The 57,671-nt window shown below is 72.3% G+C and carries 39 protein-coding genes (1 of these 39 running past the window's edge); 19 read left to right on the plus strand and 20 right to left on the minus strand.

Going from position 1 to position 57,671, the window contains the following annotated elements:
• Positions 1-970 precede the first annotated feature (970 nt).
• Complete coding sequence (locus ACWD4U_RS29490; RefSeq protein ID WP_363458803.1) at positions 971-1,180, minus strand: hypothetical protein; 210 nt, start codon at positions 1,178-1,180, stop codon at positions 971-973.
• 1,183 nt (positions 1,181-2,363) lie between these two features.
• Here ACWD4U_RS29490 and ACWD4U_RS29495 point away from each other — a divergent pair.
• On the plus strand, positions 2,364-2,867 hold the full coding sequence (locus ACWD4U_RS29495) for a MarR family transcriptional regulator (protein ID WP_363458805.1): 504 nt from the start codon (positions 2,364-2,366) through the stop codon (positions 2,865-2,867).
• 19 nt (positions 2,868-2,886) lie between these two features.
• The gene (locus ACWD4U_RS29500; RefSeq protein ID WP_363458806.1) at positions 2,887-3,189 is read left to right on the plus strand and encodes a replication initiation protein, RepL2; all 303 of its coding nucleotides are present in this window, start codon (positions 2,887-2,889) and stop codon (positions 3,187-3,189) included.
• A 518-nt stretch (positions 3,190-3,707) separates the two neighbouring features.
• Here the strand turns inward: ACWD4U_RS29500 and ACWD4U_RS29505 are convergent.
• Together ACWD4U_RS29505 and dnaE are read right to left on the minus strand one after the other, a co-directional pair.
• On the minus strand, positions 3,708-4,730 hold the full coding sequence (locus tag ACWD4U_RS29505) for a DNA polymerase Y family protein (RefSeq protein WP_363458807.1): 1,023 nt from the start codon (positions 4,728-4,730) through the stop codon (positions 3,708-3,710).
• Positions 4,727-8,140: a DNA polymerase III subunit alpha gene (dnaE, locus tag ACWD4U_RS29510; RefSeq protein ID WP_363458809.1), complete on the minus strand. Its 3,414-nt coding sequence runs from the start codon at positions 8,138-8,140 to the stop codon at positions 4,727-4,729. Before dnaE ends, ACWD4U_RS29505 begins: the two co-directional genes overlap by 4 nt.
• A 343-nt stretch (positions 8,141-8,483) precedes the next feature.
• On the opposite strand from dnaE, the gene ACWD4U_RS29515 reads away from it, so the two are divergent.
• From ACWD4U_RS29515 to ACWD4U_RS29525, 3 genes are all read left to right on the plus strand, one after another.
• Positions 8,484-9,227 (plus strand): SOS response-associated peptidase, encoded by a 744-nt coding sequence (locus tag ACWD4U_RS29515; protein WP_363458811.1) that lies wholly within the window; start codon positions 8,484-8,486, stop codon positions 9,225-9,227.
• 83 nt (positions 9,228-9,310) lie between these two features.
• Entirely contained in the window at positions 9,311-13,030 is a 3,720-nt protein-coding gene (locus ACWD4U_RS29520; protein WP_363458813.1) for a hypothetical protein, read from the plus strand.
• A gap of 137 nt (positions 13,031-13,167) precedes the next feature.
• Positions 13,168-13,812 (plus strand): hypothetical protein, encoded by a 645-nt coding sequence (locus ACWD4U_RS29525; protein WP_363458815.1) that lies wholly within the window; start codon positions 13,168-13,170, stop codon positions 13,810-13,812.
• Positions 13,813-13,913: 101 nt separating this feature from the next.
• On the opposite strand, the gene ACWD4U_RS29530 is transcribed toward ACWD4U_RS29525, so the two are convergent.
• From ACWD4U_RS29530 to ACWD4U_RS29540, 3 genes are all read right to left on the minus strand, one after another.
• The gene (locus ACWD4U_RS29530; RefSeq protein ID WP_363458817.1) at positions 13,914-14,492 is read right to left on the minus strand and encodes a hypothetical protein; all 579 of its coding nucleotides are present in this window, start codon (positions 14,490-14,492) and stop codon (positions 13,914-13,916) included.
• A 42-nt stretch (positions 14,493-14,534) separates the two neighbouring features.
• Positions 14,535-14,927: a hypothetical protein gene (locus ACWD4U_RS29535; protein ID WP_363458819.1), complete on the minus strand. Its 393-nt coding sequence runs from the start codon at positions 14,925-14,927 to the stop codon at positions 14,535-14,537.
• A 131-nt stretch (positions 14,928-15,058) separates the two neighbouring features.
• Entirely contained in the window at positions 15,059-16,528 is a 1,470-nt protein-coding gene (locus ACWD4U_RS29540; RefSeq protein WP_363458820.1) for a helix-turn-helix domain-containing protein, read from the minus strand.
• A gap of 139 nt (positions 16,529-16,667) precedes the next feature.
• Between ACWD4U_RS29540 and ACWD4U_RS29545 the strand changes: the two genes are divergently transcribed.
• Together ACWD4U_RS29545 and ACWD4U_RS29550 are read left to right on the plus strand one after the other, a co-directional pair.
• Complete coding sequence (locus ACWD4U_RS29545) at positions 16,668-18,344, plus strand: hypothetical protein (protein ID WP_363458822.1); 1,677 nt, start codon at positions 16,668-16,670, stop codon at positions 18,342-18,344.
• Positions 18,345-18,661: 317 nt separating this feature from the next.
• Positions 18,662-18,937 carry a hypothetical protein gene (locus ACWD4U_RS29550; RefSeq protein WP_363458824.1) on the plus strand — a complete coding sequence of 92 codons (276 nt, stop codon included), beginning with the start codon at positions 18,662-18,664 and terminating at the stop codon, positions 18,935-18,937.
• Positions 18,938-19,016: 79 nt separating this feature from the next.
• Here ACWD4U_RS29550 and ACWD4U_RS29555 read toward each other — a convergent pair whose 3' ends face one another.
• On the minus strand, positions 19,017-19,601 hold the full coding sequence (locus ACWD4U_RS29555) for a hypothetical protein (RefSeq protein WP_363458825.1): 585 nt from the start codon (positions 19,599-19,601) through the stop codon (positions 19,017-19,019).
• A 475-nt stretch (positions 19,602-20,076) separates the two neighbouring features.
• Positions 20,077-21,429, minus strand: a complete 1,353-nt coding sequence (locus ACWD4U_RS29560) for a tetratricopeptide repeat protein (RefSeq protein ID WP_363458827.1) — start codon at positions 21,427-21,429, stop codon at positions 20,077-20,079.
• A 391-nt stretch (positions 21,430-21,820) separates the two neighbouring features.
• Between ACWD4U_RS29560 and ACWD4U_RS29565 the strand changes: the two genes are divergently transcribed.
• The 9 genes from ACWD4U_RS29565 (at position 21,821) to ACWD4U_RS29605 (ending at position 43,436) form a co-directional block, all read left to right on the plus strand.
• A complete protein-coding gene (locus ACWD4U_RS29565) occupies positions 21,821-26,446 on the plus strand; it encodes an FkbM family methyltransferase (protein WP_363458829.1) in 4,626 nt (1,541 codons plus the stop codon).
• Positions 26,443-30,666 (plus strand): amino acid adenylation domain-containing protein, encoded by a 4,224-nt coding sequence (locus tag ACWD4U_RS29570; protein ID WP_363458831.1) that lies wholly within the window; start codon positions 26,443-26,445, stop codon positions 30,664-30,666. Before ACWD4U_RS29565 ends, ACWD4U_RS29570 begins: the two co-directional genes overlap by 4 nt.
• A gap of 5 nt (positions 30,667-30,671) precedes the next feature.
• Positions 30,672-36,167 (plus strand): non-ribosomal peptide synthetase, encoded by a 5,496-nt coding sequence (locus ACWD4U_RS29575; protein ID WP_363458833.1) that lies wholly within the window; start codon positions 30,672-30,674, stop codon positions 36,165-36,167.
• A complete protein-coding gene (locus tag ACWD4U_RS29580) occupies positions 36,164-37,579 on the plus strand; it encodes a condensation domain-containing protein (protein WP_363458835.1) in 1,416 nt (471 codons plus the stop codon). Before ACWD4U_RS29575 ends, ACWD4U_RS29580 begins: the two co-directional genes overlap by 4 nt.
• Positions 37,576-38,508 (plus strand): phosphotransferase enzyme family protein, encoded by a 933-nt coding sequence (locus ACWD4U_RS29585; protein ID WP_363458837.1) that lies wholly within the window; start codon positions 37,576-37,578, stop codon positions 38,506-38,508. Before ACWD4U_RS29580 ends, ACWD4U_RS29585 begins: the two co-directional genes overlap by 4 nt.
• A 70-nt stretch (positions 38,509-38,578) precedes the next feature.
• A complete protein-coding gene (locus ACWD4U_RS29590) occupies positions 38,579-40,165 on the plus strand; it encodes a hypothetical protein (RefSeq protein WP_363458838.1) in 1,587 nt (528 codons plus the stop codon).
• A 31-nt stretch (positions 40,166-40,196) separates the two neighbouring features.
• Entirely contained in the window at positions 40,197-40,907 is a 711-nt protein-coding gene (gene ureB, locus ACWD4U_RS29595) for an urease subunit beta (protein WP_363458840.1), read from the plus strand.
• Positions 40,904-42,580 carry an urease subunit alpha gene (locus ACWD4U_RS29600; protein ID WP_363458842.1) on the plus strand — a complete coding sequence of 559 codons (1,677 nt, stop codon included), beginning with the start codon at positions 40,904-40,906 and terminating at the stop codon, positions 42,578-42,580. The genes ureB and ACWD4U_RS29600 overlap by 4 nt, the downstream gene beginning before the upstream one ends.
• A 31-nt stretch (positions 42,581-42,611) precedes the next feature.
• Positions 42,612-43,436: a hypothetical protein gene (locus ACWD4U_RS29605; protein WP_363458844.1), complete on the plus strand. Its 825-nt coding sequence runs from the start codon at positions 42,612-42,614 to the stop codon at positions 43,434-43,436.
• Between the two features lie 16 nt (positions 43,437-43,452).
• On the opposite strand, the gene ACWD4U_RS29610 is transcribed toward ACWD4U_RS29605, so the two are convergent.
• The 3 genes from ACWD4U_RS29610 to ACWD4U_RS29620 all read right to left on the minus strand — a co-directional run bounded on the left by ACWD4U_RS29610 (position 43,453) and on the right by ACWD4U_RS29620 (position 45,931).
• On the minus strand, positions 43,453-44,196 hold the full coding sequence (locus tag ACWD4U_RS29610) for an aminoglycoside phosphotransferase family protein (RefSeq protein ID WP_363458846.1): 744 nt from the start codon (positions 44,194-44,196) through the stop codon (positions 43,453-43,455).
• Between the two features lie 408 nt (positions 44,197-44,604).
• The gene (locus ACWD4U_RS29615) at positions 44,605-45,378 is read right to left on the minus strand and encodes a tyrosine-protein phosphatase (RefSeq protein WP_363458848.1); all 774 of its coding nucleotides are present in this window, start codon (positions 45,376-45,378) and stop codon (positions 44,605-44,607) included.
• 238 nt (positions 45,379-45,616) lie between these two features.
• On the minus strand, positions 45,617-45,931 hold the full coding sequence (locus tag ACWD4U_RS29620) for a hypothetical protein (RefSeq protein WP_363458849.1): 315 nt from the start codon (positions 45,929-45,931) through the stop codon (positions 45,617-45,619).
• A gap of 80 nt (positions 45,932-46,011) precedes the next feature.
• Here ACWD4U_RS29620 and ACWD4U_RS29625 point away from each other — a divergent pair, with 80 nt between their 5' ends.
• The 3 genes from ACWD4U_RS29625 (at position 46,012) to ACWD4U_RS29635 (ending at position 48,595) form a co-directional block, all read left to right on the plus strand.
• The gene (locus ACWD4U_RS29625; protein WP_363458850.1) at positions 46,012-47,001 is read left to right on the plus strand and encodes an ATP-dependent DNA ligase; all 990 of its coding nucleotides are present in this window, start codon (positions 46,012-46,014) and stop codon (positions 46,999-47,001) included.
• 78 nt (positions 47,002-47,079) lie between these two features.
• On the plus strand, positions 47,080-47,439 hold the full coding sequence (locus tag ACWD4U_RS29630) for a hypothetical protein (RefSeq protein WP_363458852.1): 360 nt from the start codon (positions 47,080-47,082) through the stop codon (positions 47,437-47,439).
• 172 nt (positions 47,440-47,611) lie between these two features.
• Entirely contained in the window at positions 47,612-48,595 is a 984-nt protein-coding gene (locus ACWD4U_RS29635; RefSeq protein ID WP_363458853.1) for a DUF3800 domain-containing protein, read from the plus strand.
• Positions 48,596-48,668: 73 nt separating this feature from the next.
• Here ACWD4U_RS29635 and ACWD4U_RS29640 read toward each other — a convergent pair whose 3' ends face one another.
• The 9 genes from ACWD4U_RS29640 to ACWD4U_RS29680 all read right to left on the minus strand — a co-directional run.
• Entirely contained in the window at positions 48,669-49,271 is a 603-nt protein-coding gene (locus ACWD4U_RS29640; protein ID WP_363458854.1) for a hypothetical protein, read from the minus strand.
• Positions 49,264-50,010: a zinc finger domain-containing protein gene (locus ACWD4U_RS29645; RefSeq protein WP_363458855.1), complete on the minus strand. Its 747-nt coding sequence runs from the start codon at positions 50,008-50,010 to the stop codon at positions 49,264-49,266. Before ACWD4U_RS29645 ends, ACWD4U_RS29640 begins: the two co-directional genes overlap by 8 nt.
• Positions 50,000-51,067: a hypothetical protein gene (locus ACWD4U_RS29650; protein ID WP_363458856.1), complete on the minus strand. Its 1,068-nt coding sequence runs from the start codon at positions 51,065-51,067 to the stop codon at positions 50,000-50,002. Before ACWD4U_RS29650 ends, ACWD4U_RS29645 begins: the two co-directional genes overlap by 11 nt.
• 419 nt (positions 51,068-51,486) lie before the next feature.
• Positions 51,487-52,116, minus strand: a complete 630-nt coding sequence (locus ACWD4U_RS29655; protein WP_363458857.1) for a hypothetical protein — start codon at positions 52,114-52,116, stop codon at positions 51,487-51,489.
• Positions 52,117-52,266: 150 nt separating this feature from the next.
• On the minus strand, positions 52,267-52,758 hold the full coding sequence (locus ACWD4U_RS29660; protein WP_363458858.1) for a protein kilB: 492 nt from the start codon (positions 52,756-52,758) through the stop codon (positions 52,267-52,269).
• 87 nt (positions 52,759-52,845) lie between these two features.
• Complete coding sequence (locus ACWD4U_RS29665) at positions 52,846-53,520, minus strand: hypothetical protein (RefSeq protein WP_363458860.1); 675 nt, start codon at positions 53,518-53,520, stop codon at positions 52,846-52,848.
• Entirely contained in the window at positions 53,517-56,015 is a 2,499-nt protein-coding gene (locus tag ACWD4U_RS29670; protein WP_363458861.1) for a DEAD/DEAH box helicase, read from the minus strand. Before ACWD4U_RS29670 ends, ACWD4U_RS29665 begins: the two co-directional genes overlap by 4 nt.
• 81 nt (positions 56,016-56,096) lie before the next feature.
• Entirely contained in the window at positions 56,097-56,798 is a 702-nt protein-coding gene (locus ACWD4U_RS29675; protein WP_363458863.1) for a helix-turn-helix domain containing protein, read from the minus strand.
• On the minus strand, positions 56,795-57,671 hold the final stretch of the coding sequence (locus ACWD4U_RS29680) for a hypothetical protein (protein WP_363458865.1). It continues 1,316 nt past the right edge of the window; 877 of the gene's 2,193 nt are visible here — the last part of the coding sequence; its start codon lies beyond the right edge, outside the window; it ends in the stop codon at positions 56,795-56,797. The genes ACWD4U_RS29675 and ACWD4U_RS29680 overlap by 4 nt, the downstream gene beginning before the upstream one ends.

The following is a 57,671-nucleotide window of genomic DNA, read 5'->3' on the forward strand; positions in this document are numbered from 1 at the left end:
TCAGCGGCGGGAGCAGGCGCAGGACGGCGTCGTGGCGGCCGCCGAGTTCGACGATCAGGCCGCGGGCGAGGCAGGCTTCGCGGACCCGGACGGCGCTGGGCCCTACCCCCGGCCTCCGGCCGGGGCGGAGCCTCCGGCTCCGCAGGTGCGGGGTGACGGCTCCGCCGTCACTGTGGGTGGTGGCCGAGGGCCCCGGGCTCCGCCCGGGGGTGGGGGTGGCTGGAATGCGGCTCCGCCGCATTCGTGGGCGGGTGCGGCGTGGTGGGCGGGGGGTGCGTTGACGATTTCCCGCGTTTCCTTGGTTGGGTGCCTTCCCGGTCGGGGCTCCGCCCTCGAAGCGGAGAGCGTTGACGATTTCCCGGAATTCCTTGGACGGGTGCCCTGCCGTGAAATTCGGAAAAGGGCCGGAGGCCCGGGGCGCAGCGGGGCGGGGGCGGAAGCCGGCCCGGGCCCGTGACGGGCCTGGACGGGGGCAGCGCGGCCCGTACGTGGACGCGGGCACCACAGGGACCGGGCCGGGCCCGGGGGCGCGGCTTGGCCCCCTTGCGGCCCCGGGGGCGAGGGGCGGCCGGGCTCCGCCCAGGCCGGACCGGACACCACCCCGGGGGCGGGGCACGGGCCGAGCGGCACGAGGGGCGCAGGGACCGCCGGGGCGGGCACGGGCAGCCTCCGGCCACCCGCACCGCCAGGAGCCCGGAGAGCACCCTCCCCCGCCCGCACAGGAGCGCCACCGCGCCACGGCGGACACACGGGCCCGGAGAGAACACCAGGGCTCCGCCCCCGCCCAGCACCGGCCACCAGGGAGCAGCACCCGGCCACCGGGGAGCGGCGCACAGCGCGGGAAGCCGAGGGGGCCGCGCCCGAGCCGGACCCGGCCCCCCGGCCGGGACGGAGACCAGGCTCCGCCCCGCCCAGCCACCCGACGCCCCGCCACCAGGGAGCAGCTGACGGCCACCCGCCAGACACACCGTCACCCGCCACCGGCCACCGGCCGGACGCACCGGGCCGCCGAGCTGGACGCCCGCCACCAGGGACCGCCGCCGAGCAGCACCAGGCACACCGACAGGAACGGGCTCCGCCCGCCCAGCGAGCCGGACACCCGGCAGACGGGCCGACGCACCATCACCACCCGCAGGACGACCACCAGGCGCAGCAGGCACCGCCCGACCCGCACCACCACCGAGCAGCCCCACCGGGGAGCAGCAACACCAGGGCCGGACCGGACCCGGCCACCAGCGGGCACCGGCAACACCGGACCACCGAGCAGACGCACCGGGCTCCGCCCCGGCCACCCGACCCGACAGCACCAAGGCCAGCACCACAACACCCAACCCACACACAGCAGTTCACTCATAGACAGCCCAACAACCAACCCAGACAACCAAGTTCACCACCACCCGAAACAACACCGGTCGACAGACCGCCCACCAACCCCCACCCCCACCACCACCCGCCACCCCACCAAGGGGGGCGCAACCAACAACCAACAGCACGCCGCAGGCGCTGGTGAGAGATCCGCCAAGGCATTTTTACTGGACCTCCACTTTTAAATTCAAGCCCCTAACTACCCCGGGTAAATGGCGACCCGCTGGCAATTCGTGCCATTTATTCGAATAGGTAAATCGAGCTCATTTTTATGCACGGCGATTCAGCTTGATACCGAGGAGCGCGAAAAGGGCCCCCAGGGGCCCGGTTCCGGCGGCAGCCGGAATTTCGTGATCGGCGCTTTGAGTGGCAGTCAGACGAGTATGCAGATTTCAGCACTGCCTCAGCCCGGGCGGCGGAAGCGGCAAAGGAGAAAGGTTTATGACGCCCAACCCTCCTGCTTTGTCCTGCCAGTACCAAGCGGCAGACATTACAACGCCGGGCTCCAACCCACTGGAAAGGCGGGATTCGCCATCGGCGACGGCGCGGAGGGAGCCGATGCTCACAGGGGGACCGCGGACGGTGTGTGGCTGGCGGCCGGGGACGCTGGTGACCGCCCGACTGGCCCAGCTTCGGCGCCTGACCCTGACCGTGAGAGCTCGGGGGCAGCCTACGTAGAGCGTCTGTCCTAGGTCAGCCCTAGAGGGTGCAAGGGCGAATAGACCCTCTGACCTGCATAGATGCTGTTTTCTGATCCGATCCTGCGATCGGGTGACCCGTTCCTGGGCTCGGATAATATGCATGTTCAGTACATGTACTAGACACGAATGTGATCCGACCCCGAGAACGGATCGCATTGCCGTTCAGTACATGTAGGGTCAGTGCAGGCGATCCGATCCTCGGGTCGGATCATCTGCATGCATAGGCCATGCGCGTGAGGAACGGAGCGTGTCGACATGGGCCACCGGCGACCAACCGGGCTCTTCTACACCGACACCATGGAGCCGGCTCCTCATGCGGAGTTCGGCTACGGGGGCGCCTTCGGCACCTTCTCCCTGGTGAGGTTCATCGCCCTGTGCAACCGGGCGTCGAAGCGGACCGATGCCGAGATCCGCGTCATCATGTGGTACTGCGGCGCCACGCTGCTGGACCCCGGCAAGGTGAACCGCACGCTCGCCGACATCGGCGCCGAACTGGGCTTCTCGCCGGATGCCCTGTCCAGGATGATCAAGAAGCTGGTCAAGGACCGGCTGCTGCGAAAGTCCGGGTCCGTCGGTCGTAGCCCCTTCTACGCGATCACGCCGTACCTCGTGTACCGCGGGAGCGGCTACGACCACCGCGAGGCCATCAAGGGCTGGAACCCCCCGCACATCCTGGGCCTGACCCAGGAGCCGGAGTCCTACCTCCTCGTCCGGCCTGCCGAGGACGAGTCCCTCGAGGAGAACTTCCTGACCCACATCCACCGTGCGGCCCGTGAAGCGCGCACTGCACAGAGCGCCTGATCCCAGGGAGAATGGACCCGTGAGCGACAACGAACTCCGCGGCCTGCTTCGGCGCTCCAACGCCATGGGCCCGAACCAGCGGCTGCTCCTGGCCTTCTACAGCGCTCTGCCGCCGGGCGAGGACGGCACTCAGCGGACGGCCCAGAAGCTGGCTGAGGAGATGGGCTGGGCCCCCACGTTCTTCTCTCGAATCCGGAAGGAGCTCGTCGAGGCGGGCCTGCTGGAGGAGTACAGCAAGTTCAACAACATCCCGTACTACCGCCTGAGCAGCCGGGCGCTCGGCCGCAAGGGCAAGGTCGTACAGCTGCGACCGGTGGGGTAGCCCGGTCTCGACACGACCCTCGCTCTGGCCCCCATTGATCTCGATCGGCCCTCTGGACGTTGGCTCCAGGGGGCCGATCTGCTTGCCGGCGAGTCCACCAGCGCGAGCCCGGATCCGGCCTCGCTCGGTCCACGGCCTGGGCCCGCGGGTCGGTCAGGACCCGTCCACCTTCGCCAGCTAGCGGGCCCCTGGCCAAGAGCCAATCCCGAGCCCAGCAAATTGGAGGGAAGGGGCCGGTTGAGTTTCTGGGGGGAATTAAGTTGTTGGGTTCGAAGTTTTTCGGTGGACGTTCTGGAATTTCGAAGCAGAGATTTTGGTGACCGTTATGAGTTGAAACGGCTGCGGCTGGACGCTCCACGGCCGCGCTTGGGCCAAAGTCTTCACTAACTGTAACGAGCCTGCCCGTCAGCCCGCCCTGGGCGGTGAGGTGATGTTGGTCTAAACAAGGCTGGTTTTGCGGCTCTTCTCAACGTGTGGTCATGGCTAGCCCCGGCCGCAGGTCTCCGCTCGTCATTGGGTCACCGTGCTGGTGTGCGCGGCTGTCGACGGGCAGTGGCCACGGCGGCGGGGGCGACCGCGCCGATCCCGTAGCGGGCGGCGGCCTTGTCCAGTACGGGTTCGAGGGTGCGGGCTGCCTCGGTGGCCGCGTCAAAGGTCAGTTGAACCCCGTGGGTGGCGCCGACAGTGGCTAGGCCGCCGGCCCGGGCGGTGACCGCGCGGATCCGAGCCCGCTCCAGCCCCAGCGCGCCGAAGATCAAGTAGAGCACCTTGCGCAGGGCCGGGCTGTGGCCGGTCGCCTCCGACAGCGTCCTGGACCTGGTGGTGGCGGAGCGGTCGGCGTACGTGACCTGCAACTCAACGGTGCGGGCGCTCTGCCCGGCCGCGCGCAGCCGGGCTCCGAGGTCAAGGGCGAGGTCGAGGAGGGCTCGACGGACTTCGGCGGGGTCGAGGACATCGTGGTCGAAGCGGCGGATGGAGGTGATGGTGGCTGGCGGGCCGGTCGGGGTGACTATGCGGCGGTCGGTGCCGTTGGCCCGCTCGGCCAGGAGTCGTCCGGTGCTGGCTCCGGCGATGCGCTGCACGGTGGCCACTGGGACCGCGGCGAGCTCGCCGATGGTGTCGATCCCGTACCGGCGGAACTTCTTCTCCAGGGCCGGTCCGATGCCGGGGAGTAGCCGGACGTCCTGGGCGTGGAGGAAGGCCCGGGCGGCGGCCGGGTCGTCGGGCAGGACCTGGACGGTGCCGGGGCGGGCGGTGTCGGCCGCGATGGTGGCCATGAGCCGGCTGTCGCCTAGGCCTCCGGTGGTGACGAGGCCGAAGCGGGCGGCGAGCCGGGTCTGCAGCAGGTCGGCCAGCTCGGCCGGGGACTGTCCGAAGTAGCGGACCGCGCCCGCGAGCTCCAGCAGGGCGCTGTCGGGTGGGAGGGCCTGGACGACGGGGGTGATGTCACCGAGCACCCCGAAGAGCTGCCGGTAGACCTCGAAGCCGGGCCGGTGGCAGCGCAGGTGAAGGACCGTCACCGCGGCTTGGTGCGTGATCATCCTGCCGCTCCCTGGGAGGCGTGCCACATCCGGCCGGCGCCACCCGGGCCGCCGCCGGTACGGCGGTCCTGGTGGCCGCCGTCCTGCTGCGCGGGGTCGGCCGGGCCGGGGGCGGCGAGGAGCGCGCGGACGGCGGCGGTGCCGCCTTCGGCGCGTGCCCGGGCGAGCTCGGCGAGGTCCCAGGCGCGGTGGCCGACCACGGAGAGGGAGCGCCCTCGGTGCTGGAGCTGACCTCGCACCAGCAGCAGCCAGGAGTGGAACAGCGTGTGCGCGGCGGCCTCGGCGTCCGGGCCGGAGAAGAACGCCAGGTCGACCGGCAGGCCTCCGGCACCGTCGTCGAGCGTGACGAAGATGGTGCGTCGGCCGGACTTCTGCGGCGGGGTCTGGATCGCCACCTTCGCTCCGGCCACCAGCACCACCTCCCCGGCCTCGACGTCGCGCAGCTGGGTGGAGGGGGTGACGCCGAGCTCGGCGAGCAGCGCGTGGTGCTCGGCCATCAGGTGCTTGCTGGCGTCGAGGCCGATGACCTCCAGCTCGGCGTCGAGTTCCTGACGGGGGGTCATAGTGGGCAGGCCGGTCGGGGCGGGGGACTCGGCGGGGGCGGGCAGGGCGAGCTGGTCCGGGACGGCGGCCGAGCGGCGGCCGTGGTGGAGCTCGTCCAGGAGCAGCAGCAGGTCCCGGCGCGGGCGGGTGCCGCCGGGCACGGCGGCCAGGGCGCCGATCCGGGCGAGGTTCTGGGCGGTGGGCAGGGACGGGCGGGCCCGCTCCCACAGGTCCGGGACGGAGGTGAAGGGGCGGGCGGCGGTGATCCGGGCGATCTCCTCCGTCGTGATGCCCTTCACCGCGGCGAGGGCGATCCGCAGGCCGTGGCGGCCGTCCGGGCCGGTCTCGACCCGGTAACCGGCATCGGAGGCCTCGACGCACACCGGCAGCACGGGCACGCCGTGGCGCCGGGCGTCGGCCAGAAGCAGGCGCAGCGGGTACATGCCCGGCTCCGCCTCCATGATCCCGGCGTAGAAGGCCGGCCCGTGGTGCGCCTTCAGCCATGCGCTCTGGAGGGTGATGACGGCGAAGGCCGCGGAGTGCGAGGCCGGGAAGCCGTAGGCGCCCATGCCCTTGAGCTGCTCGAAGACGGAGTCGATGACCCGCTGGTCGTAGCCGGCGGCGGCTGCACGGGTGCGGAACCACGTCTCGAGTGCGGGCAGCCGCTCGGGTCGGCTGAGGGCGCGGCGGGCCTCCTCCCCCAGCGCCAGGTCGGTCTGGGTCAGGACCGAGAACGTCTTGGCGACCTGCTCGTTGAAGACGAGCACGCCGAGCGTCGGGGACAGGGCGGGGATCAGGTCGGGGTGGGGGTAGCGCACCGGCCGGCGGCCGTGCCGGGCGTCCAGCCACGGACGGATCATGTCAGCGGCCACCGGCCCGGGGCGGAACAGGGCCAGCTGCACGATCAAGTCGACGAACGCGCGCGGCTGGGCGCGGCCGAGCAGGTCCCGCTGGCCCGGGCTGTCGATCGAGAAGACCCCGAGGGACTCGCCCTCGCGCAGCAGGGCGAAGGCGGCCTCGTCGTCCAGCGGCACCTGCTCGGGGTCGTCCAGGTCGACGGTGCGGCCGGTGGTGCGCTCGATCTCGGACAGCGCGTACGACATCGCCTGCATCGTCCGATTGCCCAAAATGTCCAATTTCAAGCAGCCGAGATCCTCGACATCGTCCTTGTCGAACACCGACATCGGCAGGCCGTCCCCGGGGGTGGGGAGCACCGGGGTGCGGGCCAGCAGGGAGTCGTCGGACAGCAGCAGACCGCACGGGTGCATCGCCAGACCGCGGGGCAGCGCGTCCAGGCCCTCGACCAGGTCCCAGAACCGGGCGCCGTACCGGTCGGCCTCGGCGGCAACCTGGCGCAGCTCGGGCAGCTCGGCCATCGCCGAGCGCGCGTCCCGTGCGCGGATGTGCGGGAACGCCTTGGCGAGGGGGCCGGCCTCGTCCGGGGACAGGCCGGTGGCCAGCGCGACGTCGCGGATCGCCCAACGCACCCGGTAGGTCTCCGGCATCGCGACCGCCGCGACCCGGGAGGCGCCGAAGCGCTCCAGGACCAGGCGGTAGCAGTCGATTCGGCGGTCCGCGGGGACGTCGACGTCGATATCGGGCAGGGAGCGGCGCCGGAAGCTGAGGAACCGCTCCATGATCATGAGGCCGTGCTCGAGCGGGTTGACCGCCGAGATGCCCAGCAAGTGCACGACCAAGGAACCGGCGCCGGAGCCGCGCGCCGACACCCGCACCCCGGCCTCCTTGAAGTCGGCGACAATCTGAGCGACCGTCAGGAAGAACGTGGACCAGCCCAGGCCGGTCGCCACCTCCAGCTCTTCCCGGAGCCTCCGGACGGCCTCCGGGTCGCGGTCCATGCCGCGCTTGGCCAACGCCGCCTCGCACCGTTCGCGCAGCACCCGGGCAGAGGAGCCCGGCGCCAGGCCGAGCCGGTCCTCCTCCGGGAAGCGCACCGTGCCGATCCCCAGGTCCGACTTCGGATCCAGGCGACACTCGGCCGCCGTCCGGGCCGTCACCGCCAGCAGCCGTCGGGCGCCGCCCGGCCCCTGCCCGGCCGCCTCGGCGACCTCCTGCGCCAGCTCCGCCATCGCGGCCGGCGGCTTCAGCCACCGCTCGCCGTTGCACGTGGCGCCGGGCTGGATGGGGCGCAGGAGGCGGGCGGCATCCAGGACGTCCGCGATCGGGCCCTGGCCGGGGTCGGCGTAGCGGACGGCGTTGGTGAGCACCGCCTCCAGGTCGAGGTCCGCGGCCAAGCCCACCGTGCGGGCGGCCAGCCGCAAGCTGCCCGGGCCGGTGCCGGTGCGGCGCAGGTTCACCGCCTCCAGGCGCAGCGCCGGGCCGAACCACTGTCGCCAGGGGATGAGCAGCCGGGCAGCGCGGTCCGGGCGGCCGGCAGCCAGGGCGCGTAGCGGTTCGGAGCCGGGGCCGAGCAGCACGGTCAGGCCCTCGGCGTGGGCGGCCAGCACCTCCAGCGGCACCACCGGCTGGCCACCGCCGCGCTCGGCGCGGCCCGCCCAGGCGGCACTGATCAACGCGCACAGGTTGGCCCAGCCCTGCTTGTCGCGGGCCAGCACCGTGATCCGGGGCGCTGACTCGTCCACGAAGGCCCCGCCGCGCGCCGGGGTCCGGCGCCGCCCTGACGGGGCTGGCGGCTCGGCCAGGCCGACGGCGAGGTCCGCGCCGAACAGGGGCCGCACCCCGGCGGTGGCGCACGCCTTGGCGTGCCGCACCACCCCAGAGACGGTGTCCCGGTCGGTCAGCGCCAGTTCGGCGATGCCGCGCTCGGCGGCCCGCTCGGCCAGCGCGGCAGGAAGCGAGGCGCCGTAGCGGATCGAGTAGCCCGACGCGGAGTGGAGGTGCGCGAACACCTCGATCACCTCCGGTCAGTCAGCCCCTTCTCGTTGTCACCCGGACTCCCCTTCCGGCATCTCCAGTAGCTCATATGTTCGAATAACAGCGCAAGCCGCATTACCGCAGGTGGGGCCATCGGGACAACGCGCAACTTAGTCTCCGACCGGTCGGACCGCGGCTTGCCGCGGCCCGACGGCGTCCGAAAGAATCTTGAAATCAGCCGTGGGGTGACCCCGGGAGGGCGACCTACAAGCGGCACACCGAGCGGGGCGTACAACCCAGGCCACGGCCGGACGCAGGGTGCCGACACACAGTGCCCAGGCCGGGCCACGACCGCCGGCGGCGTGCGAGGCTGGGCCCATGTGCGGTAGGTACGTCTCCACGACAGGCCCGGTCGACCTGGCCCGGCTGTTCGATGCGAACTCGGCGGTCCCCGACGACCGGTTCGCGCCGAGCTGGAATGTGGCGCCGACCCGCGACGTCCTCGTGGTGCTGGAACGCCTGGACAAGGAGAGCGGAGAGATCGCCCGGCAGGTCCGGGCGCTGCGCTGGGGACTCGTGCCGTCCTGGGCCAAGGACCCATCCGGCGGCGCGAGGATGATCAACGCCCGGGTCGAGACCGTCCACGAGAAGCCCAGCTTCAAGCGCGCCTTCGCCGCGCGGCGGTGCATCGTCCCCGGCGACGGCTACTACGAGTGGCGCCAGGCCCCTGGCGGTCCGGACGGCAAGCCCTACAAGCAGCCCTACTACCTGGCTCCGGCCGACGGGACGCTGCTGGGGATGGCCGGGCTGTACGAGTTCTGGAAGGACAAGACCCGACCTGACGACGACCCGTTGGCCTGGCTGGCCACCTGCACCATCATCACCACCGAGGCCACCGACGCCGCGGGCCGCATCCACGACCGCATGCCGCTGACCATCACCGCGGCCAACCGCGATGCCTGGCTCGACCCCGACCACACCGACCCCGACAGCCTGCGCGCACTCCTTCACACCCCCTCCGGCACCGAGCTCACCGTCACGGCCGTCAGCACCGACGTCAACAACGTCCGCAACGACCGGGCCGACCTCCTGACCGAGGTGGAAGACCCCCTACCCGTCTGAGCACATCGGGCCACCCAGCGGGCGGGCCATAGCCCCCCGAAACCGATCGCCAAGCCAGCCGACGCGCCGCTACCGTGCCGCACGTGACCATCTTCGAGGCTGACCAGAGCCGGCCATCGGCGCACGACGTGGCGCTGCTGGCCGACGGCTCTTCCTTCGCCCAGCGTCTGCAGGACTTCGGGCCCCAGAAGGAAGGCGCGGTCGCGCTGGGCCTGCTGCGCGACATCTGCGACATGCTGTGCGAGCCGGACGGCCACCGGGAGCCGTACGTGACCGCGCAGGCGATGTGCCGGGTGGCGATCGAACGCCTGATGGAGATCGGCGGCAACGACTACAAGGCGCTGGAGGCGGCGCGGAATGCTGTCTCCAAGTCCCTCAAGGCGATCTTCGACACGGACGGCTCGCTCAAGGCCCCGACCCCCGTGGACGGCCTGCTGGACGCCCTGGACTCCCTTGCCGCCTTCCCGCCCAAGGTGGACCCGGGCAGTGATCTCGGGAAGGCCATCGTCAAGGTGCTCCGCTCCCGATCCGCGGCCACGAAAGCCGGGCACCCGCCGGTGCTGGCGTTCGGCGCGACCCAGACGGTGCTGGACGCCGTCGACGAACTCGGGGCCACAGTGCCCGAGACGCTGACCGCCGGGCACCCCCTGATGGTCGCGCTGCGTGAGCTTCACAAGATCCGGTCGAGCAAGGAGTTCCACCGTCAGGCGGTCCTCGATCGGCGGCTCGACGAGGTCGGCGCGGCCTACGCGCGGTTGTGCGAGATGGAGGCCGAGAAGGGGGTCCACCGGGTCATGCAGCTGACCACGGTGGTCCACAAGGAGACCGGACGCCTGCCGGGCAAGGCGGAGAAGGAAGCGTTCCGGCGTTGGACAGACCAGTACAAGATCGGGTCAGGGGTCGTACACCCAGGCACCGAGGCGACCGCGGTGACGGCGGTCGCGATGCTGCACGACTGCCTCGCCCTGATCCAGGAGCTCGTCGCCACCGTCGTCGACCAGGCCCCCGAGTGGGTCGCCCTCGGCGCGGTCGCCTCCCCGACCCCCGAGCAGATCCAGAAGGTCAACAACCTGCACCACCCCTCAGCCTCCCTCTACCTGTTCGAACACTTCCCCGGCTGGGAGTGGCTGGAAAAGCTGGACGCCGTCCGGCTCCTGCCGGAGGAGGACCGGTGGCCGGCTAGGCCCTACTTCGAGCGCCTCGCCGCCGAGGACCCGGCCCGCCTGGTGCGGTGGCTGGACAGGCACCTGGACACGATCTGGCGGACCGGCCCCGAAGCCACCGCCAAACTGGTCCTGCTGTGCCGACACCTCGGCGGCCACAGCGCGGCCCTCGTCACCCGGGCGCTCAAGGCACACTCCACCGACGGCGTACGGACCATGGCGGTCTACTGGGCGCAGGAGACCCTGCCGGCCCACCGGGACGCCGCGTGGGTGGATGCGACGGTCAAGGCCCTGTCGGTCGGGTCGGACGGCTCCGCTGCTGACTCCTGGAACGTCCGAACCGTGCTGGCCCAGCTGCTGGAGACCGGCCGAACGGGCGGTCCGCAGTTGGCCCAGCGGGTCCGTACCGGCCTCGCGGCCGTGCTGGCCTCTCACCTCGCGGTCGAAGGCGTCCGGGAGCAGCTGCAGATCAGCGATGACCTGCGTGCGCCGAGCCTGGCCGGGGACCGGGCGCTGACCGGGGCCCGGCTCGCGGCGGCGGCCTGCATCGAGTTCGCTCGCCTCGAGCTCAGCGAAGCGGGCACTGACCTGGCAGCGCGGACCGGTGCCTGGACGGCCAAGGCCTTGGGTGGCTGGGAGCGCGAGCGGCTGATCGCCGTCCACCTGGTGGATGCCGCGGGGATCGCTCCGGCGGACGTCTCGTGGTGGAGGGCTGCCTTCGAGGTGCTGGCCCGCCTGGGTGCCATGCCCTACCTCACCCCGGATGTCGGCCGGTTCGTCCAGGTGGCCATCGGCACCTGCGCACCGGCGGACCAGGCCGACCTCGTGGCGGCCCTGTCTACCGGCTTCGGCCCGGTCCCGGGCCAGGATGCGCTGCAGGCAGCCCGCGCCGAGCTGGCTGATGAAGACGGTCGCCTCGCCCGCACGCTCGCCTCCATGCTCGGCGGCACGGAGGCGCTGGCCGAGCTCCTCGGCGAGGATGAGGCCGACATGCCGGAGCTGGAGTGGGAGTCCGCTCTCCCTCCCGTCTGGCGGACCGTCTACTGCCTCTCCGAGGTGGCGCCCGCATCGGTGCTGGCACCCTGGCGCCCGGTGGTGGACCTGCTGGCCGAGTTCACCGGGCCGCCGCCGGCGCTCACCGAGCCGCTGATCAAGATGGTGCCGTACCCCGACCACGGCGAGGGCGCGGTGAAGGACTTCGTCACCCGGTGCGAGGAGCACGGTGTTCTTCAGGGTGCCGCTGAGCTCGCGGCCCGCATTCCCTCGCAGGGGGACTACTACAAGCGCACCGACCTGCGGATGCTGGAGACCGCCGTCCACGCAGCCCCCGCGGCCTGGGCGGCCGACATCGAAGCCGTCATGGCCGCCCTCGGCTCGTTCGACCTGCGCACGGCCTACCTGCAGACCCTGCACACCGACCAGCAGGCGGCGGGCCTCACCGATGCCGATGGACGACGCCTCGCCGACGCCTGCACCGCGGCCTGGGCCCTGAAGACCCAGCTCGAAGCAGGTAACAGCACTGCCGACCCCGACATTGAGGAGCGCGCCCGCCGCACGGTGGTCCAGCTGCTGCGCCAGGCCTGGGTACTCGGGACCGATCCCGGCGTGGACGAGGCCGCGGCCATCACCTGGCTGACGGCCGCCGTCCGCGCGTGGACCGAGCCCGCTTCGGTGCCCGACAGCCCCTACGCCACCGCGACCGACTCCTCCGGCGGCCTCGCCCTGGTCGCCGTCCTCCAGTGGGCCGTCCGCCGCGCAGCCGACCAGGGTGAACTGCCCGCCGAAGCCGCCACCCTGCTGACCGAGCTCGTCACCGACGGCCGCGACGACCGCGCCCTGGCCGCCGTCGGCGCGGCCCTCACCCCGCTGCGCCACTACGCCCTCCCCTGGTACACCGCCCACCAGGCCACCCTGCTCGACATCGCCGAGCCATCCGCCCCGATCCACACCTGGCTGCGCTCGTTGCGCTACCTCGGAGACGACGAGTACGCCGTTCTCGGCGACCTCGACCCCGGCAAGACCATGGACTACCTGCGCACCGGTGCACCTGACGAGGTGTTCGACCGATTCGCCGCCACCTTGCTCCACTCCCCCGGCACCTTCGGCCCCGACTTCCTCGCCAAGCTGATCACCGGCAACGGCGGCCCGACGGCCGTCTCGACGCTCCTCGGCGACATCGCCCGGGCACTGCCCCGCGAAGACGTCGCCAGCCCCCTCCCCCTGCACCAGCGCGCCTTCCAGTTCTGGGACCAGGTCCTGGACCTCGCCGACGGTGACCCCGACGTCGCACCCGCCCTCGCAGGCGCCGGCCACTTCGCCTTCGCCGAAGGAATCGACCAGCACCAGTGGCTGACCCGCACCCTGCGCACCGTCACCGCCACCCCGGCCATCAAGTACCCCGACCGGGTCGCCCAGCGAGCCGCGCACAGCGCCCAGGACCCGGATGCCCTGCGGATCCTGACCAAGCTGTTGTCCAACACCGGCGGGAGCAACGGCCAGATCGACTACCGGGCCCACGCCGTGGTTCGCGCCGCGCAGGACGCCGTCGACAACTCCGAACCCGGCACCGAGGGCCGGGCCGACCTCGGCCAAGCACTCGGTCACTACGCCCACGACGTGGAACGCGCCACGGCTTGGTAGCCGAGCATGTCCTGCGGCGGATTCCCACTAGCAGCCCGCCGCAGGCTCCACCTGGACGCGTCCTGGTGCTGCGCTCCGGTCCGCGCGACGCTCCGGCGTGGCGGGCGGCAGCCCACAGGGGCCCTACGCTTGTCCCCGTGCCCGACATCAGGACATCCAAGGCGTTCAAGGCACTCGCGACGCAGACCGAGGCCGAGCTCCTCACCCGCGGCCTCGACGTCGTCTCGGTCGCGGTGACGAACGTGCTTGCCCACAACGTGACCGTGGTCGCGCAGCGGCTCGGGATCCAGCCGCGGTCCGCCCTGCGATACATCGAGCCGGCCGCCGTTGCCGACCAGATCGCAAACGCCAGCGCGCTAGGAACCCCCGGCGCCGACGCCGCGCACGGCGTGCGGCCGGTCCGAGTCGACCAACGCACCGCCTTCTTGCCGCGCTGGATCTGCTCCCGCCCGCTCATGGCCCTCGCCCAGGTCATCAAGTACGCCTCCAGCAACGGCGACACCCGCACCGTGCAGCACGCCACCGATCTGGTCTTCGAGATCGGTTTGGCGATCGGCGCCGATTCCGCGAGCGAGAGCGCCGGACTCCCGATCGGGCTGCTCGACGAAGCAGCTGCCCTGATCGAGCAGGTCGCCGAACACGTCGAGGCGGACGGCTGGAGCGTGTGCCCGTGCGGAGAGGAGCACGGGCAGAGCCCCACCGATGCCCGGGTGGTCGGGGTCCTACGCGGGGACGCCGAGCTCATCCGGAAGATCCGGGCGCAGGCCGACACGAGGGGCTGACCGCTCGACTGGCCGTCCTGGGCGGGGTGGGAGCACGACCGACCCGGTCAGCGGTCGGTCACCTCCGTACCAGACCGCTCCGCGCAACCGGGGCACCCATGTCAGTCCGGGTCGGGGTAGAGCATTCCGTCCACGCCGAGCGCAGCAGCCTCGCGCCGGTTCATCGCCTGGTTGAGCAGATGCTCTCCCTGGTCCAAGTGGTCCATGACCTGCTGCGCGTGGAGCTCCTCCTCCGTCCGGTCGGTGCCGTCTGGCCTCGACCGGTAGCGGACTGCCTCACCGGCAGCGTCCAACAGCTCGGCCGCGGCTGCGGCGAAGCCCTCCTCGATCCGTCCGCCGCCGGTGTCCAAGGCGACGGCACCCGGAGCGGAGAAGTCCTGGGCGAGCACGGCCAGGTGCCCGTCCGCCCGGCCGAGGTGGCCAAGGGCCGCCGCCAGGTGATCCTCGGGCACTGGCCAGGCCAACGGCTTGGTGATGTTGGCGATCTCCACCGCCGTACTCGGTTGGGCGGCGAGCACCAGGTTGTAGCTGGCGTGGTCGGCTGCCCGGCGGAGGTGGGCAGCCAGGACGGCGGTCCGCACCTCGTCGTCCTCGTGCTCCAGAGAGGCGGGAACGTCCATGCCCAACGCAGCGAGAGCGGAGCGCAGTTGACCCTCAGTCGGGTTCAGGTTCTCGTACACGCCGTGCATCATCCCGCAGCCCGCTTCGCAGCAGGGGCACCTTCATCCGATCGGGTGGCGTCCGTTGGGCACGATGTACGGGCGCAGCAGGACGGCCAACGCCATGGTGACGCCGAAGGCCACTGGCCCGGCGAGTCCCAGGACAACCGTCCGGGCGGTTCCGTCGAGCTGGTTCTGCGCGATCAGCATCAGGGTGATGGCCAGGGCAACACCGCCGCCCAGGAGCAGCGCGAGCCGGGCGCCGACCGGCAGCCACCTCGGCCCGGGAACGCGCAGCACTTCCCGGACGTGGACAGCGTGGCCCTGCAGGTCGCCGGTCACGACTCCGCACTGGCAGACCAGGTGCGTGACGTTTTCGCCGGCGAAAGCCGAGGCGACGGGGTCGATCTCCCGGACGGGTCCGTGGCGTCCGTCGTCCATGGGGGGCCTGCGCACGGGTCCTCCTTCGTCCGGTTCGATCGGCGGTCAGCTTATCGCCACGGCCAGCCCCACTGGGGCTGGCCGGAAGAAGACTGCGTTCGGTTCAGGCGCTCGAGACGGCCCGTGGACGGGCTCGTTGTCGGGGCTCATCGGCTGGTCTCCTTGCCGGGGGTGCGGCGGGTGGTGAGCTTGGCCGCGATGCTGGCGAGCGAGGCTGGGCCCGGGGCCGTCTCCAGGATGTCGGCGGCTCGGGTCGCGTGCAGATTTGCGGCGAGGACGTAGACCGGCGTTCTGGGCTCGCCAGTCGGCAGGCTCGGGCACCGGGTGGCCACGACCACCGCTTCCGGTTTCGGCCACGCTCGCGGGTCGCCGGTGGTGGGCGCGGCGATGGTGATCACCCACTCCCGGTCGCGGTGGTCACGGGCGCGGCGCTCGTCGCTGCCGTACGGGGTAGGCCCGCCCTCGCCGCGCTCCAACTGGTCGCGCCATGGCTGGGCCAGGGCCGGGTGCTCGCGGTAGAAGCTGTCCTTGTCCGGGTAGAGCTTCGGTGGCGCGAGCGTGACGTCCAGCGTCCCGTCCAGCCACTCGTCGTAGAGCGGGTCGTGTGTGGCGTGGCTGCTTCGCCACCGGGCGAACGCCGGTTCTGCGGCGAGTTCGGAGAACAGCGTGCACGCCCGGTCGGCGAGTTCGGCGAGTTCGACGGCGAGGTAGCGTTCGCCCGCCTGGCCGACGTCGGCGGCCCCGCCGTTGGGGCTGAGGGCGGCGCAGCGACGGGTGGCCGCGTCGAGCTCGGCGCGGGCCTGTTCGACGTGGGGGTCGTCGGCGGGCCGGTCGCCGGCGCGGGCGAGGGCCTCGGCGTCCCGGAGCCGGTTCGCGGCCTGTTCGCGTCGGCGGGCCGCGGCGAGAGCCTGGTGCATGCGTTCCACGCGGTCGCGGCAGATCGCCTCCTCCGCCCGCAGGCAGCACGCGACGTGAGCCCACAGCGTGCGAGCGAGGCGCGGCTCGTCCTGCTCCTTCTTCCCCCGGCCCTTCGGCATCGAGGCGGCGGCGGTGTCGATGGCCCAGGCGAGGGCGGTGGCGGCCTGGCCGGCGCCGATGCCGACCTGGAGCATCTGGTGGATCAGGTCGCGGTCGCGCTCGGTGCCGAACTGCGCGTAGGTCTGCTGGAGGCGCTCTTCCAGGCGGCGGGCGTCCCGGAAGAGGTGCTTGATCTCGTAGTAGTGCAGGAGCGCGTCGGACAGGTTCGGCCCGTCCTGCTCGGAGGGGCGGATCTGGAGTTCCTCCGGAGCGAGCTGGGCCGGGAGCAGCCGTTGGAGGTCCCGGTCCGCAGCCGTGAAGCGCTGGGCGCTGTGGCTGAGCAGCGCCTCGATGGAGCTCTGGCGGTGCGGCTCCCGGCGGAGGGAGATCTCCAGGCGGTAGTCGGTCCGGCCGACGATGTGCTGCAGGTCCGCGAAGGTTGGCTCGCGCTTGCCGAGCTCGTAGCGGCTGAGAGCTGTCTGCCCGAGGCCCGCGGCGTCGGCCAGGTCGCTCTGGCTGAGGTCGGGAGTGCCGGCTCTGGCTCGCCTGAGCAGTGAACTCGCACTGATCACCGCGGTCGGGTCCGGATACCTGGCCATGACATCGCTCCCTCAACAGTGGTATGCCATTACGGCGTGAGCCAATGCCATATTGGCATAGAATGCGGGCGCGGTGGCTGCCAGACTGGCGGCGGTCGAGCGTGTGGGATGTCCGATGCGTCGAAGGGTGCGGGTGGCCGTGGCCGACAGCTACGAGGAGCGGCGATTCAGCGAGTTCCTCGGCGACGGAGAGAGGCGGGTCCTGCCCGCGCGCCGCGTCGACGCCTCCGAGACGTGGGAGACGTACCGCCTGCTGGGTATCGACGTCACGAGGTCGGCAGGTGACTACGTCGAGGTGACCTGGCCCGACGGCTGGCGCAAGGTGCGGGCCGGCGAGACGGAATGGCAGTTCGAGCTGCGCGATGCCGCCGACACCCCGATGGTGATCGGGACCGTTCTCGAGCACCCGGACTACCGGCAGTCCGTCATCGACATGCGGCTGACCCATCCGGCCAGACGGATCGTCCGCCGCCGCTACCAGGCGATGCCGACCTGGCAGCAGCACCTCATCAAGGTCAAGGGCACCGCCGCCTGGAGGCCGCTGTACCCGTCGATGCGCCGGAGCAAGCCGTTCGACTCCTACGAGCGCACCGTCCTGCCGATCATGGTCGCCCGCCTGCGCGCCTTGGGCTGGACGATCGGCGAACAGCTGCCGACGGGGGTGGAGATCCTGCTCTCCGACGAAGCCGCCGGCTGGGAGGAAGAAAGGGACGCTGGCGACCGCTTCTGGGTCCTGCCCTCCAGCGGCGGTCCGACGTTGGCCTACGGCGTCGCAGCCGGCGGCGAGTATCCCTGGTGCCAGTGGGATCTGCAGACGAGCATCGGAGGCAGTGCCGACGAGAAAGCCGCCGGTCCCAGCGCCATCGCCACCGAGGTCGACCAGGTCCTCCGCCGAGGCCTCCCCCCGAATGCGAAGACGTGGCCTGTCCTGGGACACCCGGAGGTACCCCGGCGAACTCGTGAGGAGCCGAGCCGCCCCGCGGGAGCGGCCGAAGCGGCCGAGATCCCCGTCCGCGACTCGCTGACACTGTGGGACCAGCCACTTGTCGACCCTCGGCGCGTCTGGTGGCAACACCGGCTCGTCCTGGAATCCCATCCGGACCTGCCACCGCCGTCCGCCAAGCGCCAGCTAGTGCCATTCTCCAAGCAGCGGCACTCCCCGGGCCTGCGGCAGCTCGCCGAGCGGTACCGCGGCCTCTACTTCCTGCCTCGCTCCCTCCCCGAGGAGTACCAGGAAGTCCTGCGGCAGGCGCGGGCCGCCGCCCGCGCCGTCAAGGACGCACCCGCCAAGATCGCAGAGGAACTCGTTCACCGGGTCGATCAGCTATCGGACGGCGACCTGCTTCTGGACGAACGTCTACTGGAACTCGCCCGGTCCCTTGAGAGGACCGCGGCCACTGAGGGTCCGCTTCCCGATGTGGACGCGAACTGGCCGCTCCTCAGAGTTCTGGAAGCGTGCGCTGGCGAGAGCTTCGACCTGGCGCTGCGTCAAGCCGAGACCGTCCAGGCGATCATCGCGTACGAGCTGAACCTCCCACTGCAAGAGGCCGTCACGGACCGGGACTCGCGGGTCTCCTACCGGTCGGTCACCGAGCACGTCGTCTGCGACTGCGGCAAGAGCCGCTGGCTGCTGGTCTTCGTGGGAGGCCACGGAGCTATCGGCTGCGCGTGCGGCCGGCTGCGCTGGGAGAGTCGGCTCCGGTGCGACGTCTTCGAGAGAAGCCACCCTGGCAAGCTGACAGAGTTCCAGCCGCCGTTCGACCTCGATGCGATTGCAGCCGAGGTTGGCTTCGGGCCCTTCCGTCACAAGTGGTGAGTACCCCTTCGATCGCCGCTGGCGGCAGAAGGGTCCGGTGACTGTAGCGGTACCCGTCCCACGATCCCCGAAGGCGGCCCCGCACGATGCGGGGTGGCCTCTCGCTATTCCGGCTGGGCTGGGAGCCTTGTCGTCCGGCAGAACGCAGTGAGCCGCCGCTGCGGGTCCGGCATGATGATGCTGCGCGGCAGGAGGCAAACCCGCCCAAGTCCGTGCCCCGCGCATTGAGCCTGCGCGGTCGGCCCAGTCACTTGGGGGCCTCGTACATCGTTCCCCTCGTGGGGAATCCCGCAGGTCGGACGGGACGGGAGTGGAGCATGGAGCAGCCGACGGGCCGCGACGGCCAGGAGAAGCGCAACTACCAGGTCGTGGCGCACCGCGTGGACGACGCGCACCCCGGGGCTGCCAGGCTCACCACCTACGCCTTCGCCAGCTCGGTGGAGGAAGCACTGCGGCTGACCCGCAGGAAGTATGAGCGGGGCGAGCGGAGCCTTTATGGGGTGGGGCTGTACCGGATCGTGCGGGTAGAGGAAGTAGCCGAGGACTTCACGTCCCTACCCGACCCGGCCGCTCCGGACGGAGTCGCGGAATGATGCCACCGCCTACAAGCAGGCGCAGCAGCGAAGCGCTCGAGTCCGAGCCGATGCTCGGTTCCGTGGGGTGTGTGCCCGGTCAGGTGGATCGCGGTGTTCGCTGCGGCGCCGCCGGGGCCGGAAAGCCTGCGGTCTCCTCCGGCTGGAACAGCCGGGGCCGGTCGGGTTCGGACCAGTCGATGCCGCGGACCACGTCATAGGACCAAGCCCGCCAACCGTGGATGCTGCTGTCGAAGTGGCCGTCGAGCTCAACGGTCTGGACCAGGACCGGGCGCTGGTCGGTGTCCCACTCCAGTACGGCGGTGACTGGTGAGCCAGCAACAACGGCGTGGCCTCGGTGGGCGATGCGGGTGGTCCACCCCCGGGGCGTGTTGATCCGGAAGTACGGAGGGTCCTGGTGCTCGGACTTCCAGGTGAAGATGACGCCCGGGGTGGTCGGGGCTGGGTCGGTGGTCACCAGGGCGGTGGGGACCGGCGGGACGGCCGAGGGGTTGTGGCCGGGCAGATCCGATCCCCGCCACAGCCGGGCGTAGACCGTCTCGATGCCGCTCCTGCGCATCCTGGCGACGTCGGCCTCGAACAACTCGACGATCCGGGCGCTGACCGCTTCCCCGATGGCCGCCCGCGCCTGGCTGACCGTCATCACTGCTGCAGCACGGGCCACGTTGGCGCTCCTGTCCTCAACCACCGAGCCGACGACTTGGCCCTCGTCCACGCTAGCGGCAGGCCCGGTGGTGGAGCAGGTGATCACCCGAATGAGTGGCCTGCGGCGGACAGCGCGCTCCCGCTCGACTCACACGACCGGAGGCCGGCCCGCGCGGGTGAGGCGCAGCACGGTGTTCCAGGTCATGGGGTGGCGTTCGCCGTGGCCGCCGCGGGGGCAGCCCGCAGCGCGGTACCAGGCGGCGTGGTCGCGCTGGTGGTGTCGACCAAGACGGTCAGGTGCCGACGCTCGGGCGGCAGGAGGCTGCGCTGCCAGGCGGCGAAGAGTCCTGCTGTTGGGCGGTGGGTGTTCAGCCACCGCTCACCTCCCGCTGCGCGTCGTGCTGGGAGACCACGGTATCGGCCCCGGCAGGGGCCGGGGACACGGTGGTGTTCGTGAGGGCGTCGAGCTCGTGGCGAAGGTGTTCGGCAATGTCCTACGCGGTGAACTCCAGAAAGGTCCTGACTTCGCGCGCCGCCGTGTGCCGTTGCAGTTTCGCCCGAAGATCAGCCAGAGCAGTGCTGCCGCGCGCGGAATTCACGCCGCCCATGTGCTCCACTGCCTGGTGGGCCACCGCCACGGCCTGCTCGACGTCCTTGAGTTCGAGGTACGCCTCAGCAGCCCGGGCCTCGTAGATCGCTGCTCCTCGGGGGAAGGAGTCGCCGTCGTAGCCGTCGTAGATCTCGGCCCGGCCGGCGGTGGCAGCCTGTTGGAAGTGGACCAGGGCGCGGGTGGGGTGGCTGAGGTTGAGTGCGGAGCTTCCGAGTAGTTGGTGGATCTCTCCCAGGTTGACCCAGTACATCGACGGCAGGTCCTCGTCGAGGGGGACGGCGCGGCTGTAGGCGTCCAGTGCTGCGTTGGCTTCCCTGTCGGAGGCTCGCAGGTCTCCGGCCTTGGCGTATGCGCGGCAGGCTCGGGCGTGGAGCATGGCGATCATGCGGGCGGAGCCGGTGGCCTGGCCGTGGGCGTGGGCCGCTGCGACGAGCGAGACCGCTGCACGGGGGTCGCCGGTCGAGTAGCACTTGATGGCCCAGAAGGCCAAGGTGTTGGCGAGTACCTCCGGCGCGTTCGCGGCAACTGCGTCTTCCGCAGCGTCGGCGAAGTGTTCCTCCGCGCGGTCGGGGTGTCCGCTGTCGTACGCGGTCCAGCCTGCGGCGCGCTGGGCGTCGGCGGCGGCTGCGAGCAGGCGCTGGCCGGTGCTCTCGTCGTAGGTGGTGGTTTTCAGCGCGCTGGCGATCATGTCGAACTCGTTGACGGCCGCGTTGTAGACGTGGCCGGAGCCGAACTTGTCGTCGAGGTGGCGCAGGGCTGCCAGGCGGTCTTCATGGAGGGTGGCGACGCTGTCGCCGACCCGGCGGCCGGCGCCAGTGCGGGTGGCGGGGGCAGAGTCGGGGGTGAGGGGGGCCAGGACGATGGCCATGCCGCTGGCCGCGGTTGTGATCATGAACCGACGACGTTCCACGGTTTCACCGGCCTTTCGGGCCTTCAGCGCGGTCGGGGTCGCGCGGTGCGGTGCGAGTAGGACATCGGGGACGGCCCTTTCCACCCAGGCAGGCCAGCCGAGCTCCAGGACATCACGGCGGGGGACGTTGAGGAGGTGGGCGAGTGCGAGTTGCGCCTCCCGGTCGGGCGTGGTGCCTGTCTTCCACCGGTGGAGCTTCTGCTTGTTGGTGGCGAAGTTGCCGAACCCCAGGCGCTGGTGCCGTTCCCCCACCCGTTTCAGGAACGCTTCCGCCTTCCCTCCGTGGTGTTTGACGAGGTACTCCAGCAGGGCCCCGACATCGCTCAACGGTGCACTCACCTCCGTTGCCGGATCGACGGTCCCAGTGTCCCTGGGCGAAGCCGTTTCCGGGAGAGGGCGGCCAAGGTGGATGACCGCTGGATGACCGCGAGGCCACCCGAGATGACGCTGGCGCCCTTCCAGTGACCTCCCGTCAGGAGTCTCCTAGGACGGCCGGGGCGCTTAGTCCGGGCCGGAACCGTAGGTCTCGGACCGCGGTCGCTCGATCGGCGCACCGGTTTGACGCACGTTCAGGTCGTTCAGCTCGTCAGGGGGAAGAGTGGCGTCTTCACGGGCAGATCAGCCCGATCTCGGGTTGTCGCGGACAGGGACGCTGAGGCGGGCCCAGGATTTCGTCGACGAAATCCATGAGCATGGCCGGTCGGCGGTCTCAATCGTCGTGTCCCCGTCCGCGGGCTGGGCAGCAATGGTGGAAGGGTGCGAGCGTGGCCTGCTCGCACGGACGGTCTTCGCGGCTGTCCTGGCGATCGCCACCGGCAGCAAGGATGTGCGGCTGGCCTGCGGTAGCGAGGAGACCGGAGAGCAGCTGCAGGTCGAGGAGCTCCAGGTCGTACCGCAGGTCTCGCTGCGGGAGCTCTCCCACCGCTGGGTGAGCGCTCCGCCGACCGGGACCGGCTCGTTGGCCGCGCTGCGGCGGCTGGTCGGTGTCGGCGGCCTGCCGGCGTTCCGCTGCACCGGAGACGGGCAGGTCCCCGTCGACCTCCTGTCCCCCCTGAGCTGCGTGGTCCGTACGTTCCCGGAGGGCCTGGAGTGGACGTTCACCGCGCGCAAGGACGTTGCAGACCCGGGCTTGCTCCACGCACTCGTGGACCGGGCCGCAACGATTCTGCGAGCGCTGGGCGATGGCCCCGACGTGACGGTGGAGCAGGTCGCCCGGAGAGTCCGGTCGTTGGCGTTCGAGGTCCGGGTCCTGGGTGCCACGGGCTCGGCCGTGGAGGCCCTGCATGCCTGGGGGCAGGCTGTCGGCCTGCCCGTGTCCGCGCGTCGTGTCGAACCCGAGGATGAGGGCCTGCCTGCGGCGGCGGAGAGCGGCCTTCAGCCGGCCAGCTGGGGTGCGAACCTCGCCGTCGTCGGCCGGGCACTGGGTGCTCTGCCGCAGCCGCACCCCGCCCGTGCAGAGCACGAGATCCTCTCTTTGGCGGCTTGGGGCACGTTGCCGGACGGTCACGTGATCGCGGAGATGCACGCGAACGAAAGTCGCGAGGTCTACGACGAGATTGTGGTCCGGAACCAGTACCTACGGCATGGCCTTCAGGTCTGCGACGGCGACGTGGTGGTCGACGTCGGCGCCAACGTCGGCGTGTTCGCACTGTTCGCCGCCGCGCAGGCCGCCCGGGTCACGGTGCACGCCTTCGAGCCGGTCCCAGCCGTGGCCCAGGCGCTGGAGGCGAACATGAGCCTCTACGGGATCAGCGGCACGGTGACCCGGGCCGCCGCCGGTGCGAGCACCGGCGTCCGCACGCTCACCTTCTACCCGCAGTCGTCCCTCCAGTCCGGCTTCTACACCGACGCCCACCGTGACCAGCACATCGTGCGCGAGTACGCCCGCCACCAGGCCGAGGCCCTACCCGGGCTTCCGGACGATCTGCGGGCGGTCGCCGCCGAGGCCCTCGTGCCAACGGCACTCGCGCGCACCGCCGACCGGCAGCAGCTCGCGGTGCCGGTGATCCGGCTGTCGGACTGGATCCGCAGCAACGCCGTGGGCCGCATCCACCTGCTGAAGGTCGACGCCGAACGCGCGGAGGAGGACGTCCTCGCCGGGATCGACGACGAGCACTGGCCCCTCATCGACCAGGTCGTCGCCGAAGTCCACGACCTCGACGGACGGGTGGAACGGCTCCGGGCCCTGCTCCAGAGCCGGGGCTTCGAGACGGTCGTCGACCAGGACGCGCTGTTCGCCGGGTCCGAGATCTACATGCTGTACGGCCTGCGGCTCGGCGTGTCACGCCCGGAAGCCCCCTGGCTGGGCCGCCAGATCGAGGCTGCCGAACGCTGGGCCGCCACGTCGGCCCTGCCGCTGTACGTGACCGTTGCGCCCGGAGCGAGCGCCGCCGAGTCGCGGCAGGCCCGCCGGGCCGTCGAGGCACGCGGCCTGACCTGGGTGGAGCCGCCGCCCTCCTGCGCCCCGGCCGGCACCGGCGCCGAGGGGTCGGAGGTGGTGCTGCCGTGGGCGGAGGCGGTGCTGCGCCGGACGACCGCCGCGCAGCGGCCGGTGACCAAGGGCGTGATCGTGGACGGCGACAACACCTTGTGGGGCGGGGTGTGCGGCGAGATCGGGCCCGAGCACGTGGACGTCGGCGGCCCCTACCGGCAGGTACAGGAGGCGTTGCGGGAGCAGTTGGAGGCCGGGCGGGTGCTGTGCCTGTGCTCGCGCAACAACCTTTCCGACGTGGAGGCGGTGTTCGCCGCTCACCCGGACATGCCGCTGGGCCTCGGGGACTTCGCGTCGGTGCGGGTGGGCTGGGGCCCGAAGTCGACCGCCATCGGTGAGATCGCCGACGAGCTCGGCTTCGCGGTGGAGTCGCTGGTCTTCGTCGACGACAGCGCGGCCGAGCGTGCCGAGGTGGCCATCGCGTACCCGGGACTCACGGTCGTCGACCTGCTGGCGGATCCGCGAGAGTTCCCCGCCGCCCTGCGCGGGACGTGGCAGCTCGACTTGGAGGGCACCGTGACCGCGGAGGACCGCGCGCGGACGGGCCTGCTCGCGGTGGAGGCCCGGCGCCGACGGGCCGCAGCGCAGACGGCGACGACAGCCGACTACCTGAAGCAGCTGGACCTCCGTGTGGAGGTGTCCCCCGCGACGGAGGACGAGGTGGAGCGGATCGCGCAGCTCGCGGCCCGCACCACCCAGTTCAACCTGGCGCTGCGCAGCCACACGCCCGGAACGGTCCGTCAGGTGCTCGCCGGCACCGGGGTGGCGCTGTCGGTCCGGGTACGCGACCGCTTCGGCGACTACGGGCTCGTCGGCTTCGTCTCGGCGGCGGCAGACGGGCGCGTGCTGCGGGTCCGGGACTTCTTCATCAGCTGCCGCGCACTGGGACGCAACGTCGAGTGGTGCGTCCTGCGGGAGCTGGCCGAGCGGGCCACCGCCCTCGACCTGGACAGCCTCGCGCTCACCGGCACGCCCGGGCCGCGCAACCGCCCGGCACTGGAGTTCGCCGACGCTGCCCGGACCCGGTTCATCCTCGCCGGTACTCCCGACCTGGTGGATGCTTCGGCCGCCAAGGCCCTGGAGTGGCGGCTCCTCACCGCGCCGGATGCCGCCGCGGCCCAGGCCGCCGGTGGGCGCCCGGCCGCCGCGGCGCCGTCGCGGGTGCGGTGGCCCGTCTCGCAGCAGGCCGCCGCGCTGGCCGCGGATGCCTACCGACGCCCCGGCGAGACGGCGTCCACCACCCCCTACGTCGCGCCGCAGACCGAGACGGAGCGCCGGATCGCCGAGGTGTGGGAGGAGACGCTCAAGGTCGGACCGATCGGAGTCCACGACGACCTGTTCACGCTGGGCTGCGACTCGCTGACCGCCGCCGTGATCTGCGCGCGCCTTCGACGCCACGGTGTGGACCTGGCGGTCCACGAGCTTCTGGCGCAGCCGACGGTTCGCGGGGCGGCCCGGCACGCGAGTGCCGGGAGACGGCCGGCCATCGAGCTGCCGGCGGATGAGGAGGCCGGGCCAGCGTCGCTCGGACAGCAACGCATCTGGGCGGCAGAGGCGGTCGGAGGCCGCGGAAACGCCCAGGTCATCCCCGTGGCGCACCGGATCGGCGGCCCGCTCGATCTCGGCCGGCTGCGCTCGGCGCTGGCGGCGGCCGTTGCCCAGCACCCGGCCCTGCGCACCGTGCTGGTCGACGACGGCGGGACGCTGGTGCAGCGGCGGCTGACCGCCCAGAAGGTCGACATTGAGGTCAGCGACCTGTCGAGCCTTCCGGAGACCGACCGCGCCGATCAGGCGGACCTGCTGTCCCGCCGGTTCTTCCAGGCACCGTTCGACGTCGGCCGGGACCTGATGGTGCGTGCGGCCGTGCTGCGGCTGGCCCCCGACGACCATGTGCTGCTGCTGATGTTTCACCACAGCGCCGCCGACGGCTGGTCCGTCGACGTCCTCCAACGCGACCTGGGCGCCGCGTACGCCAACCCGCAGGCCCTGGCCGGCGCTCCGAACGGCGCGACGTTCGCCCAATACAGTGCCGCGGCCGTCCGGCAGCGCGAGAGCGGCGTGCTCGACCAGGGCGTGACCGCCGTCCGCGCCGCGCTCGACCGGGTGGCGGCCCGGCCCTGCAGCACCCCCACCGGTCTGCCCGCCGAGCCGCGCCACCTGCGCTTTGCACTGGACGGTGACGTGGTGGCCGCGATCCGGGCGGCGGCGCGCAGCCGCTCCACCACCCCGGTCGCGATCCACCTCACGGCCTGGCAGCTCCTGCTCGCCGCCGCGGCTGGCACCGACGCAGTGGCGACGGGCTGCCCGGTCGCGGGCCGCACGGAGGAGGCGTTCACCGACACGGTCGGCTTCTTCGCCAACCTCGTCCCCATCCCGGCACGCATCGACTGGTCCGCCACCGCCGGCGGACACCTCGACACGGCGGTGACCGCCGCGACCGAGGCGCTGAGCTACGCCGAGGTGCCCTACGGGATGGTCGCCGACGGCGCCGGCGCGGTGTTCGACACGCTCTTCACCCTCCAGCCGCCCACCACGCACCCGCTGCGCTTGCCCGGCTGCACCGTCGCGTGGAGCGAACCGGCGCTGTGGCCGGTGCCGTACCCGCTGATGCTCGATGTCCAGGAGCACGCCGACGGCGCGAGCGCACTGCTGCGCTTCGACGCCCACGCCCACCACCCCGTAGACCCCCCGTGGCTGGCCGAGGCGTACCCGCTCGTCCTGGCCGCGCTCTGCACCCTGCCCGAACTGCCCCTGCAGCGGCTGCGCGACCTCCTGCAGCCCGGCGCCGCCACCGTGCACGACCTGGTCCGTGACCGACTGGCCAACCTGCGAGAGGAAGGCGACCTTCGGTGACCACCACGATCCCCCGCCCCGCCGACGGCGACACCGTGTGGCAGCTCAAAGCCGCCGACGGCCCGGCCCATCCTGCGACCGCGCCACAGCACCGCCACCTGGCCGCCCACCCCGCTGCCGCCTTCACCGAGCCGCTCCTCGAACTGCGCCTGGCCGGGCCGCTGGACACCGACCGGCTCCGCACCGCCGCCGAACACACCGTGCGTGAGCACCCCGCGCTTCGCCGCCACTTCGCCTTCACCGCCGCCGACCGCGGCGACGAGGAACAGCCGCTGGTCCGGCTCATCCGCCTCGCAGACGGCAGCCACACCCTCACGCTGAGCCCGGCGCTCGGCTCGGTGGACACCACCGGGCTGCTGCGCACCGCCGCGGCCGTCGCCGCCGGCTACCGGACCGGGATGGTGACCGGGGCGATCGGCCCGGCCCCGCAGACGGTCGACGCCTTCCTCGCCGGCCTGCTCACGGACCCGAACGCCGCTGGGGCCCGCGAGCACTGGCAGACTCGCCGTCTGGACACGGGGGCCGAGGAGCTGGCCCGCGCCCTGGTGATGCGCACCGCCGCGCCCGGCCGGCGTCTGCACCTGCCCGTGCAGCTGGACGACGCGGCCGGCACCCGGCTCATCCGTCTCGCCCAGGACCTCGAGGTCGGTGTGGACGCCGTCGTGGTGACGGTGTGGCGGCTGCTGCTGGAGCGGATCGCGCCCGGTGCGGCCGGGGCGATGGGCCTGTTCATCCCCGGGCCGGTGGAGCAGTTGCCGGACACGATCGGCCTGCTGGGCCGCTGCGTCCCCGTGCCGGTGCGCCCGGACACCGCCGAGTCACTCGCCGACACCGTCCGCGCCTGCCACCGCGAGATCGCGCTCGCCACCCGGCTCGGCGACTTCTTCACCCACCCGTCGCCGGGCGGCGAGTACACGATCGGTGTCCGGCACGTGGAGGCGCCCGGGCTCGACTTCGGTCCGGGCCTGGACGCCACCGTCGAAGCGCTCAGGGGCGCGACCGACCGCATCCGCTTCGACCTGCACTCCCTGCACACCGGCGACCGGCTGCGCCTCTCCCTGGACGCGGACGGTGCCGCGGTCACCGAGGGGGGCGCCCGGCGCCTGGCCGACTGGGTGGCCGCCGTGTGCACCGGCCTGCCGGATCTGCTCGACACCCCGGCCACGGGGGCGGCCGGGCAGATCCTGGACCCGCTCACTTCCGGCAGCCGCCTTCACGGCGCCGACCGATCGGCCAGCGGAACTGCGGCGCCCGCCAACCTGGTGGAGGCGTTCGACGCCCAGGCCGCGCGGACCCCGCTCGCCTGCGCCGCCCGCGACGACGACCAGGAGGTCACCTACCGCGAACTGCACGCCGCGAGCGCCGCGCTCGGCCGGGCGCTGGCCGAACGGGGCGTGGCCGCCGGGGACCGGGTGGCCGTGTGCATGAGCCGCCGGGTACCGCTGCTGGCCGTGCTGCTGGCCGTCGCCCGCCGCGGCGCCGCGTTCGTCCCGATCGACCCGGCCCTTCCCTCCGGCCGGGTGACCGACCTGCTCGCCGACGCTGACCCGCGACTGATCGTCACGGACCAGCACGGCCCCGACAGGCTCCCATCGGCCGACAGCACACCGGTGCTGCGCATCGACGCGCTGCTGCCCACAGGCTCCCCTGCCACCGAACCGGAGCCGGTGGAGATCCGGCCGGACACGGACGTGTACGTGATCTACACCTCCGGCTCGACCGGCCGGCCCAAGGGCGTGCCGATCACCCACGCGGCGCTGATGCACTACCTCATCTGGGCCTCGGGCCACTACGACACCGCGGGCGGCAGCGGCACCCTGGTCCACTCGTCGATCAGCGTCGACATGACCGTCACCAGCCTGTTCCTGCCACTGCTGACCGGGCAGGCCGTCACCCTGCTGCCCTCCGACGAGCCGAAGGACCTGGCCGACGCCCTCACCCGGGCCCGCGACCTGAGCCCGCTGAAGGTCACCCCCGGCGGACTGCGCCTGCTCACCTCCCTCCTGACCGGCGACCAGATCACCCGGGCCACCCGGCACCTGGTCATCGGCGGCGAGCAGCTGACCGCCGCCACCCTGGACCTCCTGGACGCGCCCGGCCTGCTCGTCACCAACGAGTACGGGCCCACCGAGGCCACCGTCGGCTGTTGCGCCCACACCTTCCGCCTAGGCGAGCACCCGGCGGACGGTCCGGTGCCCATCGGCACGCCGATCCGGGACACGACGATCGAGCTGCGCACGGCCGACGGCCAGCTCGCTCTGCCCGGCACCGCCGGGGAACTCGTCGTCACCGGGCCCGGTGTCGCGGCTGGCTACCTGGGCCAGCCCGCCGAGACCGACGCCCGCTTCACCACCGACCCGCACGCTGGCGTCCGCTCCTACCGGACCGGCGACTTCGCCGTCCTCGGCCCCGGCGGGCAGCTGGTGATGCTCGGACGCGGCGACGATCAGCTCAAGATCCACGGCTACCGCGTCGAACCCGGCGAGGTCGAGGCCGTCCTGACCGCTCACCCCGGCATCGCGGCGGCTGCCGTCGTCACCAGCAGCACCAGCCGCACTCCGGTGCTCGCCGCGTTCCTCGTCGCCGCAGACGGCGCCGCTCCGGCCGCCCTGCCGGAGGAGGTCGCCGCACTGGCCGCCGACCGGCTCCCGTACTTCGCCCGCCCCGACCGGTACGAGGTCCTCGCCCAGCTGCCGCTGCGCGGCAACGGCAAGGTCGACCGGCAGGCCCTGGCCGAACGCCCCGCGCCCGCCGCGGGCCCGGAGGCGCTGGACGTGGCCGACCCTCAGCTCGCCGTGGTCGCCGCGCTGTGGCGCGAGGTCCTCTCTACGCCGCCGACCGGCCCGGACGCCAACTTCTTCGCCGAGGGCGGCGACTCCATCAAGGCGGTCCTGCTGGCCGGCCGGGCGCAGCGGGCGGGCCTGGAGCTGACGGTGCACGACATCCTTCAGCGGCGGACCCTGCGCCGGATCGCGGCTGCCGCGCGTACCGCCGGCGCGCGGGCCTCGGTGGAGCCGGGGCCGGTGCCGCTGACGCCCCACCAGGCCGGCTTCCTCTCGCGCCAGGCGGCCCAGCCCGAGCGGTGGACCCTGCGGTGGAGCACCGCGGCGCCCGCGCCGGTCGACATCGGGCGGCTGGAGCGGGCGCTGACCGTGGCCGTGGCCGGGCACCCGGCGCTGTGGACGGCGTTCGCGAACGACGGCGGCCGGTGGACGGCCCGGCTGGGCGAGCCCGGCCCGGTGCCGATGCACGTCCTCGACCTGGACAGCGTCCCGCCCGCCGAACGTGAACGGGTCGTGGCCGACGCCCTGGAGCAGGTGGAGGACGGGATCGACCTCGCCGGCCGGCTGGTGGGCCTGTGCCTGATCCGCGGCGCCGGCCAGGCGGAGCGCATCGTGTGGGTCGTCCACCACCTGGTCGCCGACGTCGTCTCCCTGCAGAGTCTCGACCAGGAGCTGTGGCACGCCTACGCGAGTCCGGCCGCCTCCGCCGCGCAGGGCGGGGACGGGTACGCGGCGTGGCTGCACCAGCAGGACGGCCGGCCCGCGACGCCCTTCCCCGACTGGCCCGGGCGGGACGGGGCGCCGGTGTGCCGCACCGCCGTCTCGCGGCTGGACGAGGATGCCCGCCGCCACCTCGCCGACGCGCAGCAGGCCGCGCCGCGCTGGGTCCTCGCCGTCCTCGGGGCCGCTCTGCTGGGTGCGCTCGCCGAGGTGCGCCCGGACCTGCCGGCCGCCCTGTGCGTCGAGCTCCACGGCCGCAACCGACCCGGTCTCGACCTGTCGGCCGCGGTGGGCTGGCTCACCGACTTCCGCCCGCTGCGCGCCGAGCGCCACCTGCTGGCCGACCCGGCGGCACTGGCCTGCGCTCTGCACCACCAGGTCGAGGAGCACCGGGACTGGGCCGGAGCACTGCCGCTGGTCGCGCTGAACTACCTGGGCGACCTTACGGCCGGACACGGCCTCGACCTGCCCGAGTCCGGCGCGGGCCCGCTCTTCCCACTGGAGGTTATCTGCTGGAAGCAGCCGGACGAGGACGCGGTGCAGGTCCGCTGGCGCTTCGACGAGACCTTCATCCCGCCGGCCACCGTGACGCGGCTCAGCGAAGTCTTCGCCCGCCGCGCGGCCACCACGCTCACCATCCGCCCGCAGACCACCGCCGGGCCGGCCGGTCTCTCGGCCGCCGACCTGAGCCGGATCACCGCCACGTTCGAGGGATGACGATCATGACCGACCGCACGATCGCCGCAGTCCACCCCGCCACCCCCGCTCAGCAGGGCTTCCTCCTCGGCACGCTCGCCGCCCCCGACGACGCCCTGTTCGTCGAGCAGGCCGTCTTCCCGCTCGCCGGGCCGCTGGAGGTGCCCCGGCTGGAGCGCGCCGTGGCGGGGCTGATCGACGGCCACGAGATCCTGCGCACCGGCCTCGCCTGGAACCTGGCCGCCGACCCCCAGCAAGTCGTCCTCTCCCGGGGCGAGATCACGATCGGGGTCGTGGACAGCCGTGGCCACGACGACGCCCGTCAGCAGGCCGACCTGGAAGACCTGCTGCGCGCCGAGCGGGCCGAGCCGTTCGACCTGACGAGGCCGCCGCTGCTGCGCCTGGCCGTGCAGTACCTCGACGGTGAGCGGCACCGCCTGGTGTGGACCCACCACCACGGCGTGCTGGACGGCTGGTCGCACCTCGCCCTCGTCCGGGAGCTCCTGGAGCGCTACGCCACCGGCGGCGCCCCGGTCGAGCTGGCGCAGTTCGGCGCGTACGCCCGCTGGCTCGCCGCCCAGGACCGCAGCCAGCAGCGGGGGTACTGGGCCGGGCAGCTGGCCGGCTACCCGCCGCTGCCCGCACCCGCCGAGCACCCGCTGGGGGCAGGCCAGGAGCGGTACGGGCAGCACCGGATCGACGTTGACGCGGCCACCGCCGCGATCCTGGACGGCTTCGCCCACGCGCACGGCACCACGGCGGCGGCCGTGCTGATCTCCTGCTGGGGCCTGGTCGCCGCCCGCCAGCGCGGACGCGACGACATCGCCATCGGGGTCACCGTCTCCGGGCGCACTGCCGCGTTCCCCGGCATCGCGGGCCTCATCGGACCTGTCGCGACGACCGTGCCGGTCCGGCTGCCCGCCCCGGCGGGGGACGCCAGCCGCCGGGCGAGCGGCGTCCAGGACCTGCTGGCCGGGGCCGAGGCGAATAGCCTCTGCTCCACCGCGGACCTGTACGCCTGGGCCGGCCTCGCGCCGGACGGGGCGCTCTACGACAGCGTGGTGTCGATCGCCAACTACCCGCACACCGGCGACGACTCCCGGGCCAGCCTGGTGCTGGAGACGGCCGGGATCCGGTCCGAAGGCGGACGCACCCGCCACCTGCTCGCCCTGGTCGTCGAGACGTTCGACGGGGTGCGGCTGCGCCTGGTCAACGACCGCACCCGCGTCAGCGACGACGACGCCCGCGCCGCGCTGGACGCCCTGCACACGATGCTGCGCCGGCTGGCCGACCAGGCGGTTCCGGTCGCCGACCTGACCGCGTTCACGCGCGACCTCAACGCCTTCCAGCCCCGCCGGCCCGCGACCACCGACGCCGCGGCGGCCGGCCAGGTGGCCGGCGACGGCGACCCGCTGGTGCGGGTGCTCGCCGACGCCTTCGCCGACGTCCTCGGCCAGCCGGTCCGCGCCGACGACGACTTCCTCGCCGCTGGCGGGCACTCGCTGCTGGCACTGCGGCTCGCGGCCCGGCTGCGGACCGCGCTCGGCGTGGACCTGACCCTCGGCGACCTGCTCATCAGCGGCACCCCCAGGGCCCTGGCCACCCGGGTGCGCCACCTCCTCACCGCCGACACCGCCGCGCCCCACCCGCTGCCCCCGCTCACCCCCGCCCCGGACGCCGGCACCGGGGAGCCGTTCGCGCTCACCGGCATCCAGCAGGCGTACTGGACCGGGCGCAGCGCGGACTTCGACCTCGGCGGTGTCGACTCCCACCTCTACACCGAGGCCGACCTGCCCGAGGTCGACCTGGAGAAGCTGGCCGCCGTTTGGCGGGCCCTGATCGAGCGTCACCCGATGCTTCGCGCCGTCACCACCCCCGACGGCCGCCAGCAGATCCTGGCCGACGTCCCGCCGTACCGGATCCACACCACGGATCTGCGCACCGACGCCGACCCCGAGGCGGAGCTCACCCGGGTGCGCGAGCGGCTGGCCCACGCCCGCCGCGACACTGGCACCTGGCCACTGTTCACCATCGAGGCGGCCCTGCTGCCCGGCGGCACAACCCGCCTGTTCCTCAGCTTCGACCTGCTGATCGGCGACGCGCTGAGCTGGCAGACCCTGTACCGCGAGGCCCGCGCCCTCTACGAGAACCCGGGTGCCGAACTCCCGGCTCTGGAGTTGACGTTCGCCGACTACGTGGCGCACCTGCCAGCCCTGGCCGCCGGCCCGCGCTACGAACGTGACCGCGCCTACTGGTTGGCGAGGCTCCCGACCCTGCCCGGGCCGCCCGCGCTGCCGCTGCTGCCCGAACCCGCGAACCAGGCCGGCGGTCCGCGGTTCTCCCGGCTGCAGCTGCGCTTGCCCGCCGAGGATCTGGCCGCGCTGCGCCGGGTGGCCGCCGCGCACGGCGCCACCCTGTCCGCGCTGCTTCTCGGGGTCTTCGCCGAGATGGTCGGACGGTTCACCAACAGCACCGACTTCCTGGTCAACACCACCATCTACAACCGGCCCGGCGTCCATCCGCAGATCAACCAGATCGTCGGCGACTTCACCTCCACCGTCCTGACCGGCATCGACCTGGGCGTCGCGCCGACGTTCGCCGGCCGACTGCGCGCGCTGCAGCGCCAGCTGTGGGCCGACCTCGACCACGCCCGCTACAGCGGAGTCGACGTCCTGCGGGACCTGCGGGAGACCCGCGATCGCACCACGGCTGCCGCACCTGTCGTGTTCACCAGCACCCTCGACCTGGACGCGCCCGCCGCCGAGCCGGCCACCCCGTTCCCCGGCAGCATCGGCTACGGGATCGGCCAGACCCCGCAGGTCCTGCTCGACTACCAGACCTACCAGGTGGCCGACCACCTCGTGATCAACTTCGACACCGTGGACGGCCGCCTGCCAGACGGCCTGGTCCAGGCGATGCTGGACGACCACGCCGCCCAGTTGCGCACCCTGATCGACGACCCGGGCGCCCCCGAGCGCCCCCGCCTCGGCGTAGCCGCTGCGGCGTCCGAGCTCGCCGGACCGCTCGGCGGCGACCGACTCCTGCACGAGCCCGTCTTCGAGCAGGCCCGCCGGCACCCGCGGCGCACCGCGATCGTCTGCGACGGCGAACGCACCACCTATGGCGAACTCGCCGAAGCCGCCCGGCAGGTTGCGGACCGGATCACCGACGCCAATCCCGCCGGCGAACTCGTCGCTGTGCTGTGCCGGCCCGGCCGCGAGCAGGCCGCCGCCACCCTCGGTGTCCTGCGCGCCGGATACGCCTACGTGCCGCTGGACCCCGCCTGGCCCACCGAACGCCTCCACGACCTCCTGGCCTCCACCGGCGCGTCCCTCGTCGTCACCGATCAGGAGACCCACTCCCGCACCCGCCTGCCCGCCGGCCTCACCCTCCTCCTCACCGACGATTCCGCCCCCACCCCCAGCACGGGCCGGGCGCAGCGGCGGCGCACCGCCGACGACCTCGCGTACGTGATCTACACCTCGGGCTCCACCGGCCGGCCCAAGGGCGTCATGATCTCCCACCGCGGCGCGCTCAACACGATCCTGGACGTCAATGAGCGCTTCGGCATCGGTCCCACCGACGCGGTGCTCGCGGTGTCCCCGTCCACGTTCGACCTCGCCGTCTGGGACCTCTTCGGCAGCCTCGCGGCCGGCGCCACCCTGGTGGTGCCCACCGGCGACCAGCGCCGCGACCCCGCCGCCTGGACCGCCCTGGCCCGCGCCGAGCACGTCACCGCGTGGAACTCCGTGCCGGTCCTCATGGACGTGCTCCTGGAGGCCCTGCCCGCAGGCGAGACGGTGCTGGAGGGCCTGCGAGTGTGCCTGCTCAGCGGCGACTGGATCCCCCTGGACCTGCCCGGGCGGCTGCGCGAGCGCGCCCCGAAGTGCCGCATCGTCAGTCTCGGCGGCGCCACCGAAGGCTCGATCTGGTCGGTCCTCTACGAGATCGACGACGTCGACCCGGCTTGGTCGAGCATCCCGTACGGCACCGCGATGACCGGACAGAGCGTCCAGGTCCTCGACCACCAACTGCTGCCATGCCCCGCACACGTCCCCGGCCAGCTGCACATCGGCGGCCACGGCACGGCGCTGGGCTACTGGCAGGCGCCCGAGCTGACCGAGGAGGCGTTCGTCTTCGACGGCCGCACCGGCCGCAGGCTGTACCGCACCGGCGACTGGGGACGGCTGCGCCCCGACGGCACCCTGGAGTTCCTCGGCCGCCGCGACGCCCAGGTCAAGATCCGCGGCTTCCGCGTCGAGCTGCGCGAGGTCGAGACCGCTCTGCGTGCTGTGCCCGGTGTCGAGCAGGCCGCCGCCGTCGCCACAGGGGAGCGCACCAACCGACGCCTGGCCGCCTTCGTCGTCACCACCCGCCCCTTGGACGAGGTACGCGCCGACCTCGCCCGCCGGCTGCCCGCCCACATGCTCCCCGGCTCGCTCACTGCGCTGCCCGCGCTGCCGCTGAGCGCCACCAGCAAGGTCGACCGCGGCGCGCTGGAACGCCTCGCCGCCGACCTCGAGCTCCCCGCACCGCAACCCGAAACCCCACCGGCCCGCCACGGCACCGGCCTCGAGGAGAAGGTGCTGGCGGCACTCGCGGCGATCCTGCCCGACCGGCCCGGGCTGGACGAGGACCTTCTCGTCTTCGGGATCACCTCCGTCGATGTGATCCGGCTGGCCAACACCATCGAGCAGCACACCGGCCAGCGCCCCGACGTGAAGGTCTTCTACCAGGCCCCGACGCTGCGCACCCTCCTCCAGCACACCGACGCTCCCGCCGCCGAGCAGCCGACCTCGCCGGTCGTGCCGGGCGCGTGGTCCGGCTGGCCGCAGGTCACCGACCCCGCCGAGCGGGCAGCGTTCCGCGCCGCCCGGCCCGCCCGCGGGCTGGCCCCTGCCCTTCGCACCCTGCCCCAGCGGCCACCCGGCCGCGTCGACGCCCGGGCCCGGCGCCGCACCCCGCGCGGCTTCGACCCCCGCCCGGTCACCGTGGACGCACTCACCGACCTGCTGGAGAGCCTGCGCCGCACCGACACCGGAGGCCGACCCGCCCACCTTTACCCCTCGGCTGGCGGCCTGTACGCCGTCCAGGCTCACCTCCACGTACGGCCGGGCCGCGTCCAGGGCCTGCCCGGCGGCCTGTACGGCTACCACCCCGACGCCCACGACCTCGTCCCCTACGCCCCGGACCTCGACCTCGACCCCGGTGTCCACCTCGGCCCGGCCAACCGGCCCCTGGCAAACACCGCGGCCTTCAGCATCTTCCTGGCGACCGACCCCGCCGACTCCGCGCCGCTGTACGGGTCCGACGCCGAGCACCTCGCCCTGCTGAACGCCGGCTACATCGGCCAGCTGCTGTGCCAGACCGCCACCGAGACGGGCCTCGGGCTGGCCCCGGTGCACGGCGTCGACTTCGACCGCATCCGCTGGCTGCTGCCCGGCGGCGAACGCCTCGTGCTGCTCCACACCCTCCTCGGAGGCATCCCCGACCACCCCGTCACCCCGGGAGAGCCCGCATGACCACGATCGCCACCGAGCCCCTGGTCGTCACCGACAGCGCGCCGCTCTCTCCCGGCCAGGAGCGCCTGTTCGACGCCGAGTTCGTCCTGCCCGACGGCTCATGGCCCGCCCCGGGCACCCCGACGCCGCTGCGACCGATCGACACCGGCGCCATCCGCATCGACGGCCCTCTCGACGTCGCCGCGCTTCGCAACGCCGTCACCGGGCTGGTCGCCCGGCAGGCCGCGCTGCGCACCACCTTCCGCCGCCTGCCCGACGGCACGCCCGTCCAGTTCGTCACCGACCGTCTCCCGGACTCGGTGAGCCTCGAAGTACTCGACCTCGCCGCCGGCCAGGACCTGCCCACGGCCGACGACCTGCTGCTCCACGCCCCGGCCCGCCTGGTCGACCCCCGCCACGACCCGCTCTTCCGCGTCCGCCTGCTGCGCCTGGGCGAGGACCGGCACGTCCTGCTGCTGCAGATCCACCACGCCGTCAGCGACGGCTGGTCCATCGGCGTGCTCTACCGAGACCTGTCCGAGCTCTACAACGCCGCCCGGGCCGGGCGGGGCGCGGACCTGCCCGCGATCACCCGCAGCTTCGCCGCCCACAGTCGGCAGATGCGCGCCGAGCGCGGAGGCCCCGAGGAGCAGCGCCAGCTCGCCTACTGGCGCCGTCGACTCGCCCCGCCGCTGCCCGGCCGTCCGGCCGGAGCGTCGACCAACGGCATGAGCCCGGTCGACACGGAGCGGGTCCTCGTCCCGGCCGACCTCGTCCGGGACCTGCGCGAGACCGCGGCCACCAGCGCGCAGCGCGGCGGCGTGGCCGGGCCGTTCCTCGCCGCGCTCGCCCTGGTCCTGCACCACGCGAGCGGCGAGCGGGACGTGCGGATCGGCATGATGATCTCCAACCGGGCCCGGCCCGGCACCGAGCACCTGATCGGCTACTTCGTGAACACCGCCGTGATCCGCCTGCGCATCGACCCGCAGATGACCGCCGGGCGGCTGGTCGCGGAGGCGAACACCGCCGTTACCGAGGCCATCGAACACCAGGCCCTGCCCATCCAGGACCTCTACCAGGATCTACGCGACACCGGCGCCCTCGGACAGGGCCCTCTGTACCGGGTGACCCTCGCGCTCAACACGATGCGCACCACCTCACTGGTCCTGGACGGCCTGCACTGCGAGGACATCGACCTGGAGCGGCTCGGCCCCCGGCTCGCCCCGACCAGCATCGAGCAGCGCTGGGTCCTGGACGAGAGGGCCGGTCACCTCGCTGGAACGCTGACCTACCGCACCGACACCTTCACCCGGCCCGGCATCGCGGCCACGCTCACCGGCCTTGACCAGGCGCTTCGCGCCGTCACCAACCCCCACGCCACCGTTGCCGACATCACCGCCGCCCTTCCCCCGGCGACGCTGGAGGCCCGGTGAGCACCGCCCAGGCCGACGTGCCGCTCGCCGAGCAGGACGCCGCCGGCCTGCTCGACGCCTACGGCCTGACGCTGCGGCAGGCACGGTCACTGCCGGGCGGCATGGAGAACACTCACCTCAAGGCGCGGACGGCCACTGGCACGGTCGTGGTGACCGTGCTGAAGAAGAAGACGGTCGAGCAGGCCGAGGAGTACGCCCACTTCCTGCGGCACCTCGAGCTCACCAGCGCCCCCGCACCGCGGCTGCGACCGCTGCGCGACGGCGGCTGGGTCACCCAGCACAACGGCCGGCCCGTCATCGTCTGCGACTTCATCGCCGGGCGCAGCCCCGTCCGGCTTCCGGCCCGCCTCGTTCACGAGGCCGGGTTCCTCCTAGGGCGCGTGCACCAAGGCGCGGCGGCCGACTTCGACAGCGCGCTGCGCCCGCACCTGCGACTGCACGACGCCGACGCCGCCACCCTGGCCTCGCTGCCCGACGGGCCGTTCGCCCGGTGGGCACGCTCCACCTGGCAGGCCGTCGGCCACGTCCCCGAGCACGACGGACCCCTCGTCCCGGTCCACGCCGATCTGTTCCCGGACAACATCGTCGTCCGAGGCCGCGGCCGGAGCCTCATGTTCCTCGACTGGGAGGACGGCTCGCTGGACCTGCCCCACCTCGACGTGGGAATGGCGCTGCTGGGCCTCTGCTGCCGCAACGGCTTCTCCCCGCGTCACGCCCGCCACCTCCTGGCCGGCTACCAGCAGGGCAGCGGAACCGCGCTGAACGGCGCCCTGGTGCGCGACGCGGCGCTGTACGCGGCCGTGCTCGTCGCGCTGCGCCGCTACCGCTGGCAGCAGGAGCACCGCCAGCTTCCCACTGGCCGGTCGGCCGCCGCCATGCACCACCTCGCGAACTCCCTGACCGACCGCTGGCCGCAGCTCGAGCTGTGAGCCCGGCCGGCCACCTTCGACCCGCGCGCCCCGCCGGCGCGCTCCCCGACCCTGCAGAGAGCAGACCGCCATGCCTCGTGATCTTGTCCTGGTCGTCGTCCCGCCGAACTCCAACACGGTCATCAAGGGCCGGCTGCTGACCGTGACCCGCCCCGAGGAGCACTCCGACTGGAGCGACTTCCTCTGCTTGGGCGCACTGTCCCTCGTCTCCTCCCTGGCGGCGAACCCGGCGCTGACGCCGGTCTACGTCGACGGCACGATCACGCCGCTGGACGACGTCCTGGAGTACATCACCGCCCACGCCGACCGGATCCTGGCCGTCTGCCTGGGCATGCTGACCGCGAACTACGAGGCCGGCGTCCTGCTGGCCAAGCACGCCAAGGCCGCCGACACCCGGATCACCACCGTGGCGGGCAACGACCACTTCAGCTCCCTGGCCACGGCGTGCATGAACGCCTCCCCCAGCCTGGACTACGGCTTCGTCGGCAACGAGGTCGTGCGCCCCTTCACCGACCTGATCGGCGCCCTGCGCACCGGAGCGCCGATCGACCCGGCGGCCTTCCCCGGTCTGGTGTACCGCGCCGACGGCCGCGTGCACACCACCACCCCGCGACCCGAGCCGGTCTTCTCCGGCTACGACTACACCCTGGTCGACCGGGCCTTCCCCCAGACGCCGCTGTACACCAGGCAGTTCGGTCACCGGATCGCCCCGCGGATCCGCGAGCTGCTTAGCCGTACGGTGACGGCCGGCGTGCCGGTCGATATCGGGCGCGGCTGCGTGAAGTTCGCCTCCGACGACGCCTGCTCGTTCTGCTCCATCCACCCCGGGCAGCTGTGGCGCAACCAGCTCACCCCTGTCCAGGCGTGGGACGCCATCGAGGCCGCCTTCAACGCTGGCTACGACTACCACTACCTGACCGCCGACGAACTCCCGCTCACCTTCGCCCAGCTGCTGACCGGCATGGCCGCCGACAGCCCCGCCTGGTGGTCCGCCCTCGGCGAGGACGAGCGGCCCCTCCTGGTGGGCTACGGCCGCGCCGACGGCATCGCCGACCCCCGCCGCACCGCGCTGCTCACCTCCCTCGGGGTGCGCCAGATCATGATCGGTATGGACGCCGGCGCGCCGCTGTCTCTCGCGGCCATGAACAAGCCGGTCGGCGGGCGGCGCCGCGACGTCCTCGCGGAGGCCGAGAAGCTGTACGAGCTCAACTCGACGGCGATCACGGTCGCCCGCGACCACGGCATGCTGATTCGCGCCGGGTTCGTCGTCGGCCACATCGGGATGACCCGGGCCCTGCTGACCGAGAACCTCGAGCGGATCCTGGCCCTTATCACCGAGGGCGGCAAGCACGGGGTCTTCTCTGCGGTCGACGTGGAGGTGCTCTCCCCGCAGCCGGGCGCCCGCGACTACACCTACCTCACCACCCCCAACGCCGCCCGGCAGGCCGCCGCGAAGCTCGGCCTCACCGTCGCCGACGACGCCACCCTCGCCGCGGTATCGGCCCGCTGGGCGCACCAGGACGTGGTGATGCCGGAGGACGCGATGCGGGACTACACCCTCGCGCTGATGCCCGAGATCACCTTCGACGACCTCGCCCAGGCCCGGGCCGCGATCCGCTTCCACGCCAAGGCGTGCGGCGTGGTCATCGGCGAATGACCCCGCCCGCCCCCGTCCGGAAGGAGTTCCCGTGCATCTGACCCCCGCCGAGCAGGGCCGGCTGCTGCTGTACACGGCCACCCTGCTGGCCCGCGAGCGCCACCAGCGCGGCGTGAGGCTGAACGTGCCCGAGGCGACCGCGCTCATCTCCCACGCCGCGTGCGAGGCCGCCCGGGACGGCGGCCGGCTCGAGGACGCGGTCGCCGCCGGGCGCGCGGCCCTAACACCCGCCGACGTGCTGCCGGAGGTTCCGGGCATCCTGACCGAGATCCAGGTCGAGGCCGTCTTCCCCGACGGCTCCAAGCTCATCGTCATCACCCACCCCCTCGGCCCGGCCACCGACCCCGCGGCGGCGCCCGGCGCCGTCCTGCCCGCCGACCAGCCGCTGGCCGCGTACGCCGACATCGTGCGGATCGAGGTCACCAACACCGGCGACGTACCGGTCGCCGTCACCTCGCACTTCCACTTCTTCGAGGCCAACCGAGCCCTCGCGTTCGACCGCGTCGCCGCCTACGGCCGCCGCCTCGCCCTGCCCGTCGGCACCAGCGCCCGCTTCGAGCCCGGCACCCCCCTGGAGGTGGAGCTGACCCCGATCGGCGGCGACCGGATCGTCATCGGCTTCGCCGGCCTGGTCGACGGCCCCCTCGACACCCCCGGCGCCCGCGAGGCCGCGCTCACCCGCGCCCACGTCGCCGGCTACCTCGACAGCGGCTCCACCACCGACCAGGAAGGCGACCTGTGAGCAGCAGCCACCTCACCTACGCGCAGCAGCACGGCCCCACCACCGGCGACCTCGTCCGCCTGGCCGACACCGGCCTGACCCTGCGCGTCGAAGCCGACGCCCAGCGGCGGGGCGAGGAGTTCCTGGTCGGCTACGCCAAGACCGGCCGCGACGGCATCCACTACCAGGCCTGCCTCACCGACCGGACCTGCGACCTGATCGTCAGCAACGTCCTGCTCGTCGACCCCGTCCTCGGCGTCCGCAAGGCTTCCATCGGCATCAAGGACGGCCGGATCGCCGCCGTCGGCCGCGCCGGCAACCCCGACACCCTGGAGGGCGTCGACGTCCTCGCGGGCACCGGTACCACCGTCATCCCCGGCGAGGGCCTCATCGCCACCCCCGGCATCGTCGACACCCACGTCCACCTCTGCTCCCCGGGCATCATGGGCGCAGCCCTGGCCGCCGGAGTGACCACCATCGTCTCCCAGAACTTCGGCCCGACCTGGGGCTGCGGCGTCACCACACCCGCCGAACTGCGCCACGCGCTGCGCGCCTTCGACGCCTTCCCGGTCAACCTCGCCATGCTGGCCCGCGGCTCCTCCTCCGACCCGGACCCGCTGCTGCGGGCCCTGGAGCAGGGAGGCGCCTCCGGGTTCAAGGTCCACGAGGACATGGGCGCCCACGCCCGCGCCCTCGACACCGCCCTGACCGTCGCCGACGACCACGACGTCCAGGTCGCGCTGCACAGCGACACCCTCAACGAGGCGATGTTCGTCGAGGACACCCTCGCGGTCATCGGCGGCCGTACGCTGCACGCCTTCCACGTGGAGGGCTGCGGCGGCGGCCACGCCCCGAACGTCCTGCAGCTGGCCGGCCTGGCGAACATCATCGGCTCCTCCACCAACCCGAGCCTGCCCTACACCCGCGACACCGCCGCCGAGCACCTCCACATGATCGCCACCGTCCACCGGCTCGACCCCGACGACCCCGACTGCCAACGCATGGCCTGCGACCGGATCCGCACCAGCACGCTCGGCGCCGAAGACGTCCTCCACGACCTCGGCGTCATCCCCATCACCTCCTCCGACTCCCAGGCCATGGGCCGCATCGGGGAGACCGTCCGCCGCACCTTCCAGGTAGCTGCCAAGATGCGCGCCCTGGACACCGAGCCCGGCGGCGACGACAACGAACGCATCCTGCGCTACATCGCCAAGCTGACCATCAACCCGGCCATCGCCCACGGCATGGCCCACGAGATCGGCGCGCTCACCCCCGGCCGCCTCGCCGACATCGTCCTGTGGAACCCCGCCTACTTCGGCGCCAAGCCGCAGCTCGTCCTCAAAGCCGGCTACCCCGCCTGGGGCGCCACCGGAGACCCCAACGCCTCCACCGAGACCAGCCAGCCCCTCGTCCTCGGCCCGCAGGTCGGCGCGTACGGCGCCACCGCGGCCGACCTGTCCGTCGCCTTCGTCAGCCGCGCCGCACACGACAGCGGCACCGACACCCTGCCGACCCGGCGCCGCCGCGTCGCCGTCCGCGACACCCGCACGATCGGCCTAGCCGACATGAACCGCAACGACCGGATCAGCGACGTCCGCGTCCACCCCGGCACCGGGCAGGTCACCCTCGACGGCGACCCGATCAGCTCCCCGCCCGCTGAGGTCACCGCGCTCAGCCAGCTCTACTTCCTGTAATCCCAGGCCCGAGACACCCAGGAGCACCGTTATGTCCCCCACCAGCCCGGCCCGCGACCTTCTCGACCGCGGCCACGCGACGATCCCCCTGCCTACCGCAGACGCCGAGGTCCTCGCGGAGCTGCGCACCCAGGCGGCGCGGTTCTTCACCCAGGACGAGGAGACCAAGCTCCGGCACGGCAGCGACGACTTCAACTTCGGCTACCGGCCCTACGGGCGGCAGTACTCCGTCACCCCTGACCGGCCCGACATGAACAGCAGCTTCACCTACTGGGCCGACGACCCGGCCAAGGTCCCCGGGCACGAGGCCGACTCCGTCGCACCGTTCCTCAAGGCCCTGGGCGCGTACTGGCAGGTCGCCGCCGAGGCTGCGGACCAGGTGCTGGCCGGCCTGGCCGACCACTACGGCTACCGTGACAACCTGCAGTTCCGCGCCTCGTCCTACCTGGAGATCAACTGGTACCTCCGCGACCCGAAGCGAGACCTGCTCCAGGACCGCCACGAGGACGGCCACCTGTTCACCCTCGCCACCTCGGACGGTCCCGGACTGGAGATCGAAACCGACGGGGACATGCAGGCGGCGGCCGTCGGTGACGGCCGCCTGCTCGTCATGCCCGGCAGCGTGCTCACCGCGATGACCGCCGGTCAGGTCCCGCCGCTCCACCACCAGGTCCGCAACCACCACCTGGAGCGGCGCATCACGGTGCTCTACCTGGTGAACCCGCCGCTTGGCCAGCCCGTCGCCCCGTACGTGGCGGAGGACGGGCAGGCCGTGGACGTCGCGGCACTGGCGCGAACCAGCGGGGCGATGTTCGGGCTCCCGCCGGCCCCAGTTCTCACGGCGCCGAAGGCGTAGGTATCGGGGCTGCAGGTCAGGCGAGTGCGGCGTCGAAGACCTCGCGGTTCGCGACGACGAACGCGAGCTCGCGTCGGCTCCACGCGATGCTCTGAGCGATGGCGTCGGGCCTGGGGGTGCCTGTTCCCGACGCCTCCACCTCGGCCCAGAACCGGGCGTTGCGCGCCTGCTGCTCGATGATGGCGTCGACCAGGACCGCCCGCTCGGGCCCTTCGAGGCCGTAGGCGTCCGCAAGGATCCGAACCTGGTCAGCCTGCCGCGCCACCTGGTCCCCCCGCTTCGATGCCACGCACCAGGTCCAGGAGGCGTAGCCGAGGTCCTCGAGCGGCGAGCCCGGGGACGCGGTGTCGAAGTCGATGAAGGCCACCGGCAGACCTTCCAGGCCGTCGACGAAGACCGCGTTGTTCGGTGCGGCGTCGCGGTGGCAGACGACCTGGGAGCGGTCGGCGAGTTCGCTCCCCCGCGTCGCGTCGTGCATGGACCGCAGCAGTCGCCCGGCCGCGGCCACCTGCTCGTCCGCCCACAACTGGAAGCGCGCCGGGACATCGCCGGGAAGATAGCTGAGGATATCCATCCCGTCGGCCTGGCCGAGGTACCGCGGCGCACCCTCGAATTCCTGGTGCTCGAATACCTTGAGAAGAGCCGCAACGAATTCCGATGATTCCTTTACGGGCCTGCGCACAGAATTGTCGACCCGGACGACACCGTCGGTCATCCGCCCGCCGGAAAGCGCGATCGAACCACCAGGCGCATCAGCCATTTCAGCCGCTCCCATACCTAGATCCCGAATCGGCCCATGGGTCTACCAGCAGCACAAATCAACGCTAGGACACCAGGGCTCGCCATGCGACCCAAGCGATGTTATACGAGTCGCCCCGCACAACGGCCACGGGGTGACCAACTCGCCGCGCCGCGAGTACAGTTCGGCATTTCCAAGATCGCATTCAGTGATCGCCGGTCGCGTAATTGATCAAAGTACACCGGGCGTGGCCTGCGGCGATGTCGGCGGTGGACATCAGCGGCATGGCACTCCCGCTGCCGGCCACGTTGCGAATGTCACCCCAACGGATGACGAGGCATCGACGCGCTGCCCCGCGCGGCGGCCGGACGTGCTCACGCAGCTGCGCCCGCGGTCCTCCGGATCGCGGGCGCAGCTGGGCGAGTCTGATCAGGCGAGCAGGTTGGAGCGCAGGGCGTCCAGGTCGGCCGCTGTGACCCCGTGGGGTGCCAGGTAGGCGGGGATAGAGCCGTGCGCGGTCAGGATCGTGTCCATCGCGGAGGCCAGAAGGGCTTCGCTGACCGGGTGGGAGTAACGGGTGACCCCTGCCTCGTCCAGAAAGGATGTCGGGCCGGCCGTCAGCGCGAGTTCGACATTGGACTGCACGAAGTCCCCGACGACCTGGTCCCGCGGGGCGCCCAGCAACGACTGGATCACCGCCACCGCGAGGCCCGTCCGGTCCTTGCCCACCGCGCACTGCACGACCGCTGGCAGCGAGGCTGGCTCGGCCAGCCGCCTTACCAGCGCCGCGATCGCCGGGGCCGCGTAGGTGGCCATGAACGGGTACAGGGCAGCGGGATCCACGGGCCACGGCTTGCCGTCGAAGCCGGAGAAGTCGGAGAAGCCCATTTCCTTCAGGGCATCCAGATCGGGCAGCGCCGGAATCGAAACCCATTCGATAGTGAGCCCGTGGATCTGCCCGGGCCAGACATTGCTCTCGACATTGCTGCGCAGGTCGATCACCGTGCGAACGCCCAGGTCTCGCAGGCGCTCGGACCCCACTTCGGTCAGCCGGTTCAAGGAACCGGATCGGTACAGGACCCCAGGGCGCAGGGGAGAAATTCCCGCATCCCGGAAGTTGCGCACGTTCGGTACGTCCGGCTGGTTTCTCTGTGCCGGCACGAGGCGACTTACTGACTTTGCTCCACCGTCAGGCTTCGTCATGAGAAAAGAATAGGGCCTTTGCCCCTCTTCCGTTCCCCCATTGCAGAAAAAGTTCCGCTCCCTTCGAGAGACTGAAAATCATCACTCAGGTGGCCTCAATATGCCCCCAGGCGCACCGAATTGCACCACGGCGGTCGCACCGGAGCCACCATCGTGGAGGGACGCACGAAAGGGCTGCGTAGCGTGACGTGGAGGCGTCATACCGGCCGGTACGGGGCGGATTCGTGACGGCTTGACGTCACGCTGCCGCCTGGGCCCGGCGACGCCAGGCGCGGGACCGGCACCGGCCGGAGCAGTAGACGGCATCGCGCCGCCGGCCCGCCCTGGCCATGGTCGCGCGCCCGCAGACCGGACAGGTCAGCGCCCGGATCAGCCGTCGGTGGCTGGCGTAATGGGCCTGCCCGAGCAGGGCCAGGAAGTCCAGGCGGCGCTGTTCCACCTTGCGGTTGCGGTACGCCTGGGCCCGGCAGGCGTCGTTGCAGTACCAGCGCCGGGACGAGGCTCCCCGGGGGAGCCGGCCTCCGCAGCTTGCGCAGTACCGAACACGTGCCACAACTCCAGGGTGGCGCGCTCCTCCACGCCATCCGCAACGTGGCCGGACCATCCTGGAGGCAAGGGCGCAAGGAGGTAAGGGTGCCGAAAACACGGAGGGCGGCGGCGGGCCGGGGCCGGACGCCCTTCGACCTGCCGGTGGAGCTCGCGCTGGCCCGCCCGGTCGCCGCTTTGCCTGCGGCACAGAGCCACCGGTGGTTCGAACCCAAGGCCGACGGTTGGCGGGTGTGCCTGCGCACCGGTGAACGCCCGGCCGTGTACAGCCGCCACGGTACCGACCTGACCGCGGCGTTCTCGGACATCGCGGCCGTGGCCGCCGGTTTGCCGGAGGCGGTCGTGGACGGCGAACTGCTGGCCGTCAAGACCGACGGTTCACTGGCCTTCGGCCTGCTGCAGACCCGCGCGGGCGGACGCGGCCCCCGCGCCGGGGAGACCTTCCACGTCCAGGTCGCCGCGTTCGACCTGCTGGCCACTGGCGCGGTCGACCTGCGCCCCCTGCCTCTCGAAGAACGACGCTCCGGCTTGCTCGACCTGCTCCCCGCGGGCGGGCGAATCTGGCCGCTGCCGACCACCGCCGACCCGGAGCAGGCCAAGGGCTGGTTCGGGTCACTGGGCGGCGGCATCGAGGGCTGTGTGGTGAAGGATTCCTCCCAGCCGTATCGGCCGGGACGCCGCTCCGACTGGCTGAAGTACCGGGTGAAGGACAGTACGAGCGCCGTCGTCCTCGGCATCACCCCGGGCGCGACCCCCGCCTCCCAGGGCGCCGTCCTCGGGCTGCCCAGCAGCAGGGGCCATCTGCGCCCGGTCGGGGTCAGCCTCCCCCTGCCACCCGCAGTGCGGGCGGAGCTGGCTTCCCGCCTGCAACCGGCCGCCGCCGAGCTGGCCGAGCTGCCCGGCACCGTTGGCGGTCTTCCCGGCAGCCCCCCAGTTCTCTACCGGCCGGTCGTGCCGACCATCGTCGTCGACATCGAGGTCGACGCCGGCCAGCTCGAATTCGGGCGCTGGCGCCACCGGCCCCGAGTCCTGCGCACCCGCCCCGACCTGGAGGTGGACGACCTCCTCCCGGGTTGACATACGCCGTCCTCGATCGAGTGACCCGGGCGCTGCAGAGCCCAGTCGTTGTCGGGCCCTGCGCCTACCTTCCTATGCATGACCTCCGTGACCACCACCTCACCGTCCAATACCACCGTCCTGCCCCACCCGGACTCCGCCGGCCACCCCGCTCTCAACGGCGCGCAGATCACCCACGTCACCAGCGCGCTGCGCACCGCCCTGATCGAACTGGGGGCGTACCTGGACCCGCCCGGTGCAGCGCTCGACCCCGACGGTGCGGCGTGCGAGGCGCTGCGCCTGGTGGTCGCAGCTGCCTACGACACCGCCGAGCCGGGCGAGGAGCTGGGCCTGCTCTTCGTCACCCCCTCCGTCGCCCAGCTGGGGCACCGCCCGGTGTGGCTGCGGCGGCGCCGCGACGGGTCGATGACCGCGGGGTTCCCGGCCGACCACCGCTGAACAGCCGTGGCGCCCAGCCGCTCGCCCCATGCGGTCTGAACCACCCTGCCGAATCTGGCGGAGCGAGTGCCGGGGCAGCCCCTGCCGCGGCCACCGCGCGGAGGATCCCGAAGCCGATCGGCTTCGCGGAAAGCGGTCGCCGACCGGTTCTCACGGGCGGCATCCTCGGGGAATGCCTCCTACCGACGACCCCACGGTCTACTTCGATGAGACCGGCAACTCGGGCCAGAACCTGCTCGATCCCGGGCAGCCGGTCTTCGCCCTGGCGGGAGTTCATCTCGACGACCGGGCAGCTGCCGACCTCGTCGCCGAGGTACGGTGCCAGCTGCCGTCGACGCAGGGCGAGCCGAAGTACGGGTCGCTGGCGAAGGCAGCCCGAGGCCGGAAGGCGCTGCTGCGGGCATTCGAGCAGCTGCCCGAGGGCGCCGTCCGCGCACAGCTGATGCACAAGCAGTTCATGGTGATGACCAAGATGGTTGACCTGCTGATGGAGCCGATGGCCCACGCTATGGGCTACAACCTCTACAACGGGCAGGAGACCCTGGCGCTGGCCGAGATGATGCACTTGGCGGGGAGGCGGCTCGGCGACCGGGCAGCCTACGACCGGATGCTGCAGGCGTTCGTGGACTGGGTGCGGCAACGGGCAAGCACGGACGACCTGTACGCCTCGATCACCTCGTTCAGGGCAACGGTCCCGCACAACGAGGCAGCTGGCCTGTTCGAGCTGATGGAGCACTGCCGACCTGTAGCGGACGAGGCGGTAGTGGACCTCGGATCGGGAGACCTGCGGGACACGCTAGATCCGGCTGTCCCGGCCCTGTACGAGCTGTGCCTGGACTTCGGGCGGTCGATAGGCCGGTTCCGGCTGGTCCACGACTCGTCGAAGGTGATCGCCCAGTGGGCGGTGACTCTGCGCACGGCACACCTTTTCCCTGACCCGGCCAACCCCGGGGGATTCGTGCAGCAGCTACCGGCGTCTCGGATCGAATTCGCCGACAGCAGGGCGCACCCGCAGCTGCAGCTGGCTGACTGGGCGGCGGGGGCGGTGCGGCAGTGGGCGGCTGATAAGGCGGCGGGCAGTGGCGATCCGTTCTGCAAGCGGCTGGCGCCACTGGTGTTCCCCTGGGTCTCGGGCGCGGTCTGGCCGTTCCCTTAAGGGAGCGGTACCGGAGCCGACGGCGCGGGGCCCCTCCCTGTCGGGAACGGACTGCCGCGCCGTGCCGCTGCAGCTAGAACAGCTCGTCCGCGGTGGCCAGGCAGTAGCGGCCGGCGTGCCAGAACAGCGGGACCTCGAGCGGGCCGTGCTCGGGGCAGTCGTCCCGTACGGGTGCCAGTCCCCCGCACGGCGCGCTGCCGCAGGTGCACTCCGGTCCGGGCGGCGTCAGGCCGGTGGCGTGGGAGTGGACGGTCTGCGGCTCGAGTTCGGGTAGGTCGGTGCAGTCGGTCTGTTGCTGCTGGCGGGGCGTCTCGGTGGTGCGATCGCGCAGGCCGTAGGTGCCGTAGCGGTCTCGCCCGGCCGGGCCGGGCGCGACGCGGGCGCGGACGCTACGGCCGTAGCCGTCCAGGCCGGGGTACTCGACCTGCGGCGGGTCGGCGAATACCGTGCCGACCCAGTCGGGGCCCGGGCCGCAGTCCGAGCCGACGGTGAACGGGCCCAGCCGCAAGGTGCCGTCCGCCGCCCGCATCTCGGAGAGTTCGAGCAGCATCTCCAGCACCCGGGGCACGGACAGGCCGCGACTGCCGGCGAACCGGGCGAGCCGGGCCGCCATGTAGCGGTCGACGGTCACCTCCAGCCGCATCGTGCCGGTGCGCATCGTGTCCTCGTCAGGCACCGGGCACCGCCACCGGGTTGAGGTCGAACCCCAGGCGGGCGTCCACCGAGGCCGTGGCCTCGTCCAGGCGGCCCTTGTGCGGCTGCTCGGAGATCCGGCCGGTGGAGGTTCGGCAGTGATCGCCCCGCTCGGCTCCGCACTTTGGCGACGGGCACGCCGTCTCCAGCACCTCCTGCCGGATCGCCCGCTCCCGCTCGGCCGCGCGCCGGGCCCGGGCGGCCTTCGACTCCACGAAGGTGACCCCGAGCATCGCCTCCGGGAACGTGATCCTCTTCGTCTCCTGGCCGAAGCGGTCCTGCCGCCACCCTGGAGCGTCCGGATCGTGGGCGGCCACCCGGTCAGCGAGCATCTCCAGCTGGCGGATCGTCGGCACGACGGCCGGCCCGCCGAAGGACTCCCGCCGCTCCTCGCCGCGGGCGGCTGCTCCCCAGCGCGCCCCGTCGGGCATGGTCGCGGCCAGCGGCACATCCCCGGCGACGATCGCCGTCAGGTGCCTCGCCATCTTCGCGAAGGCGGCTAGCTCCTTGGCGTGGCGGTTCAGCGGGTCGATCAGGTCGGCGAGCTCCACCGGCTGGTCGGGGGTCTCCGCGGCACGGGCCAGCTGGGCGAGCAGCACGCCGGCGCCGGACAGGTGGAGCGTGATCTCCTCCAGGGTGATGCGCTTGCCCGCGCGCAGGTGGGCGGTGTCGGCCGGGTCGGTGCTGGTCTGCACGGCCTGGGGTACGAGGTCAGCGGACACCGGCGCACAGCTCCTCGGTCAGCGCCTGCTGGCGGGCGGCGGGCCAGCCGGACGCGAACGCGGCGATGCAGAACAGCATCCTCAGAACACCGCCGAGCTCGGCGTCGACCTCGTCTCCGTCGAGGAAGTGCTCGGCGCCGGGGCGGCCGGTGCCGATGTACGTGGCCAGCAGCAGGTGCATGACGGTCAGCGCAGGGGTCTGGAGGTCAGCGGCAGGCTGCTGGCGGTAGTACCGCACGGAGGCCTCGCTCCCTGCCCCGTACGTCCCGCCGGAGAGCAGGTACTGGGCCAGCAGCAGCACGGCTTCGCGGATCGCGGCCGGGCCGCGCTCGTTCAGCGTGTCGAAGAGGTCGTGGGCATGCTCGGTGATCTGGTCTTCGACGGTGCCGGTCAGGGCGGACTGCAGCAGCAGCGGCAGCGGGATCCCGGCGGCCAGCTGGTCGGCGCTCAGGTAGACCAGGCCCTCGCCGGTGAAGGGATTCTCAGGGGGCGCGGTGGCCTCCGGCAGGTCGTCCTCGTCGGTGTCGTGCTCCGCCCGCTCGTCGGCGGGCGTCGCGGCGGACTCCTCGGGACCGGCTCCGAATCCGGCCCACATGTCGAGGGCGTCCTCCAGGATGTCGCGCAGTTCTTCCTCCGGCAGGCTCTCCAGGAGGGCGAGCATCGGCGCGGCCGGGGCCGGGCCATCGAAGCCGCTCTCCCGCATTCGCCGACCGACCTCCCACAGCTTCACGGAGGCGGGCGACAGCAGCCCGGTGGACGGCAGCAGGCTGAACGGCGTCCCCGCCAGGGTGGCCACCATGAGGCGGTCACTGGCGAGCACCGCCGGGATCGCCGACTTCTGGCACGGTCGGCAGCCGGCGCGGGCGGCACCGACCAGGGCGGCGGCGGGGGCGAGGTTGACCTGCCTGGTGACGCCGTAGGGGCGGGAGTCCATGACTCCGAAGTCGGGGGCGGGGTGCCGGTGGGCGGCGCCGTTCACGATGGCGGCGTGAGGGGCGCCGGTGGCCTTCCCCTTCCGGCGGGCGGCCTGCTTCTTGGAGCGCTTGTCCTTGGGCACGGGATGCCTTCCAGCGCGGTGCGCGGTCCCGCGACCCGGCCCGCGCGCAGCATCAGCGCAGAGCACAAAGGGTGGACCTGACGAATGATCACCTCGCGCGGTGCGGGAGCTCTTTCGACTCCTACCACCTTGACCGCTGTGCCGCCCCTCGCGGGCAGGTCGGCGGGACTCGGGCTCGGCGCGCTAGCCCATACCTCTCAATAGGTACCGGAACACAATAGCGGCATCGCGGGCCTAGGGGTAGCGGCTTCGTAGCCACCCGGACACATGGCGCTACGCCTCCGCTCCGGCGCGTACGAAGGGGAGCGTGCCGTGGGCCACCGGCAGCCAGTGGCCCACGGAGCAGCGGCGGCTGGTCAGGCCGGGGCGGGTGTCCACCTGGTGGCGTCGCGCTCTCTGCGCGGGCGGGCAGGACCTGCTCAGTTCTCGGTACTGGTGCCGAGCTGGTAGGTGTCGTCGTGGCCAGGGGTGCCCGGGACGATGTGCCCGACGTCGGCGAGGTGGCGCAGCAGGACCGCGGCGCCCTCGAAGTCGGTGGGGAGCTTGAGGAGGCCGAGGGCGGTGCTGGCGCGGGCGATGTTCCAGTTGCCGCCGCGTTCGGTGATCTCCTGGGCGAGGGCGGTGCGGCGCTGGCAGGGCAGGGCGAGGACAGTGTCGCGGAACAGGTCGAGCTGGTCGGTGTGGACGCGGTAGCCGAGGACCTTGCCGTAGCCCGGGCCGACGCCCTGGACAGGGGACTCGATCCCGCTGGGGAGCCACCTTTCCTGGATCGCGCGGGTGATGGTGCGGGTTAGGCCGGCGGCGTGGCCCTTGAGGCTGGCGGTGGCGTCTTCACCGCGAAGGTCGTCGGCGGCGACGGTGCCGCCGCGCGCGACGGCTTCCTCCAGGATCCGCTGGGCGCGGGGCGGCAGGGCGAGGTAGTAGCGGCTGGCCCGCTCGGACGTCCAGCCGGTGTCGACGACGACGTCGGCGGCGTGCTTGGCGAGCAGAGTGCGTAGGTCATCCAGGAAGCCATCGGTCGGTTCCTCGGCGATCAGGGTGATTTTCAAAGCGGCTCCCGGTGCAACGGACGTGGATAGAAGCACTTCTAACGAGGGGGAGCTTAGCCCCTTGACGTCTCGTTAGGAATTCCTCTATCCACGTTCACTCTTACGGGTGACCTCACCTGCTAGGGCCGGGCTGGGCGTCCTGGCCTTCTGTCAGGCAGCGGTAGCCAGAAGGGCGCTGGCTTCTGCAACCAGGGCGTCGCAAGCTGCCTTCGCCCTGGCGCGCAGGCGGTCGACCTCGGCGAGCGAGGCGGCGCCGCGCAGGGCGAAGGTGGCGGTGACGGCGGCTTCCGCTGCGGCGGCAAGGGCCGGACAGGTCATCCGCAGGGCGAGGCGCGGCGGGGTGACGGCGCTGCGGGTGTCGTGGACGGCCGGGGAGTGCTCGTGGTCGACCTGCTCGGGAGCGCTGGGGTTGAGAGCCAAGGCGCGGGTCCGGACGATCTGGGCGCGGCGGTGGTTGTCGAGGGCACTCACCAGGGCGGTCACCGTTGCGAGGATCTCGGCGCGGCGGGCCTCGGAGGTCTGGATCTTCTGTTGGGCGCGGGTGGCCCGCTGCTGCATGAGGTGGCCCAGTAACGTGCCCCCGAGCGCGGCTGCGGCGGCGATGACGGTGCTGCCGATCGTGACGACGGTGTTCGCGTCCATGCTGGTTCCCTTCGGTGCGGTTCGGGCTCGGCTGGTGTCCGGCCGGAGCTGGGTGGCCCCGGCCGGACAGAAGGTTGTTCTCGGCCGTCAGGGCGTTGGGGTGGAGCGGTCGCCGGCGCCGACTTCGGCGTCGAGGTCGTCGGCATAGTCCTCCAGGGACTGGCACAGTCGCGCGGTGGTGTCCAAGTCCAGCGGCGCTCCGCCGCCGCGCTGGTGCCTCCAGAGGTGGGCAATGCCCCTCACCATGGCGGTCACCTGCTCGGCCGGGATCAGCAGCTGGCCGTCGACGTGGTGGACGGCCAGGCGGACCGGCTCCCCGTCTTCGTCCAGAGGCTGCCTGTACTCGTCCTCGACGTACGGCCGCCCTTCCGGCCGGGCTGGCAGCCGGGCCGTCCGGGGCGTCATCGCTCGAGCGAGCGAGCCCTGCCGCTCGGCGACGCGGGCGGCGGCCCGCTCGGCCAGCTCGGGGCGCAGCGACGGCGACTCCGGCGGGACGGTGATGCCAGCGGCGGCTGCCTCGAGGCGCGCCCGTTCGGCTTCTACGAGCAGCCGCTCCTCGGCGGCGGCTGCTCCGTCCATCCACCCCTTGTTGTAGTCGTCGCTGCGGCCGTGGGGGCCATCAAATGCCGCCGCTTCCGCGGCGCTGGCGGCCCAGTCGAGGACGTCGAGCTCGTCCCGGGCGATGGCTCCGTCGGCGTAGTCCAGGGAGTGGCCGGCGCTCGTCAGCAGTTCCGCCAGCAGGATGCGGCCGTAGCCGTTCATCCGCGGTGCTCCGATCCGGACGTGGCAGCAGCCGGGGACGTGTCACCGTGCTGCTCGTGCAGGGCGTCCAGCAAGCTGATCTGCTGGGTCGTCAGCGCGCCTTCGGCCCGGGCCTTGTCCTGCTTTCGCAGCCACGAGCCGGGGCGGAAGGTGGGGTCGGTCTCCACGCCGGTGCGGTTCACCGGGCCGGTGAGCGTCCCGCCGCCCGCGAGGTAGGCGACCATGCGCCGGTAGGAGCGGTTCCAGTCCGGCTCCAGCCGCCACAGCGGGTCCAGCGCGTCGAGTGAGGCGTTCTGCTCGGGGTTGAGTTCGGCCTTGCGCTGGCGCTCCAGCCAGCGGCCGATGTTGTACCCGTCGAGCTGCTCCTTCGTCTTCGCGGCCAGGTGGTCGTGGGTCTTCTGGTAGGCCGTGGCGTAGGCCGCGCCGCGCGCCCAGGCGTGGGCGTGCTTGTCCCAGATCATCCCGATGGCGTTCAGCTCCGAGACTCGGGCCGCGTCCAGGGTGCCCTTCTCGTGCAGGTAGCGCTGGTTGCCGAGCCAGGTGATCAGCTCCTGGTGCTGGTCCGTGTCGGTGACGTCGAGGTGGTGGTGCTCGATGTAGAACTCTGCGGCGCGGGCCCACATCCGCTCCCATTCCTGGGTGCGCGGGCTGAACATCCTCAGCTTCAGCGAGCGCAGGATCTCGGCCGCGTGGGCGCTGGCCTTGATGCGCAGCCACTCGATCGGGGACTGCTCCGCCGGCTGCGCCACCGCGGCCTCGGTCTCGGTCTCCGTGGCCTCGGTCTCGGTCTCCGTGGCCTCGGTCTCGTCCTTCGGGCCTTGGTCGTCGGCGTCGGCCTGCGGGGCGCTGGCCGTGAGTCGAACGGGGCCGGTGTTGAAGGTGGTGCCGGGCTGGGAGCGGTGGGTGCGCAGGTCGGCGATGCGGCCGACGACCCGGGAGTCGACGGAGGCGAGCGCGCGCAGGACGTGCAGGACGGAGCGGAAGGCGGAGGACTGGATGGCGGTGTCGGCCTCCTCCTGGACCTGGGGGCCGGCCGGGGTGACGATCGCCGGGTCAGCGACGGGGAGGTCGTCGGCCTCGTCGTCACCGGCTTCGCGGTCGGGGGACGCGATGTAGACGGGGATGATGACGTAGGCGGTTTTGCCCTCGTTGGGGGCTTGGCGCACGGCCCGGCCCAGGGCCTGCACGATGTCCACCGGGCTCGTCTTCGGGTCGGCGAAGACGATCGCGTCGACCGTGGGCATGTCAATTCCCTCGGCCAGCAGGCGAGCGTTGCACAGGATGCCGCACTCCTCGCCCTCGTCCCCTTCCCGTACTCCGGTGTGGGCACGGAACTCGTCGAACGCGGCCTGGCGGATGCGGCGCGGGTCGGTGCCGGCCACCGCCTTGGCCCAGATCCGCTCAGGCCGGTCGTAGTCCGGCAGCAGGTCGGCGGTCTCCACGAGGGAGGCCGCGAACTTCCGCGCGTAGTCGATCCGGGCGTGGAAGGAGATGACCCGCCGAAGGCCCAGATCGGCGATCGCACGCAGCACCGCGACCTGCAGCGCGAGCCTCTGCAGGTCCTCGTTCGTGCGCTGGGAACGCAGGTCGGAGACGGCCGGGAGCGACAGCAGCAAGCGCAGGTCCTCGTCGGTGACCACCGGCACGATGATCTGGTAGTCCGCGATCCAGCCGCCGGTCACCCCCTCCTCGAACGTCCACCGGAACACGGTGCGCCCGAAGACCTCCTCGTCGTCCATCGAGTACAGGCTGCGGGAGCTGCCCAGCACCAGGTCGGACAGGTCGCCCTCGGCCGGCTCGTCGGCGATGCGCGGGGTGGCGGTGAAGTACAGCCGCCGCTCGGCCGGGACCTTGGCGTCCTCGTGGACGGCGGCCCAGGTCTTGTCGAGGGCACCCGCGGTGCGGTGGGCCTCGTCGATGATCACGAGGTCCCACCCGGGGAGGCGGAACTCGTCGTGCGCCTTGACGATCCTCTCCAGGGAGGCGTACGTCGCGTACACGGTGACGGGCTTGCCCGCGGGCACCCGGGCGACCAGGTCGGCCAGCTCGGCGGCGTCCGTGGTGACAAATCCCTCGACATGCCCGCCGGCCTCGGCGCTCTCCAGCGCCTCCTCCTTGGAGCAGGCGGCGATCGCGGTGCCCGTCCGGCCGCCGATCGTGCTCCAGGACCGGGCGGTCTGCTCCAGCAGCTCGATCGTCGGCATCAGCACCAGGACGCGCCCGTACCGCGCGAGGCGCTTGGCACAGTTGGCGGAGACCAACGTCTTGCCCGCGCCGCACGCCATCTCCAGGATCGCCCGGCCGCCGTGCCTGACCTCACGGTAGGCCGCCGAGACGGCCCTGCGCTGGTAGTCGCGCATCGGCGCGATCCGGACCTTCGGCGGCACCGGGCGGCGGCCCGGGATCACGGCTTCGGCCAGGGCCCTGGCCCCGGCCAGGTCGGCGGCGGCCTGCTCGGACAGCTTGTCGCCCTGCTGGCCGACGGTGGGGTTCACGACGGATGTCCTCGTCTCTGTGGAAGCGGTGCAGTGGGCTGAGGGAGCAGGGCGGCGGCGCCCAGGCGCGGGTGGGCCGGGTCAGGACCGGGGTACCCAGCCGCGGACCTCCAGGTACTCGACCTTGGCGTCCGGAACGGCCCGGCCGGTCTCAACCAGCCACTCCTGCATGGCCTCAGTGACGTCGCCGTGGTGCCGGTCGACCCGCTCGGTCCACTCCGCCGCGTCGAAGCCCTGGTTGACGGAGTCCCCGTAGGCCCTCTCCTCGGTGCCGTCGGAGCGGGGCAGGAACCCGCGGCGAAGGCCCGCGGAGTCCCCGTCGTCACCGGCGGACATGGTGAACTGGTCGGCTCGCATCCGTACGGTGAACGCCAGGCGCCCGCTGACTGCGCCGGTGGAGCGTACGACCTTCGCCAGGTGGGAGGCACCCGTCCCGATCGCCTGCTTTCCGGCGCGGCCGATCATGCTGCGCCCCTCCTGGCCGATGATGTCCTTGCCCCGGACCCGGGCCTTCTGTCCGCTCTTGGTCGTGCGGCGCTTGACGTTCTGGGCCGCGATGACGGAGAGCGCCTCGGTGTCCCGCTCGCCACCGCGCACCGCCTGGAGCAGCTCACGCAGAGCGCCGACCATGCTGGCGCCCTTCCCTTTGGACCAGAACTGGCTGATGTAGCTGGCATCGCGGTCGAGCATGGTGCCGACCTGGCGCTTGGTGTAGCCCTCGTCGAGGAGCTCTTGGGTCAGGCGGGCGGCCTCGTTGGGGTTGGCCGGGTCGGCGGGGCTCATCGCGTGCCTCCCTGATCGTCGGTGTGCTGAGCGGCCTGGCGGGACTGGGCGAGGTGGATGCGGCCCTGGTTGCGCAGGGCCAGCAGGCCGTCCTCGGTGACGGGGGCGTCGACCGGGCCGGGCAGGTGGCCCTTGAGCAGGTACTCGCCGGGGCGGCCGAAGTACGGCCAGTGGCCGATCGGCTCGGTGGTGTAGATCGCGTCGGTACGCAGGGCCACGACCGAGCGAGCAGGCAGGTGCAGCGCGCCGACCCGGCCGATGGTCTTCTTGTTGGCCTCGTCCTTGACGGCCATGTCGAGCAGCGCGGCGCGGGCGTCCGACCAGAGCCCGGCGCTCCACTCCGGGTGCGCCCAGGGGTCCTTGGAGTTGGGGGTGGCTCGCTCCCAGAGGAATCGATCCTCGGCCTGACCGATGATCATCGCGCCGTCGGGGACCGTCTGGTCGACGGGCGTGCTGCCGTGGTTGACGCGCGGACGCTGGGCGAAGGCCCCGATTCCGAGCAGCTGGATCGAGCGGATACCGCGAGACGCGAGGTAGGCGGCGCGGCGGGTGCGCTCGTCACCGTGCATCTGGGACAGGCCCAGCAGGTACGACCAGGCGGCCTTGAGCTTGTTCGACCACTCGTCCAGCGGGTCGCCTTCCTGCCAGACCAGGCCGTCCAGCACCTCGATCCGCCACGGGAGCTTCTGCGGGTTCTCCAGCGCGAGGAGGACTTCGCGGCCACCCGCCCAGGTGGTGAACGTGGCACCCGGAGTGGCCGGGTACTCCCAGGCACGCTCGCCGGGCACCGGCGCGGGCAGGACTCCGACGTGCTCCCAGCCGCCGGGGACGGTCGCGCGGATGTGCCAGTGCGAGGGGTCGTAGAGGGCGCTG

This window comes from Kitasatospora sp. NPDC002522, assembly GCF_053595195.1.

What these genes read in the sequence shown, in the direction of transcription:
- ACWD4U_RS29495 (WP_363458805.1), top strand. Translation starts at nt 2,364, where the DNA reads ATGGAGCCGGCTCCTCATGCGGAGTTCGGCTACGGGGGCGCCTTCGGC.
- ACWD4U_RS29505 (WP_363458807.1), bottom strand. Translation starts at nt 4,730, where the DNA reads ATGATCACGCACCAAGCCGCGGTGACGGTCCTTCACCTGCGCTGCCAC.
- ACWD4U_RS29515 (WP_363458811.1), top strand. Translation starts at nt 8,484, where the DNA reads ATGTGCGGTAGGTACGTCTCCACGACAGGCCCGGTCGACCTGGCCCGG.
- ACWD4U_RS29540 (WP_363458820.1), bottom strand. Translation starts at nt 16,528, where the DNA reads ATGGCCAGGTATCCGGACCCGACCGCGGTGATCAGTGCGAGTTCACTG.
- ACWD4U_RS29550 (WP_363458824.1), top strand. Translation starts at nt 18,662, where the DNA reads ATGGAGCAGCCGACGGGCCGCGACGGCCAGGAGAAGCGCAACTACCAG.
- ACWD4U_RS29575 (WP_363458833.1), top strand. Translation starts at nt 30,672, where the DNA reads ATGACCGACCGCACGATCGCCGCAGTCCACCCCGCCACCCCCGCTCAG.
- ACWD4U_RS29580 (WP_363458835.1), top strand. Translation starts at nt 36,164, where the DNA reads ATGACCACGATCGCCACCGAGCCCCTGGTCGTCACCGACAGCGCGCCG.
- ACWD4U_RS29590 (WP_363458838.1), top strand. Translation starts at nt 38,579, where the DNA reads ATGCCTCGTGATCTTGTCCTGGTCGTCGTCCCGCCGAACTCCAACACG.
- ACWD4U_RS29605 (WP_363458844.1), top strand. Translation starts at nt 42,612, where the DNA reads ATGTCCCCCACCAGCCCGGCCCGCGACCTTCTCGACCGCGGCCACGCG.
- ACWD4U_RS29610 (WP_363458846.1), bottom strand. Translation starts at nt 44,196, where the DNA reads ATGGCTGATGCGCCTGGTGGTTCGATCGCGCTTTCCGGCGGGCGGATG.
- ACWD4U_RS29615 (WP_363458848.1), bottom strand. Translation starts at nt 45,378, where the DNA reads ATGACGAAGCCTGACGGTGGAGCAAAGTCAGTAAGTCGCCTCGTGCCG.
- ACWD4U_RS29630 (WP_363458852.1), top strand. Translation starts at nt 47,080, where the DNA reads ATGACCTCCGTGACCACCACCTCACCGTCCAATACCACCGTCCTGCCC.
- ACWD4U_RS29635 (WP_363458853.1), top strand. Translation starts at nt 47,612, where the DNA reads ATGCCTCCTACCGACGACCCCACGGTCTACTTCGATGAGACCGGCAAC.
- ACWD4U_RS29660 (WP_363458858.1), bottom strand. Translation starts at nt 52,758, where the DNA reads ATGGACGCGAACACCGTCGTCACGATCGGCAGCACCGTCATCGCCGCC.
- ACWD4U_RS29665 (WP_363458860.1), bottom strand. Translation starts at nt 53,520, where the DNA reads ATGAACGGCTACGGCCGCATCCTGCTGGCGGAACTGCTGACGAGCGCC.
- ACWD4U_RS29675 (WP_363458863.1), bottom strand. Translation starts at nt 56,798, where the DNA reads ATGAGCCCCGCCGACCCGGCCAACCCCAACGAGGCCGCCCGCCTGACC.